The following is a 48,749-nucleotide window of genomic DNA, read 5'->3' as shown; positions in this document are numbered from 1 at the left end:
ACAGGCCGACGATGCACTAACAATCAATTTGGACCAGTCAGATGAGGCTGCTCAGCGCGATTTAGGTTCAGATCGGTTTTGTAGGTTGCTTTTTCGCGCCAACTTTGTTTGAAGTTCTGCCAATATCCAAAGTGTTTACCAGCAGCCGACACCTAATTTTGGCTGACTCAAATGAGAATGACACCCATATAAAAACTCAGACAGGCACCCCCTTGGACACCCCCCGGGTGGGGTAGTCTTAAGGGATGCGAAAATTCGCGCAAAAATATAATCGAAGGACTTATTGTCCCAAGCTAACCACTGAATTTATAAATACTTGCACAGCCAATTCCAGACATGGCTCGCTATGAACATCTTGCTGTCAAAACCCACTAGCCCGATGCCGTTGGTGAGCGATAGTTGAACCGCGAGCTCTGAAGCGATCAGTAGTTGAACCATGAATAGTCGATATCGAACAAGCGTCTAATCCGATCGGCTTGTTCAGGAGTAGACGAGAACTCAGAGGTAGATTGGTTTATGCGTTTTGCGGTGACCGTCCCGTTTTCAACCTCATGTTCGCTGAACTGCTCTGATAGATTGATCAGTTCTTTGTTCAAAGCCTCCACTTTTCCAATACGGCTATATTTTATGATGTCGGGGCGGAGATTAAAGAATTGAGGGCGAAAATGTGGATCGAAACGCCGTGGATTTTCTGAAATACCGTATTCGATATAGTCTAGGAAGATATCGAACTTTTGGCTGCTTGTGCGGTCGGAATTGAACCCAAAGCCTTTGATGTAGGGCAAATGGCGGCTGTGCTCTGGGTTTTTGAAATCGAGAAAAAAGTTCTTGAATGCACTTTCGACCCGATTTTTCGGATCTCGCACAAAGCTAAATTTGAAAACCTTGTCGTCTAGTAGGCCACTCAATAGCTCGTGCGGGCAGTCTTTCCCTCGTACTAACTCAGGGCATTGATGTATGTCGCCGATGTATTTTCTTCCGTACTGCCATTCATATATCTTTGCGGCCACTGCACTTGTGCCACACTTGGGGTTTTTGACATAGACGTACGCCCCATTGTTGGAAAAGACCGATCGACGTGCCAACTCCTGGATTTCTGTGTCTAGTTTTCCCAGATGCGCTTTGTTCTTGTAGGCGGGAAAAAGAGCGGACAGAAATCTGTACCTGTAGATCTTCGGTGCGCTGGAATAACGTACTTTGGACAACATGTAACTTTGCACTCAGCCTCTGGGACAGAAACGATCTCGTACTTGAAGATATCCGGCTTGCATTCTCATGACAATTTCGAGTGACATAGCTCTAACTACAACAGTGCTCCTTTTTGTAGACTGCCAAAATTGCGGAAAAGACGTGTTCTATATTTGGGCGCGAGATCGGAAAGGACGGATTTGGTTACCAAAAAACGCATTGCCATATTCGCACAGGGCTCTCGTGGAGACGTTCAGCCATATATAGCGTTGGCCCTGGGGTTAGCGCGGCGTGGGCACGACGTGGTGCTCGCGGCACCCGACGATTTTGCGAGTTGGATCGGCAGTTTCGGTTTGTCGTACGCCGCGATGGGTACCAATATACAGGATCTTCTCCAATCCAGTGAAATCCGCAAAATTTTGGCGGGCAATCCGTTTGGTATTGGAAAAATTTGGAAAAGCATTGCAATACCGATGCTCGAAAAGTCGCTCGAGACCCTGTGGGAAGTCGGGCAGAACGCCGATATATTGGTTCATCATCCAAAGGTCATAGGTGCTGCTGATATTGCTGAGGTCACAGGCGCTCCGGTTGTCCGAGACTGGATCACCGCAGTTGGCGCCCAGACGGCTTACATTGAACCTGGGAGCCCGTGGGAGAACGGATACTGTGAAAGTTTCAATGGCAGGTTCAGGGACGAACTGCTCAACGGTGAAATCTTCTACAGCCTGCGCGAAGCACAAATTCTGATCGAACAATGGAGGAGACACTACAACACAAAGCGGCCCCACAGTGCACTGGGCTATCGCCCGCCAGCACCTGAAACCATCATCCCAATGGATTACAGGCCGACGATGCACTAACAATCAATTTGGACCAGTCAGATGAGGCTGCTCAGTCCGGCTTACACGGATTTGCTGGAAGCCTGTGTAGCAGACAGCAACACTACTCCGGTACCTTAGTGTGAGAACTTGTATTATCTGGAAGACGTCTGGAAAAGACCTTTGCAAGCTTAGAAATTACTCTCACAAGACGAGGACTGTAACTCCCTCGCGGAGACGCACGCCTGGTTCGATTCCAGGGTCGCCCACCATCTTCTTCAGATGGTGAAAAAGTTCAACAGGCCGTTAATTCGGCAGGCATTGCCATTCATCCACCACCTGCCCCCCTTTCAAAACCAAAAGTGGCCCGAACTGGTTCAGTACCGCCTCGCTTTGTGTTGGTCGCAATAGGGCGATGTTCCCAGGTGTCACGCTGGAATCCAAGGGACCGGTCCATACTTCTTGATTGCTTGATCGGCCGAAAATCGACGAATAGGAAAAACCGTCTGGGAACACGGGCTGCCCCAGAAAATGCCCGCCGAATATCGCCAAGTCCGTCTTCCGTCTGGGCAGAAAGTCCAAACCCGGTAACGCGTTGCCCTGCATCACTTTCAGGATTGGCGAGGCGATAAAGGCCGCTGGTTGAAACGCTGCCGTCGTCGGGTGGTCAAAGTCCGTGGGCTTTACCAGAACGGACCCAAAGGCGACCTCATTTGCGGCGCTGCCAGCAGCATAGGACTGGAACGTCAGGCTGCCCCCTGTATTCAGGCAAAGCCCCTCACCTGCATTTGGCAGCCCTGCTATCGCACGTTGGAATGCGCTTGCGCTGGACCGCATGGCGCGGGATTTCAGAACATGCGGCAGCTTGGCCAGATGCGCCTCATACCCCATGACCCCGGCCAACGTCGCATAGGGATGGCTGCCAATACGTTGCGCGATCTGAGGAATGTCTTCAGCGCGCAACCCGCCCCGGTGTAGGCCGATATCAACCTCAAGCGACAGACGAAGCCGAAGATTGAGAGCTTGGGCCAACCCCAAATAGGCATCCAGATTTTCAGCCGTGTCGATGAGCCATTGGACGCGTTCCGCCGCGGTCGGGTTCTTTTTCAGCACACGTGCCGCCGAACTGACTGGCAAAGGCTTACCGATCAAATGGTCAGTATCAGGCTCTGCGTCCAGCAGCGTCGACAACATAGGCTCGGAGAAGGTCATGAGCCCTGATGCCGGAACTTTCGCCCGAATGTGATCCAGCAACGGCAGACATGGGAGGGATTTGGCCACAAGACGGCTTGCCAAGCCCTGAGCAACCAGACTAACCGCCAGAGAACAATTAGCGTCGAGCCGATCAAGATCGACCACGGCCACTGGTTTATCCACCCCATAGTCACGCAGCGCTGCGGACAAGTTTTGTAGGTATTCCGCCGTCATGGTCGGAACAGTTTGTTCAAAGCGGGCGTAAGAAACTTTCCGTTTGGGTCCAATTGCTCTCTCACCGCGCAGAAACGGTCGAAGTCGGGATACAGGCGCGAAAGTTCTTTATACGTCAAACTATGGATCTTACCCCAGTGCGGGCGCCCTCCGGCCTCAAGGAGTATTGGCTCGATATCGGCAAAGTAACGCGTGTGATCTTCGGCGGCGTCGGTATGAATCGCAACCGAAACACGCGGGCCACCCTGAAACGGAGAAATGCAGGCCGTATCGCCCGCGGTGTGCCTGACCTCAATCGGAAAATATATGTCCGGATGGTCACGGTGCAGACGCGTGAACACATCCCTAAGCACATCCCCGGCGACATCGGGCGGCAGGTGATACTCCATCTCATTGAACCGAATGTGGCGATCACTGCACAGCACGCGCCAGCTTTCGCCGACGTAATCCTCATCCGACTGGGCCAGCGTCAGCAGCTTAAGTAGCGCACTGCGCAGACCGCTGCTGTAGCGTCCTGCGTTTCTAGCCAGCTTCAGCACCTTGACCGCAATCATGTCCAGATCGCGCGGGGCCTTGGTCTCGGGCGCGTCTGTCATTTCATGGCAAATCTCAACGGCCTTTCCGGTGAAGGGGATGTAGAAAAACTCAAAATTCCGAAACTCCGCCCATTTTTGGTGCATGCTGGCAATCGTTTCTTCAAGCGGTACCAAGGTTACACGACGACGCAGGCTATACTTCGGAATTACGGCGATTTGCGCGTCGGTCAGTACGCCAAGTAACCCAAGCGAGACCTGAGCCATCTCAAGGGGGATGTCCTCGGTCGACAGGATGTCTCCACATGCCCCTACAAAACTGGCCGCGGTGATTTCAGCGGAAATGCAGGGTAATTCCCGGCCGGTTCCGTGTGTTGCGGTCGCGGCCGCACCCGCCAGCGATTGCGCGTTGATGTCCCCAAGGTTGCGAAAGGCCAGCCCGTGATCGGCCAACGCCGGAGAAAGATCGCGCAAACGCGCGTTGGCGTTTACCCAGACACGGTCTTCGCTGACCTGCCCCAATGTCGGTAAATTCAAGTTGGACAAATCCAGAATGCGATCCGCACCAGCCACGATCGGCGTAAAGGAATGCCCCGCACCAACAACGCGCATACCGTCAGGTTGTGCGACAGCGTGTTGCAGTTCGGCAAGGGTAGAAGGGCGCAATATGGGTGCGCTTGAGCTTTGGCCACCTGCCCAGTTGGTCCACATCTGCAATCTCCTCCCAATTGAAGGATTGCAGCACATCGACCCCAAAACAAGTCAGGTTTCCAGCAGGTTACCCAACGGCAACTAAGATCAGGCGGCCGCCGCGCGCTCTGCTGTTACGCGGGCGAACCACTCGATGATCGCGTCGACCTCGGGTGCGATCTGTTCGGCGGCCCCATCGGTGAAGGCTTCGAATTTTTCCCTGTTCAACCCATTCACTCCAACCAGAACCGGAATGTCCAGCGCAAGCGCCTCGGCGATAACAGGGCGAAATCCGCGCCCGTCGGCTTCGTGTTTGCCGAACTTGTTCACGACCAAGAGTTGAGGTGCATCGGCCAGTGACGAAGTGACATACCCCACGGCCTGCTCTAGTGCGGCGGGGTCCAGACGACATCCACGCGACTGTTCGCCCAGCGACTGCGAAATGCGGATCGTTTCGCCTGCGGGCAAAACACGAACATCCATGTCGCATTTGCTGCTGTCCGCGCATTCGGTGTTGGTTTGCACGACACCCGCTAGCTGTGCACCGGTTTTCAGCAACTGCTCAGCAGCCGCGCTAAGCAGTCGATCGGTTGCGCCACGCTCTGTCGTGGTTACGTAGGCCAGGTACATTCAAAGACCCCTTGATAAAACTGTGACATTCCAGATAGCACGCAAGTCGCCCTCGGACCACTCTTTGCATTATGGCAGCGGTGAAAGTCCGATCACAGGCTCGTGCGCACCAAGCAGAACCAGGTACGCCGCCAGCGACGCGACCCAAACCCAAGCACGTGGCCATGGCTGCGGGACCCGCAGAGACAGCCGCGCGGTGTTGCGGGACAAACGGACCCATTCCGGCCCCATCTCGCGAGATTTGCGGCGATCAATCACAGCCATACCCATGCCTGCGAATCCAGCGAACAAACCAAACAAGATCACATGTGACAAGTTGCCATTGGCCAACAGATGCGCCACGGCCCACAGCATCAGGGCGGCCAGAACAGGGTGGCGGGTGGTGCGCAATATGCCGGGGTTCTCGGGATCAAACGGACGATGACCCAAGCCACCGAAAGAGAACGGGTTTTGCACAGACACACCACTGACAGCCAACCAACACACAACGGGCATACACAATAGCGGAATCCACCTCAGGATCGCGAGTGGCGGAATGACCTCAACATAAGGCGCGTGGGCGGCTGCGACGATCAGCCAGACGAGAACCACCAGAGACAGGACAGAATATGCGCTGTAATACCCCCGCCGACCAAGCAATGAGATCAGATACCCGCGCACAGCGGGCCGGGCTGGAATCATATGGCTCAGAAGAAATACAATCAGCGCGGCAAAGAAAGGTCCCCAGCCCATCATTATAGACTCCGTAAGTTCTGCACTTGATTTACGGCAGCGCGGCTGGGCGAAACTTGTCCGAAATCAAGTCGGGGGCGGGGCAGTCGCGCTGCCCCTGCCCTTTTATAATCCCAGCGCCTTGCGGCGTTCTTCGGCAAAGCCCTGCACCATGCGGTCGGCGATCAGCGCCAGAATCGCCATCGCAGCACCAGCCGAGATGCCAAGCCCGACATCCGCCTGCCCCAGCGCCAGATAAATCGACTGGCCCAGACCGGTGGTCCCGATCAGCGCCGCAATCACCAGCATCGCAAAGGCATAAAGGATCGTCTGGTTCAGCCCCAGCAGAATGGTCGGTGCAGCATAAGGCGCACGAACATCGCGCATGATCTGCCACTCGGTGGCGCCGCTAGAGATCGCGGCCTCCATCATTTCCTCGGGCGTGTTGACCAGCCCATGCCGGGTGTAGCGGATCATTGGCACGATCGCGTAGGCGCAGATCGCAAGAAAGGCCGAGAACTCTCCGATCTGGAACACCATCAGCACTGGGATCAGGAACACGAACAAAGGGATCGTCTGCAGCATGTCACAAACGGGTCGGACGATTTTCCAGACGGGTTCCCATACGGCGCTGGTCAGACCGATCAGCCCGCCGACCACGGCGCAGGAAAACACCGCCGCACCGCTGAGGTAGAGCGACAGCAAAGCGCGCTCCCACAGGCCTGACACAAGGATGGTGCAAAGCAGCCCCACCGAGAGCGCCGCCAGTCGCCAGCCGCCCGCGACATAGCTGAGCGCGGCAGCCCCGGTCAGAACGAAGGGCCACGGAAGGTTTGCGATGCCGGTTTCCAACATGCCGATCAGGATCAGCACGACCAACCCTCCGGTCAGATGCCCGCGCCATGCCATCAGTGCGGCGATGACGGCGGCAACGATGAACAAGCCATAGCTCATGCCCGGCGTCCACTGGAATCCCCATGTGAAGGGCAGCACCGCTTGATCCAAGCCAATCCGCAGCGGCAGCAGCACGTAGAACAGAGAATTGTTCTTGAGCGCATCCAGCCACGGGCCGTTGGCCTGCGTAAAGGCGGTCAAGCCACTGTCGATCGCCTCGGCCATTGGGTCCAGCAGGGTCAGCTCGGACGGGTTCGGCAGCCACAGCCAGAAGGCGGCCGTGAACAGCACGGTAAAGCCCAGAACCGCCCAGACGACACGCAGGTCATAGCGTTTGCGCTCGGTCGCTAGCGTCCCGCTCATCCGGTCGATGACGACGGCAAAAACCACGATCACCAGACCGGCCATCAGGGATTCGCCGAACTGCGCCTTGCGCATGGTCAGCAGAACCTCCCAACCGATATCATTGAAGCCACCGATTACGGCCGCGATGATCACCATCGAAAGCGCCGCCATCAGGCACTGGTTCACACCGACCATGATCTGCGTTGCCGCCGCCGGGATTTCCACCTGAAACAGCTGCTGGAACCGCGTGCCGCCAGACATGATGGCAGCCTCTTTGATTTCGGGCTCGACCCGTTCCAGCCCCAGCATCACGTTCCGCGCCATGGGCGGTGCGGCGTAGATGGCCGAGGCGATCAGACCCACCACCGGGCCAAAGCCGAACAGCAACAACAAAGGCGTCAGATAGGCAAAGGTCGGCACTGTCTGCATCACGTCCAGCACCGCCTGAACAAAGCTCTTCACGCGGGGGATTTCATTGGCCAGAATACCGATCCCGCCCCCCACAACCAGCGCCACGGGAACTGAGACAGCAACCAGCGCCAGTGTGTTCATGCTTTCGGCCCAATAGCCCGAGGCAAGTACGAATGTCAGGCCAAAAAACCCAAGCGCCGCCATGGGCAACCCGCCAAGATACCAGCCCAGCGCGGTGACAAGCCCGATCAGGATCGGCCACGGGGTATTCCCCAGCACGAAATTGGCCGCATCCATTGGATAGGTCATCAGGTCCGAGAACAATCGCATCGCCGGTTTGATGCCGTTCAGGAACCAGTCCAGAAAGGCTCCGACCCACTGGGTTGCGGGCAGCTCCCACGCGGTGGGCCATTTGACCAACCACGGGGCAATGCCCTCAAGCGCAAGGCACAGCGCGCCGACCACAGCGGTAATAAGCGCGGCCTTGGCCCCAATCGTTAGACGCGCCTGCGCGGGAACGTCGGTCATCGCGGTCATGTCTCGTCCACCTGAAGTGCCGCAGCCAGGTCGGACGGGTGGACCGTGCCAACGATATTGCCTGCCTCATCCCGCACAGGTACGGGCTCATACAGCTCCATGCAATGCGCCAGCGCGGCGTCCAGCGTCATACTTGTGGTCAAACCGGGATCATCCGGGCCACGCTCGGATTCATCACGCATGACCGAGGCGACCTTGGCGTGTTGGCCCTTGGCGACGTCTTTCGAGAATTCGCGCACATAGTCATCGACCGGGCGCAGAACGATGTCCGTCGGTGTCCCGATCTGAACGATCTTGCCATCGCGCATGATGGCGATGCGGTCGGCCAGCTTCAGCGCCTCTTGAATGTCGTGAGTGATAAAGACGATGGATTTCTTCAACGTCGCCTGAATGCGCAGGAACTCATCCTGCAACTGGCGACGGATCAGGGGATCGAGTGCCGAGAACGGCTCATCCAAAAACCAGATATCGGGGTTCACGGCCAAAGACCGCGCAATGCCCACACGTTGCCTCTGACCTCCAGACAGCTGCCGGGGGAAGCTGTCCTCGCGCCCCTCAAGACCGACCAACGAGATCACTTCCTGCGCGCGGGTCAGACGTTCTTTTTTACCCACGCCCTGCACGCGCAGCGGGTAAGCGACGTTTTCGGCAACGGTCATATGCGGGAACAGGCCGAAATGCTGGAACACCATGCCCAGCTTTTTGCGGCGCAAGTCCGTCAGCACCTTTTTCGACGCGCCCATGACATTCTCACCATCCACGCGGATTTCGCCACCCGTGCCGGGAAGCAATTGCGAGATACAGCGGATCAGCGTCGACTTGCCTGAGCCCGACAGGCCCATGATGACGAACAGCTCGCCCTCTTTGACCTCAAAATTGGCGTCTTGCACGGCGGGGATAAAGCCATGTTCCCTCAGATCCGAGGCGGCCTTGTCGGCGGCATTCCCTGACCGAGACAGCGCGTCGGTCAGGGCCTTGTCAGCACCTTGGCCAAAGACCTGCCAGAGGTTCTGGCAGGCGATGGCTGGCATTTTAGCGTCAGTCACTTAGGCTGGCTCACTGCGTTGCTGCGTCAACGACCGGACGCCACTTGCCTTCGTTCTCGGCCATCCATGCCGCGACAACTTCTTCAACTTTACCGCCGTCGACGTCAATCGCGCCCATCATCGGCTGCTGGTCTTCGACCGCCAGTTGATAGTTGGTAAGGATCTCATAAGCAGCAGGCCATTTGTCTTCCATGCCGCTCCAGCTTGCCTTGAAGATGCGGGAGGGCGAGAAATCGCAGTCGTTTACCGCGTTCGGGTTCGGCCCCCAGGATGGGTCGTTAAAGCACGCTTCTTCACCTGCTGGCAGCTCGACGAATTGCACGTCATAGGCCGACATCGCCCAATGCGGCTGCCAGAAAGTGATCAGCAACGGCGATTTACGCTCGGTCGAGGCACGCAGTTCGGCAATCAGCGCGCCTTCAGACCCGGCAGGAACGGCTTTGAACGGCAGTTCCAGGCCAGTCATCCGGTCCGCGCCGGGGGTGCCCCAATCGGCCGGGTAATCCACCAAACGACCGCCGGGCAGCGTTTCCGCAGTTGCAAAGACCTGCGCGCAGTCTTTCAGGGCTTCCCAGGCAGGCAGGCCCGGACACAGTTCGGCCACGTGCGCGGGAAACGCAATGCCTTCCTTGGCATCGAGGCCCAGATCACCGATTTCAACGACAGTACCTTCCTCAACCTTTTTGGCATACTCATCCGAGACATTCGACGACCAGATCTCCAGCGTTGCATCGATATCGCCATCGGCCAACGCCTGGAACTGGTTCATCATGCCTGCAGTGACATATTCCACGTTATAGCCCGCGGCCTTGAGCATCTCACCGGCAACATGTGTCGTGACATGCTGGCCGGTCCATTCATTGATCGCCAGTTTGATCGGTTCGTCCACAGCGCCCATATCGGCTGCGTATGCAGATCCGGCTACCGTCATCGCCAAAAGGCTTACACTCAGTTTTTTCATCGACATTCTCCCTGTCTTCTATTCTTTGCCCAGACCGGCGCGATCGCGCGCCGGAAAGCTTGTCGCATGACAATACCATGTCGCAACATGCACAAATTTGGCTGGGAAAGGAAAGTGAACAGTTTGATGCATGGCTGGGTCGCCATGATCGAAATCCCACCTGATTCCCCGCCTTTCACTATGCGCCGCGCCCCACCCCTTGTGTTTACGCCATATTCATCGAGGCGGGAAGTTGATTGACGAGTCAATCACAAACCAAAATCGTACAGTTTGTCGAGCATTTCTTTTAAGTATTGAGTGATTTTCTGACCCTCGCCCAAGAATTGATCTTCCGTACATGCCTTGCATCACCGGCACTTAAACGCGACCCTGTGGTCGGAGGGCGTTTTTTATGCATCATTTCGACGAGATCTTTTCCATAGCAGCTAAACGGCATGGCGGTCACGGCGCGCTGGATCAAAAACTCAGCAAACCCAAAACCATAGACGAACTTGCTGCGGTTCCGGATGACCGCTGGCTTGCGATCATAACCAAGTGCATCTTTCAGGCTGGGTTCAACTGGAAAGTCATTGAGGCCAAATGGGATGGCTTTGAAACGGCCTTTGATGGGTTCGATGTCGGGCGCTGTGCTTTCATGGATGACGAAAAGTTCGACTCGCTGCTGCAAGACACCCGAATCGTGCGAAACGGTACAAAAATCGCGACCGTCAGAAACAATGCGGCCTTTCTTCTTGAACTGCGGCAAGAAGGGGGTGCAGGCAAGGTGCTGGGCGGATGGCCTTCGACAGATTTCATCGGATTGCTAACGATGCTGGGCAAGCGAGGGTCGCGTCTGGGTGGGGCCTCGGCCCAATACGCCATGCGGTTTGCCGGGCGCGACAGTTTCATCCTTTCGCAGGACGTGACCGCCCGGCTGATTGCAGAAGGGGTTGTGGACAAGGCCCCGACGTCCAAGAAAGCGATGATTGCCGTTCAGGATGCGTTCAATGTCTGGATGGACCAATCGGGCCGGTCGCTAACCGAAATCAGCCGTGTTTTGGCAATGAGTGTATGAAAACGGGTTACAGAGTGATTGCAACGCACTAGGCTTTGAACATGATGCGCCTTATTTTGATGACGTTTCTATTGCTGTTTGCCTCCTGTGGACGGCCGCTGACGGATCAGGAGGTAGCCTTTGCCAGCGCTGTTCAGGGCGACACGCTGAATCTTGAAAGCGTGCGACTGGTCGAGGGCGCCCCGGTCGCGCCAATTACGTTTTATCGTGAAAAGCGACCACGCCTTGCCTGCCGGGAACGTATTCTACCCCCGGCTGAGGAAGGTGTTGTAACAGCGAAACCCGCAGCCGTTGCCCTGTTCAATCGCGTCTACTTCACACGCGAATGGTATCTGGAAGACTATATGTCTGACTTTCCGGAACAAATGGACCTGATCGCCGCGATGCTTCTGGCCCACGAACTGACCCATGTCTGGCAGTGGCAGAACCGCAAGACAACGGGATATCACCCCTTGCGGGCGGCGGCCGAGCATGGCGGCAACAAGGACCCCTACCTGTTTGATCTGGATACCTCGCCTGATTTCCTTTCCTACGGGTTTGAACAACAGGGCGCGATTGTCGAGGAATATGTGTGCTGCCGGGCGCTGGACCCGACCGCTCCGCGTACAATGCGGTTGCACGAAATGCTGGGCCAGCATTTCGACCTGTCGCCATTGCCAAAGCAAGAACGGGAACGAGCCGTGGTTATCCCTTGGTCCGAGGCAAAGGTTGAAGGCATCTGCCGCTAAAAATCAGCCACCCTGAATCGTCTCAAGATACGCGACCAGATCAACAATCGGCTGGCTGGTTAAGATAGGCTGACCTTCAGGTGTTTTCATTGAGGTGTCCTGCCCGTCAAAATAAGGCCCGTATACCGGCATCGGGCTGCCGTGGCTGACCAGAGGGTCGCGCCCGTCAATGCGGGCAACAACCCGGGCCGTCGGGAACACTCCGCCGTCACCGGAAAGCTGGGTCAGGTCGGTCGGTTGAATAACCAAAACGCCGGCCATAGGCCCATGACCTGTTGCGTCGATCCCGTGACAGGTCGCGCAATAGTGCTGATAAAGTTCGGCCCCGGTCTCAACGTCCTGGGCGACTGCCTGAGAGGCCACCGCCACCAGCCCTAAAGAAACAGCCCCGAGTATCCGTCTGGTCATCCTATCCTCCTGTCGCGATTGACATTTGCAGGCTTGCCCGAAGGCCCGCTTGGCGCAATGATCCAGATCAACGAAGCAGGAGGGTTCGGGCGATGACACAATACGCAGCTATTATGCTGGCAGCCGGGATTGGTGTGCCTATCCTTGCGGCCCTGAACGCGGCGTTGGGAAAGCTGATCGGCTCACCCACCACCGCCGCAGTGATCCTGTTTGCCATCGCCTTTCTGTCATCCGCTTTGGTGATGCTGTTGTTTCCCGGTGTTAGCGCATTGTCCAAAGTCACTGACGCCCCCAAACACCTTTTGCTGGGCGGCGTCCTGATTGCCTTTTACGTTCTGTCGATCACCCATGTCGCGCCGCATTTCGGCGTTGGCAACGCGGTGTTTTTCGTGCTTGTGGGGCAGTTAATCAGCGCGGCCGCCATCGACCACTTTGGGCTATTTGGCGCGCAGGTCACACCTTTGAGCTGGATTCGCGCGGGCGGCATCGCAGTTATGGCGGCCGGGGTCGCAATTACTCAACTGGCTTAAGCACACCACCATCCAGCCGCAGCTTGCGGTCCATCCGCGCCGCAAGATCCATATTGTGCGTCGCGATCAGGGCTGAGAGCCCCTCGTCCCGCACCAACGCCATCAGCGCGTCGAACACCTGATCCGATGTCTCAGGGTCCAGATTGCCTGTGGGTTCATCGGCCAGCAAAACGCGGGGTTTGTTGGCCAAAGCACGGCAAAACGCAACCCGCTGCTGCTCGCCCCCCGACAGGGCTGCGGGGCGGTGATCCGCGCGGGCGGCAACACCTACGCGGTCCAAAAGGGTCATCGCTCTGTTCTGAGCAACTTTTTCCGAAACGCCGTTGGCCAGTTGCGGCAGGATAATATTCTCAAGCGCCGTGAACTCGGGCAACAGATGGTGAAACTGATAGACGAACCCGACATCCTGCCGCCTGAGCGCGGTACGGGTGCGGTCGCCTTTTCCGGTGACACTTTGCCCGGCTATTTCCACCGTCCCCGCATCGGGCGTGTCCAGCAAACCGGCGATATGCAAGAGTGTCGATTTACCGGCACCCGACGGCGCGACAAGCGCAACCGCCTCACCCGCGCGCAGGTCCAGATCAACACCACGCAGAACCTGCACCTCGCCCGGAGTTCCTTTCAGGTAGGTCTTGGTCAGACCGTCCAACCGCAACGTGATATCACTCATAGCGCAGCGCCTCTACCGGGTTCAGCCGCGCCGCGCGACGGGCCGGGAAATAGGTGACAAAAAAGGACAGACCCAGAGACAATCCAACCGCCTTCAACACGTCGACCAAGTGCAACTCGGCGGGCAAAGCGTAAATCCCGCGTATGGAAGGATCCCAGACCCCGCCGCCCATGACAAAGTTCACAAAACTGAAAATCGGATCGATATAGATCGCGAACAAACACCCCAACGCCACACCCATCCCGGTGCCGATGATCCCCGTAAAGGCCCCGCAGATAAAAAACACCCTAAGCACCGACCCTTCACTCAGGCCGATTGTTCGCAGAATTCCGATGTCGCGACCCTTGTTTTTGACCAGCATGATCAACCCGGACACAATGTTCATCGCGGCAATCAGCACAAGGATCGACAGGATGATGAACATGACGTTGTCCTCGACTTCAAGCGCGCGCAGAAACCCGCCTGATGCGTCCTGCCATGTCCAGATGCGGCTGTTTTCTCCAGCGGCCTGCAAGATCAGATATATGGTCGGGTCCAGCTCTTCGGGCTGATCCACCATGACTTCGATCTCGTCAGCGACACCTTCGCGGTTAAAAAAGCCCTGCGCCTGCTCGAACGGCATGTATACACGTGTGCGATCGATGTCATAGCGCCCGGCCGAAAACACATATTCCACGCGATAGGCATTAACCCGCGGCGACGTACCAAACGCGGTCTTCACGCCGTTGGGCGACGTCAGTTTGACCGTGTCCCCAACGGTCGCGCCGATGCTGCGGGCCACCCCTGATCCGATGGCGATCACATCCTCGCCGTTCTGAAATTGCGAAAGATCCCCGGCGGCCTGCTCACTTTCGGCTACCCCCGGCAGATCAAGCAGGTCATCGGGCTGGATGCCAAAAACCTCGACGCCGCTGCTGCGGTCGCGGTTGGTGATCAACACCTGCCCTTTGACCAAAGGCGCGGCTCGGTTCACTCCGGGGACCTCTGCAATACGCCCAGCCATGTCTGTATAATCCGCGATGGTGCGGTCCAAGCGGCCTTGCGCATCCATCTCTCCGGCCGAGTAAACCGTGACATGAGCATTGGCCCCCAGAATGGTCCCCACAAATTCTGACCGGAACCCGGACCGCACCGCCAATGTCGCGATCAGAGCGAAGACCGCCAGTGTGATCCCGATCAGCGAGATCCACGTCATGACACTTACGCCACCTTCCGCACGGCGCGCGCGCAGGTACCGCCAGGCGATCTTCCATTCAAAGGGGGCAAAGGGCGGGGGCGTCGTGGCCATGTCTGCTCCGGTTCTTATTACTTGGCGCGACCCTTTCGGCATTTCACCCGATGGTCAAGTTCGTTATGCGCCACCTGGGCCCGGATGGGCAACAGCGCCTTCTGACCCGGCGCGAATCACCCGTAAAGCCAGAACACCCTCTCCGCCAAAAGGAGAGAGTCACGCTACTTCCTACACCTTTGGTTGTGACGTCCTTCACAAACAAACACCAATTGTTTCAGCTATGAAGCTAATGTGGCAGTTGCGTGAACGACTGAACTCGAAATGCAACATTCATCAAGCAACTTTGTTTCGCCTTTTGCTTATTTTCAGAAACTTTGTCACCCTAGGTTTAAGGGGGATACCATTTTCAGAGCGGGAGACGCTCATGTTAGTAAAGAGTAGTACGGAATTGATGGACCCGATATTGGTCCGAAATGCATCTTCAGAGTTGGATTGCGAAACTGCTGCGCTATTGCGCGCAACCATCCGCCCGATATTCGATACTGCGGCAAGCTGGGCAAATTTGTCCGATATCCTAAGAGATAAGGGTTACCGCCTCGCCTTTCGCGAAGGGCGGATGTGCATCACAGATCGCACGACGGACGAACGTGTTTGCGGGATTCGTTTTCTAGGGTTCGAGTTCAAAGAGCTGGTCAAACGTCTGGGACGTCCGATTGTCGTTGCACGTGGCAACAACAGCGCGGATGGCGAAATTCTTTCTGAACGGCCGGACGCACAGCGCGGCTAGTAGCTGCGCCAGAATTGAGCTTTGCGTCTTAGTGTCTTTGACAGGCTGTATAGCGCAGCGCGTGCGATCGCTGGATTCGACAGGGATTTCATCAAAATAGCACCGGACACCCGAACCGGCAGATGGCCTTGTCTGTACCACCCCAGTCGATCTTCATCCGTATATCGGGACATATCGCAGAACTGGCCATAGTTCTTGAGCCAACTCGCGGCCATTTCAGCACCCGCGGCATCCGTGTCCGCAGATACCCCACCAATCCGAAACAGAGACACCGGCATCTGTAACCGATGACCGGAATGGCCGGACAAAATCATCCGCAAAACCATGTCGTAATCCGCAGCAATCTGAAACTGCAGGTCATGTCCACCCATTTCCAAGAACAGAGATCTTTTCAGGACCATCGCATTGTGACCGAATGGCAGACGTTGAAGAATGGACTTTGGCGTCAGTCGGCGCGCGTGGCGCCGGTTGCCTTCATCGTCAAAGAAAACCGTTTCCCCATAAACAAAATCAGGCTTCCCGGGCACGATGGCTTTCTGGACATTCGCTAGGCTGTCTGCATCCGCGATCAAGTCATCAGAATTCAGAAACAGCACATATTCCCCGGTACAACGCGCAACCGCCTGGTTCATCGCATCATAAAGGCTTTTGTCCGCCTCACAGAAATACCGCACCGGGATCAGATCGCCTGATTTTTCGATCTTTTGAATCGCGCCCTCAAGCAGCTCTTGCGTGCCATCGGTGGACTGACCGTCCCAGACCACATGCTCAACGTTGCGGAACGTCTGCGCCTGCACACTGTCAAGCGCGGCAAGGACTTGGTCACCCCGCCCCGCTTCGATCAGGTTTCTGGTTACAGTAACGACCGAGATCAGCGGTCCGGGATGCTGTTCAGGCGAATTGCTCATAGATTTCGGCAACTTTCGTAACGGCGGCCTCAGGGCTAAGCTCTTCGCTTTCCCCGGTGCGGCGGCAGGTCAGCTCAACCACACCGTTTTTCAGACCGCGCGGACCAACGGTGATGCACCACGGCAGACCGATCAGGTCCATGGTCGCGAACTTGCCCCCTGCCCGTTCGTTGCGGTCATCATAAAGCGGCTCAAGCCCCAGAGCGGTCAGCGCAGCGTAGAGTTTGTCACAAGCGGCATCGGCTTCTTCGTCACCTTGCTTGAGATTCACGATCCCGCAATGGAACGGCGTCACGCCCTCGGGCCAGATGATGCCCTTGTCGTCATGGCTGGCCTCGATGATCGCGCCAATCAGGCGACTGACGCCGATGCCGTGGCTGCCCATATGCACGGGCGTCGGCTTGCCATCCGGGCCTTGGACAGTTGCGCCCATCGCCTCGGAATATTTGGTGCCAAAGTAGAAGATTTGCCCGACTTCGATCCCGCGCGCCACGCGGCGGCGGTCTTTCGGCACTTGGTTGAACAGCGCCTCGTCATGGGTTTCATCGGTGCGCGCGTATTTCGAGGTGAACTCCTCCAAAATCGCCTGACATTGATCACGGTCGTCATAGTCAATCTGACGATCACCAAAACTCAGGTCGGTTACGGCGCTGTCATAGAAGACCTCGGATTCACCGGTGTCGGCCAGCACAAGGAATTCGTGGGTATCATCGCCGCCGATAGGGCCAGAATCCGCGCGCATCGGGATGGCTTGCAGGCCCATACGTTCATATGTGCGCAGATAGCTGACCAGATGGCGGTTATAAGCGTGCAGCGCGTCCTCCTTGGTCAGGTCGAAATTGTAGCCGTCCTTCATGTAGAACTCGCGCCCCCGCATCACGCCGAAACGCGGACGGATTTCGTCGCGGAATTTCCACTGGATCTGATAGAGCGTCAGCGGCAGGTCTTTGTAGCTGTTGACGTGCCCACGAAAGATATCGGTCACCAGTTCCTCGGCGGTGGGTGTGAACAGCATATCCCGGTCGTGCCGGTCCTTCATCCGTAGCATTTCCTGACCGTAGTCATCATAGCGCCCGGATTCGCGCCACAGGTCGGCCGATTGGATGATCGGCATCTGGATCGCGATGTGGCCCGCGCGCGCCTGCTCTTCGTGGATGATGTTTTCCAGCTTGCGCAGCACTTTGAAGCCCAACGGCAACCAGGAATAAATCCCAGCGGATGCCTGCTTGATCATCCCCGCGCGCAGCATCAGCCGGTGGCTGACGATCTGAGCCTCGGAGGGGTTTTCCTTGAGAACGGGCAGAAAGTAACGGCTGAGGCGCATTGGGTGACCTTCAAAGGTGAGAATTTCGCTGCAAGGTGATTATGCCAAAGCCTCGCCGGGGGCAATCACGCAATGGCGTTTTTGCGACCTCGGGTCAGTCGCATTTTTTATTGACCCGCCAGTCAGGAAACTCAAATGTGACGGGAATGTAAAAGCAAGAGGCCGCGATGCAGACAATCTCGGAACCCGCCCGCCAAATTCCTGTTGTCCACCAGACGGATGTTCTGGTTGTGGGTTCCGGCCCTGCCGGGCTTGCCGCTGCGCTGGCCGCAGCGCGTGCCGGAGCCGAGGTGTCTTTGGTCGATCGGTTCGGCTGCATGGGCGGCAATATCACCGCCGTGGGGGTTGAGGGGTTCGCGTGGTATCGCCATGAACAAACAGTCGAGGCAGGCGGTATCGGTATGGAGTTCGAGACCCGAGCCAAGGACATGGGCGCGGCAGTGCCGGAAAGCCAGTCACTTAGCTATGAGCTGGACAGCGAAGGCTTCAAGCTGGTGGCTGACAAACTGGTCGAAGAGGCGGGCGTGCATCCCATGCTGCACCGTCAGTTCGTGGCCCCGATCATGGACGGCGACCGGATCACCGGCATTATCACCGAATCCAAAGCCGGGCGTGAGGCGATTCTGGCCCGCGTGGTAATTGACGCCACCGGCGACGCCGATGTCGCCCACCGCGCCGGTGCCCCCACCCACAAAACCGCGCGCGAGGATATGATGGCCGCCTCGGTCATGTTCCATCTCGCCGGTGTCGACAAACGCGCCTTTATGGACGGCGTCAAAGCCGACCCGCAGACCTATAAAGACTGGGGCGGTGGTGGCGAATGGAACATCGAGACCTCGGGCAAAGAGGACGATATGTTCTCTCCCTTCGTTCACAAGCCTTTCCAGCAGGCAATTGATGAGGGGCTGATCCCGCCGCATCTGAACACCATCGCAGGCACCTGGGGTGCGATGCATGACACGGGTGAGCTGACCTATATGAACCTCATCCATCTGGCGGAAATCGACGGCACCGACCCCGACAGTCTGACGCGCGGTGAGATTGAAGGCCGTCGCCAATCCATGCTGGCCATCGAGGCGCTACGGCGCTTCATGCCGGGATGTGACAACGCCCGTCTGCGGAATTTCGGTATGACCATCGGCATCCGCGACACCCGCAAGATCGACGCCGTTTACAACATGACCGAGGATGACGCCCGCCATCAGGGTCGGTTCGAGGATACGATCGGCATCTACCCCGAATTCATCGACGGGTACGGCATCCTGATCCTGCCGACGACGGGGCGGTATATGCAGATACCGTACCGGTCCATGCTGCCCAAGGGGATCAAGGGCCTGCTGGTCGCGGGGCGTTCGCACGGATCAGACAAGGTGGCACATGCGGCTACACGCAACATGGCGTGCTGCGCCGTTATGGGGCAAGGCGCGGGAATCGCCGCCGCGCTATCACTGAAAAGCAATCAGGACGTTCACGACATGAACCTGACCCCCGTTCACAAGGAACTGGACCGCCAGGGCGTCAGGATACACTGATGGATCACATCCCGACGATAGACATCGCACAGCTGTTTGAACCGGACCACCCGCTCTATGGGCAAACAGTGGGTCAAGTCATCGACGCCTGCACCGGCATCGGTTTTCTGTCCATCACAGGCACTGGAATTGAGCCCGAGACCGTAAAGACGGTACGTGCCTGTGTTCGGGAAATCTTTGCTGTCGAAGAAACCTCGAAATGGGATCAGGCGATCACGCGCGAGAATTACAGGGGATATATCCCCATGGGGTTTTTCACCCCAAATGACGGGACGGGCAAAGCAGACAAATACGAAGGCTATAAGCTGCACTATGAAGTTGCCCCTGACGCAACTGTCCGGACGGATTGCAGTCTGTATGGCCCCAACATCTGGCCTAGGGAAGTGCCAGAAGCCCGCGGGATCATTCTGGACTATTGGGCCCAACTGGATGATGTCACTGACGTATTGCTGGCCGCGCTAGAAGCGGGGTTTGGATTGAAAGACAAGGTGTTACGCAAGGCATTTCACACTCCGATGACCAATATGACCCTACTGCACTATCCGCCACAGGCCGCTGACGAAGGCGGTTACGGCATTCATCCGCACAAGGATACTGACGCCTTGACGATCATCGCGCCAGATCCGGTCGGCGGGTTGGAGGTGCAGACCCGCGACGGAGGATGGATCACCCCGGACTGCCCACCGGATGGGTTTATCGTGAATATCGGCGACATGCTGGAGCTGTGGTCAGGCGGCAGGCTTAAGTCGACGCCTCACCGGGTCGTTAATCGCTCGGGAAAAGAGCGATACTCGTTCCCCTATTTCGCAGTACCACGCCATGATGTGGTTGTTTCGCCATTATTGGACCCCGTCGACGGCTTTGATCGTCCCTCGGTCCATTGCGGCCATTGGTCTGCTGAAATTTGGCGCACCAACTGGCCCGACGAAACGGCCCACGATCAGACGCCCGAACTGGGCACGCTAGGCGATTAACCGCGCCAATAGTCCAAAGAAATGAAACGCTTGCATCGCAGGCGTTCATAAGCCAATAACTTGTCCAAGAACCGATAAAAAGGGGATGAGCATGGCTTTGCCCGTGAAGGATCAACTCAGATACTGGGGCATTGCTGCGGCGATTTTTGTGCTTCTGTTATGGGCACTTGGCGACGTTTTGCTGCCTTTTGTAATCGGTGGTGCAATTGCTTATTTTCTGGATCCCGTCGCCGACCGGCTTGAGGGGTGGGGCCTGTCGCGGATCGCGGCAACCGGGCTGATAACGGTCGTTGGCGTATTGGGTTTTGTCCTGATGGTGCTGATGGTCGTGCCAGCGCTCGTCACGCAGTTGATCGAATTGATCGAGGTCCTGCCCAGCCTGATCAAGCAACTGCGCGGTTTCATCGAACAACAGTTCCCTTCACTTCTGGACCGCGAATCCAGCTCGCACCAATTCCTTGTGTCGTTGGGCGAAACGCTGAAATCCAAGTCCGGCGACGTGCTGCAATCTGTCGCCGCATCGTTCAGCTCGGCCATCAATGTGGTTGTTCTGCTGGTGATTGTGCCGGTTGTGGCCGTTTACCTGCTGTTGGACTGGGATCGCATGGTCGCCCGTATCGGAGAACTGCTGCCGCGCGATCACGCCCCCACCATCAAACGACTTGCCGGGGAAATTGACGACGTCCTTGCCTCGTTCGTGCGCGGCATGGGCACGGTCTGCCTGATCCTTGGTACATATTATGCCGTTGCGCTGATGGCCGTGGGATTGCAATTCGGCCTTATCGTAGGATTCATCGCCGGGCTGGTGACCTTTATTCCCTATCTCGGTGCGCTCATCGGCGGCATGCTGGCCATTGGATTGGCCCTGTTTCAGTTCTGGGGGGATTGGGTGCAAATTGGCCTGGTCGCCGGGATATTTGCGTTGGGTCAGGTGACCGAGGGCAACTTTCTGACCCCGAAATTGGTCGGCAATTCAGTCGGGCTGCACCCGGTGTGGTTGCTGCTGGCCTTGTCAGTCTTCGGGGCCTTGTTCGGATTTGTCGGCATGCTGATTGCCGTCCCGGTCGCGGCGGCGTTGGGCGTACTGGCACGGTTTGCCACGTCGATCTATCTGGAAAGCCGGCTATACACCGGTTTAGAAAGCGCCGAACAGGCTGACCAGAAAGACGAATAAATGGCCCAACAACTGAGCTTTGATCTTCCGGCCAAGACCGCGCTGGGGCGAGAGGATTTTTTCGTTTCCCCAGCAAACGCGCTGGCCGTTGCCATGATTTCGGCAACGTCATGGCCGGGAAACAAGCTGGTCCTCAGCGGTCCCGCCGGGGCAGGCAAGACGCATCTGGCCCATGTCTGGGCTGCCGAAACGGGCGGGCGCATTGTACAGGCGAAGGACATCACGCACGACGACGTGCCCACCCTTGCCCAATCAGCGATTGCCGTCGAAGATGTGCCCATGATCGCTGGTGATATCGAGCAGCAGAAAACGCTGTTTCACCTGCACAATCTGGTTCTGGCCGAAGGAAATGCCCTGCTGATGACAGGGCGTATGGCTCCGAAGTTCTGGGAATTGCCCCTGCCCGATCTGCAAAGCCGAATTGAAGGCGCACATCATGTCGCCCTAGACCCGCCGGATGACGCGCTGTTGGGGGCGGTTCTGGCCAAGCTATTTGTCGACAGGCAACTGAACCCCGGCCCCGAGGTCATTGCCTATCTGGTCAAGCACATGGACAGACGCTTCGAGACAGCCGCCAGTGTCGTGGCGCAACTGGACCAATTGGCGTTGTCGGAAAAACGTGAAATTACGCGGGCTTTGGCCGTGCGTGTCCTAAGTTCAGAGCGCGATGAATTCCAATCTGGTAATTGACCCGCACACGGCGATTTCGCATTCTAAGCCCGGAATATCTGGAAGAGACATGGATCAGACCGTCGAAACCGACATCCCCGACTGGGGGCCTTTCGGAAAACCTCTGTTCGATGACCCCGAGGCCCGCGCCCTGTCGCGTGTGGGTGTTGTTGATGTCGGCTCAAACTCGGTCAGGATGGTGATCTTTGACGGGGCCGCGCGATCTCCGGCGTATTTCTACAATGAAAAAGTCATGTGCGAACTTGGCGCTGGCCTTTCTGAAACCGGTCGCCTGAACCCGCGTGGGCGCGTGCGTGCGCTGTCTGCCTTGCAGAGGTTCAACCAACTGGCCGATGATCTGGGCCTTCCGGGGTTACATGTCGTAGCCACTGCCGCCGTGCGCGAGGCCGAGGACGGACCCGAGTTTTGCGCAGAGGTTTACGACCAAACTGGCCTGACGGTATCGGTAATCGACGGCGAAGAAGAGGCGCGCCTGTCTGCGCAGGGTGTCCTGTTGGGGTGGCCAGGTGCCTATGGTTTGATCTGTGACATTGGCGGGTCTTCCATGGAGCTGGCCGAAATCGGCGGAGGAGAGGTCGGACGACGTGTCACCTCGGCCCTTGGCCCGCTTAAACTGAGGGATATCAAGGGCGGTCGACGCGCGCGCAAGGCCCACATCAAAGAGACAATGGAAGACCTGCGCGCCCAGATGGGCCCGCAACGTGACCGTCTGTTTCTGGTCGGGGGCAGTTGGCGGGCGTTCGCACGTCTGGACATGCTGCGCCGGGGGTATCCGCTGAACGTCTTGCACGAATACCGCATGACGACGTCGCAAGTTCGCGAAACCATTAAGTTCATCGAAAAGGGCGACCCTGAGAAACTGCGCAGCCTGGCCGGGGTTTCGGGATCTCGGATGTCTCTGATCCCCTATGCGATGGACGTGCTTGCGCGGCTGGTTCGGACGTTCAAACCCAAAGACATCGCCATATCCAGCTATGGTATCCGAGAGGGCCTGCTTTACGAACAAATGCCGCAAGTCTTGCGAGACCGCGACCCGCTCATTGAAGCCAGCCGGTTTTCCGAGGCCAAGGACGCGCGTCTTCCGGGGTTTGGCAAACACCTCTTTGACTTTGTGATGCCGCTTTTCAAATCGGCCCCCCCTGCACAGGTCAGGCTGATCAAGGCTGCGTGCCTTCTGCATGACGTAAGCTGGCGCGCCCATCCCGACTATCGGGCGGAAGTCTGTTTTGACAATGTTACACGTGCCAATCTAGGCGGGCTGAAACATTCTGAACGCGTTTTCATCGGCCTTGCGCTGCAGCATAGGTACCGCAACAAGCGCGAAGGCAACAGGTTCGCGCCCCTCTATGAATTGCTGAACGAGAAGGACCAGAAACAGGCCGAAATTTTGGGCAAGGCCATGCGGTTTGGCGCAATGCTTTGGATGCAAAGCAACGCAAAAATGGGAACATTGCGGTTCTATCCCAAAAAGCGGCAGCTAGATCTGTATCTGCCGAAATCAGCCTGTCTGCTGTTCAACGAAGTTGCCGAAGCGCGGCTGAATTCGCTAGCGTCCGCGCTGAAATCTGACACGCGCGTCATCACAAAAGGCTAAAGCTCAGATATCGGTCGCGCCTTCGGGTAGGTCTTCGGATTGATCGGGGGCAATTTCTGGTTCCGGAGTATCTTCGGACACGGGCGGCTTTTTCCGGATGATGATATCACCATTAGGCAGAATTTCCGGAGCTTCATATGCGCTCCAATCCTGAATCTCACTCGCCAACTCTGCCAAAGCCGGCCCCATTTCTTCAAAGAACGACTGCATGGCCGGACCGAACTGATCCGCCAATCCCAGCAAATCCTCCAGCGCCGGTTCCATTTCCTGACGCAGCCCTTCAAAGAACAGTTCTGCGCCCTGCTCCATCAAAGACGGCCCGGTTTCATCCTCTGCGTACGCAGGCGTCGCCAGAGCCAGTGTGACTGCACAAATCGAAACAAGGTTTTTCATACTAAAAGATATATGCGTTTGAGGCAGTTGATTAAAGATCAAAGGTCTATATCCAAAGTGACCGGGAAATGATCCGACGCTGTCAAAAGCGCGTCGTGCAGGTCTGTTTGGGCTTTACAGATCGGATCATGAAATGGGTGCCAGATACGCCACTCGGGACGGTGCGCGCGCAATCTGTCGCTGATCATGATGTAGTCCAGCAGCGCCTCAAGATGCCCACCAGTATTGGGTCTTGGAAAACGCGCGGTCGAGGGGGCGACGCCCGGCTCTGGCCCATATGCCGTGGCTGCATTCGGATCGAACAGCCCCGCCCCAAGCAGAATCTCGACCGAAGACCGCCCAAACAGGTTCTCAAACTCATCAAGCCCCGGCCCGTCGTTCAGGTCACCCAAAAGAATGACGTCTTCGTCATCGGCGATATGGGCCTTGATCCGCCGCGCTAACCAAACCGCCTGCGCAAGTTGCTTGCGGCGATTGGCGATTGAAATTCGGACCGCTTCATCCCGACTGCCGGCCCCGTGCGGGGCCTTGGATTTCAAATGGGCTCCGATCAATCGAAACAAAGCACCGGCCCGAGTTTTGACGGCCAACTCCATAGGAGGCTTTGAAAATTGAACCTGATCCTCGGTCGCGTCGATATCGAGATCAATTTCAAACACCGAATCGAAACGGGGTGCATCCGAACGCGCGCCATCATCACCGATCGGATCGTGGCGTACCGAAAGACAGGCCGGATCATACAGCAAGGCCAGCTCCTGATGCGTGTTGTTCGGAAACCCCATGACCGCATGACTTGTTCGAAGGTCAAAAACCTCGGCAAACCGCTGCAAGGCACGGACTGTATTCTGAGTTTTGCCGGTATTCGGCGCTTCGACAATCAAAATGGCGTCGGCGTCTACTGCGGTCAGGACCTTGGCAATCGCTTCGACCTGCTGGGCGGTCGTGACATCATGTCTGCCTGACCATGTATCATCGCAGATCAACCGGTCTTTACGATCGAAAAGATTGGCAAACCACTCGATATTGTAGGTCGCCAACCGCATGGGTATCAGGCTCGGGCGCCGTTGATCTGATCCCAGGCGCGATTGATGTCGATCATCTTCTTTTCGGCCAGGCGAATGGCTTCTTCGGGGACCCCGCGGGAAATCATTGCATCGGGATGAGTTTCGCGCACCAACTGCCGCCAGACCTTGCGGATATCGGGCAAAGGCATGTCGCGCGGGACGCCCAGCACCGTATAGGGATCCTTGGGCGCATCCGGTACAAACCTTTCCCGCAGCGCAAGGAACTGGGCTTCGGTCTGCCCGAATATACGGCTAACCTCTTCCAGAAACTCATTTTCGTTCGGGTGATAGAACCCGTCAGCCATCGCGATATGGAACAGTCCTTCCATCAAATCGCACAGCGTGGTGCTGTCATCGGCAAACATTCCGGCGATCTTGCGGGCGTATTCCTGATACCCAGCGACGTCGGTTCGGGCCATGTCGAAAACGCGGGCGGCGTCGGCTTCATCCTCGCGCGCGATTTGGAACACATCACGAAAGGCTGTGACCTCGTCCCGCGTCACCTGCCCATCGGCCTTGGCCATTTTTGCACCAAGCGCAATAACAGCAATAGTAAACGCGACCGACCGTTCAGGCGGTGTGCGAAGAATTTCAAAAACAGCAGTCAGGCTTTCGCCCTGTGCAAGCGCGCTTAGCGCGTCGGATATGCGGGTCCAGATCGACATGAGGGCACCCTAGCGCCCCAATTCGCCGGTGTCAGGTGCAACCAATGGGTCTGCGGCAAGAATTTTCTGCATCAGCACAAGATCCAGCATTTTGCCCCACTTGGACCCAACTTCTGGCATGCACCCAACTTTTTCGAATCCGATGGCCGCGTGAAACGAAATTGCCGCCGGGTTTACCGACGATATTCCTGCAACCAAGACATGAACGCCCTCGTCCCTTGCCACGGCCTCTAGCGCGGCCATTAACGCGCGACCAGTGCCATGCCCACGCGCCATGGGCAACAGTTGGATAGAGTGTTCCCGGCATTGGGCGTATCCGGGACCTGAGCGAAACAGGCCGTAAGTGGCAAAACCCACAACCTGCCCTTCCAACTCGGACACTAGAAAAGCGGGTCCACGGGCTTGGATGTCGCTTGCTGTGCTGCCCACATCCCGCTCGGCTGTGGTAAAGGTCACAAGCGTATCCCGAATGATCTGATTGGTGATCTCAGCAATGGCATCAGCGTCCGCGACTTTTGCCTGACGGATGATCATTCCAGCACGCGTAGACCATGGGGCGTTTCAAATTCCGCACGCATCGCGGCAGGGCCGGAATCAAATACCACGCGGTCCAAAGCACCCAGCAGTTTTGCCAGCTCCAGTGCTTCGGGATGGAACACAATCAACTGCCGCAGACGGCATCCCCTATCTTGCAGCATCTGCGCCGGGTGCAGGTCACCGTGCCATTGGATTAGCGCGGGAAACAGATTGTCAAACGGTAGCCGCCCGCTTGGGGGAACAGCCATACGCCAGCGCAGCGCGCCTCTGGTCAGGTCAATGGGGTGCCCAACGCCGTCAGGGAACACATCCAGCGATGCTTCAATGTTCGGGACACGACAAATCCAGTTTGTCAGTCGCGGGCTTCCCTGAAACCGGTCAAGGTCAAACCAGCGCGTCCGTTCGGGGCGAGGTGCGGACGGGTCAATCGCGATCGCCTCAAGGTACAGACCATCCGCCAGACCCAGAAGCCGATTATAGGTTCCGAATTTCTCGTGCTTTCCGCCGTCCTGTAGGGAAACACCCAGTGCCTGCTCGACATGAGCAGCGGCTTCTTCAAGCGTTTCACCCGCAACAGCCAGATGATCGAGCAACATGCGCGCCCTCCTGCAAAAAACGACCAGACCCAAGCGGATCTGGTCGCATGTTTCCGTCAAAGACGCGGGATCACAAGAGGTTTCGGCGGGAAACCCCCATTATCCCTTGGTCTTGCCGATCAGGCCCAGAATGTCCTGCGCTGCCTCGGGGATGTTTGTCCCCGGACCAAAGATCGCCTTGACGCCGTGATCATAGAGGAACTGATAATCCTGCTGCGGAATCACGCCGCCACAAATCACGATGATATCCTCGGCTCCAGCCTTTTTCAGCTCTTCCACCAGTTGCGGCGCGAGGGTCTTATGCCCCGCTGCCTGCGAGGAAATACCGACCACATGCACGTCATTGTCTACCGCGTCCTGCGCCGCCTCGGCGGGTGTCTGGAATAGTGGACCAACATCCACGTCAAACCCGATATCGGCAAAGGCGGTCGCGATCACTTTGGCACCCCGGTCGTGACCGTCCTGCCCCATCTTGACCACCAGCAAACGCGGACGGCGGCCTTCGGCCTCGGCAAATTCCTCGATGGACTTCTGGATCGCGGCAAAGCCCTCGTCACCCTCATAGGCCGCTCCGTACACACCGGCCAGCGTTTTCACTTCGGCGCGGTGGCGACCGAATTCCTTTTCCATTGCCATGCTGATCTCTCCTACGGATGCGCGGGCGCGCGCGGCTTCGACCGCAGCAGCCAGCAGGTTTCCGCCCTCTTGGGCGGCCTTGGTCAGGGCGCCCAACGCCTGTTGGCACGCGGCCTCGTCGCGCGTGGCGCGGATACGCTCCAGACGTGCGACCTGCGCTTCGCGCACAGCTACGTTGTCGACGTCCAGAATGTCGATCGGGTCTTCCTGTTCCTTGCGGTACTTGTTGACACCGACGATCACCTCTTCGCCCCGGTCGATCATGGCCTGACGGCGCGCGGCGCTTTCTTCGATCCGCAGCTTGGGCATGCCTGAAGCGACGGCCTTGGTCATGCCGCCCATCTCTTCGACCTCTTCCATCAGGGCCCAGGCTTTTTCGACCAGCTCATTAGTCAGGCTTTCGATGAAATAGGACCCCGCCAGCGGATCGACCACATCGGTCACGCCGGTTTCTTCCTGCAGCACAAGCTGCGTGTTCCGGGCAATGCGGGCTGAGAAATCGGTGGGCAGGGCAATCGCCTCATCCAGCGCGTTGGTGTGCAACGACTGGGTACCGCCCAGAACCGCGCTCATCGCCTCATACGCTGTCCGGATCACGTTGTTATAAGGGTCTTGTTCCTGCAACGACACACCCGAGGTCTGGCAATGGGTGCGCAGCATTTTCGAGCGTTCAGACTTCGCGCCAAAATCGGTCATCACACGGTGCCACAAGGTGCGTGCGGCGCGCAGTTTGGCGATTTCCATGAAGAAGTTCATGCCGATGGCAAAGAAGAACGACAAACGGCCCGCAAACTTGTCGACGTCCATCCCGGCTTGCGTCGCGGCGCGGACATATTCGCGGCCGTCGGCAAGCGTATAGGCCAGTTCCTGCACCAAGTTCGCGCCAGCCTCTTGCATGTGATAGCCCGAGATCGAGATCGAGTTGAACTTGGGCATCTCGTTCGAGGTATAGTCGATAATGTCTGAAATGATCTTCATCGACGGCTCGGGCGGGTAAATATACGTATTCCGCACCATGAACTCTTTCAGAATGTCATTCTGAATGGTGCCGGACAGGACGGATTTGTCATGGCCCTGCTCCTCACCGGCGACAATGAAATTCGCCAAAATAGGGATCACCGCACCGTTCATGGTCATCGAGACCGAGACCTTGTCCAACGGGATACCGTCAAACAGGATTTTCATATCTTCAACGCTGTCGATGGCAACACCAGCCTTACCCACGTCGCCAACCACACGCGGGTGGTCGCTGTCATAGCCGCGGTGCGTAGCCAGATCGAAGGCTACGGACACACCCTGCTGACCGGCGGCCAGATTGCGGCGGTAAAAGGCATTCGATTCCTCAGCCGTCGAAAAGCCCGCATACTGGCGGATCGTCCACGGACGACCTGCGTACATCGTGGCCTTCACGCCCCGGGTAAACGGGCCGAATCCCGGCAGCGTGCCCATATGCGGCAGATCGGCGGTGTCCTCGGCTGTATAAAGAGGTTTGACGTCGATGCCTTCAAGCGTCTCCTTGGTAAGGTCTTCCAGCGGACGACCGCGCAGCTCTTTCTCGGCCAGCGCCTGCCAGTCTTTGGTATCGGTCATGGCGAATTCCTTTTCCTATTTAGGATCGCGCGCAGAGAGGAACCTGCCCGCAGTTATGTTTCGGATTGCCCGGTCCATTCGGGCTGCGCGCAACAAATTGAGCGCACAGTGCATTTCACTGGTCGCATTCATCGACACAGGGGCTATATTCGATGGGACAGGAGGCCCAATGACACGAACGCTTGCCCTTGTTTTCTCGGCACTAATCCCGCTGGCGGCCTTTGCCGCTGACGGGTCTGCACCTGCCGAAGACGAATTCGTCCGCCCCGCTGGTGACAGCGACCTCAGCGAGTTTTTGTGGGTCAGCCGACCCATCGTCGTCTTTGCCGACACCCCTGCGGATCCACGTTTCCAGCAGCAGATCGACATGCTGGTCGAGGGCGAAGCCGCAATGCGGGACCGCGACGTCGTGGTATTGACCGACACCGACCCATCGGCCCGATCCCCGATCCGGTCGCAGTTGCGCCCGCGCGGGTTCCAGATGGTATTTGTCGACAAGGACGGCGTGGTCAAACTGCGCAAACCGTCCCCGTGGAGCGTGCGCGAGATTGGCCGCTCCATCGACAAGACCCCCTTACGCGAACGCGAAATTCGCGAACGGCGCGAGGGCGGTTGAGCGTCTTCGCCACACCCAAGCCGCCCGGCACAGAACGCCGGGACACCAAAGGGATATGACAAAAACGCCACCATGATCACTCGAACTCGATGATCACATCGTCCACGGCAAGGCTGTCGCCGGGACCAGCGTTGATCTTGGCGACCACGCCTTTCTTCTCGGCGCGCAGGATGTTTTCCATCTTCATCGCCTCGACGGTGCACAGTGCCTGACCTTCCTGCACTTCCTGCCCTACTTCGACGTCGATCTTCACGATCAGGCCGGGCATCGGGCAAAGCAGCATTTTCGAGGTGTCTGGCGGCAGCTTTTCAGGCATCAGCTTGGCCAATTCCGCCTGGTGCGGGCGGCGCACATGCACTTTCAGGTCCGCACCCCGGTTGCGGATGCGGAACCCGCCCGAGATTTTTCCGACCTTCATGACCAGCGGATCACCATCGACATTCAGCACGGCCAATTGATCACCCGGCGTCCAGTCCGAAGCGACGCGAAGCGTCGTTCCGTCTGTAAAGGCGACAGTCGCGCCCTCTTTGTCGGCCTCGATCTTGACGTCAAACTCGTGCCCTTGCAGCGCGACATTCCAATGTACGCCGACCTTACGTTCGTGGTTATCCATACGGCCCGACACTCGGGTCCGGCGGATTTCAGCAACACGGTACATGGCCGCGCAAGACGCTGCGATACGACGCAAGTCCGCTTCGGGCAGGGTCACGCCTTCGAACCCCTCCGGGTATTCCTCGGCGATGAATGCGGTGGTCATGTCGCCGCTAATGAATTTCGGGTGATCCATCACGGCAGACAGGAACGGCAGGTTGTGGCCGATGCCTTCGACTTCAAAACTGTCCAGCGCCACGCGCATCGCCTCGATCGCCTGATCGCGGGTCGGGGCCCAGGTACACAGCTTGGCGATCATCGGGTCGTAGTACATGCTGATCTCGCCGCCTTCATAAACGCCGGTATCGTTACGCACCGCCGCCTCGCCTTCGGGCGCGTCGCCTTGCCACTTGCCGTTCACCAACATGGGACCGGCAGCCGTTTCCATCGGCGGACGATACCGGGTCAGACGGCCAATCGAGGGCAAAAACCCGCGATACGGGTCTTCGGCATACAGGCGGTTTTCAATCGCCCAGCCGGTCAGGGTCACGTCATCTTGGGTAATGGTCAGTTTCTCACCAGCCGCCACACGGATCATCTGTTCCACCAGATCGACACCGGTAATCAGCTCGGTCACCGGGTGTTCCACCTGCAGGCGGGTGTTCATCTCAAGAAAGTAAAAGTTCTTTTCCCCATCCACGATGAATTCAACTGTCCCGGCGCTGGCATAGTTCACGGCCTTGGCCAGTGCGACCGCCTGTTCGCCCATCGCTTTACGTGTTTCGGGATCAAGGAACGGCGACGGGGCCTCTTCCACAACCTTCTGGTTCCGGCGCTGGATCGAGCATTCGCGCTCGCCCAGGTAAATGCCGTTGCCGTGGCTGTCACACAGAACCTGAATCTCGATATGGCGCGGCTGGGTCACGAATTTCTCAATGAAAATCCGGTCGTCGCCAAAGGAATTCGCAGCCTCGTTCTTGGAGGATTGGAAGCCTTCGCGCGCTTCGTCGTCGTTCCACGCGATCCGCATGCCTTTACCACCGCCACCGGCGCTGGCCTTGATCATTACCGGATAGCCGATGTCGTTGGAAATCTTCACCGCCTCATCGGCGTCTTCGATCAGCCCCATATAGCCGGGCACTGTCGAAACGCCTGCATCCTGAGCGATCTTCTTCGAGGTGATCTTGTCACCCATGCTTTCAATCGCACCGACCGGGGGGCCAACAAAGGCCACGCCCTCGGCCTCCAACGCCTCGGCGAATTTGGCGTTTTCCGACAGGAAGCCGTAACCGGGATGAACCGCCTGTGCGCCGCTTTGACGGATCGCATCCATAACCTTGTCGATCACGATATAGGACTGGTTCGCGGGGGGCGGGCCGATATGGACAGCTTCATCCGCCATCGACACATGCAATGCGTTCTTGTCCGCGTCCGAGTAGATGGCGACAGTGCCAATACCCATTTTACGCGCGGTCTTGATGACCCGGCAGGCGATCTCGCCCCGGTTGGCGATCAGGATCTTGTTGAACATGGGACGTCCTTTGTCTTGGTGTTCTGGGAACGCAAAACGCCGCCGCAGGGTCTAATCCCCACGACGGCGTGATGCGCGATGACGGTCGAGGCGACGCGCGCCCCGAAGACTACGTTAGTAGCAGTTTCTTTGTGTTTTGCAGAAAAGCACGTTGCCTGCGGCACCGACCGCAGCCCCGACAAACGGGTCGGCGCTGAGGACGGCCGCGCCCAACGCGCCCGCGCCGCCACCAAGCAGCGCCTGTTCGCCCGTGTTTTCACCGCAGGCCGTAAGGCCCGCACAGGTCGCCAATACGAGGACGACTTTTGAAATTCGCATGTTATCTGCCCCTTCAGGTTATTTGATGCATTCGGGGGCACATGTCGGATTTGCGCCTTGTTATTCAATATCAGGCGGATCAAATTTGGCGTTTGCGCAGAATTATGCCGCTTTTTGCGCAATTCATGCGCAAAGAAAAACGCGGGCAGGGAATTGTGAGTTTCACAAGCCTGCCCGCGGAAGGAAGGGGTACGGAATAGTAGGTGCATGTGCGGCGCAGGCAAAGTAGAGCCGCACGGCCTATCAACCATGCACGCCACCAATTCGGCCGCCAACCACTCATCGTTTCCTTTTGATTTTCCGGCTGAATCCTGCCCATACATCGAAACCTCGCGCAAATATGCGCCGACGGGAATTTGTAGACATGTGTTCACAGACGCTCTGCTAGCCGTCACATAGCCGTTACACAAAGCTATCAATTCGACACTTCGCGCCAAATCGACCTCACGGCGTGCTGCGGGTGCGAAGACAACAAAACCCATGTTTTGCAACGCATTGATATTTGCGTTCACCCCGCCGTGAAAACCGGCGAGCGAAATAACACAGTCGCATGAGAAATCCGGCCCAAATCCTCCCGACTTGGTGATTTCCCTCCGCAAAGCTTGCGTGAAACCTTGGCCCTGCACACTCGCATACAAGGAATTATCCCCATGAAAACAAAGGGTAAATACGCTCGCCTGCTTGCCGCCAGCGCGCTCTGCGCGGTTGGCGTGCCGGCCTTGGCGCAAGATGCTGAAACCCAGGCCGAACTGGAGAACCTGCGACTCCGGGTCGAGGCGCTGGAGTCGCAGGATCCGAACTCGACCCCCGGCGAGTTCCGGATTGGGAACACGACCCTGGACCTGTACGGCTATGTCAAAGCTGATTTCTTCTACGACTTTGACTTTGATCAGGGCGACACGGCCTTCGTGAACGTCGTGGGTGAGCCCTCTGCCGCGACCAGCGGGACGTTCGGTGCAACCGTTCGGCAATCCCGACTCGGGCTTCTGACAAGTACGCCCAGCGCGATTGGCGATATCGGCGGGCAACTGGAACTTGACCTGTTCGCAGGTGGAGGTGCCGCCGAATTGCGCCTGCGTCACGCCAACATCCGCATTGGCGAACAATGGTTGATCGGTCAGTTCTGGACCAACTTCCAGCCACTGGACACCTACCCGACCTCGGTCGAATTCAACGGCCCGGTTGGTATTGCCTTCGCCCGTGTTCCACAGGTGCGTTATACCAATTCGTTCTCCAGCAACGCTGAATTCGCACTGTCCATCGAGGAAAATGTCGGCGGTTCGAATTCGGATGATCCGGTCCTGACGGCCTCGGCCGAGTATAATGATGGCAGGTTCATCGCGCGCGGTGCCCTGCTTTACGGTAAGGCCGAGGGCGGCGGTGTCGAAGTCGATCAGACCGGTCTGACCCTGTCGGGTTCGGCGCGCCTGTGGGAAGGCGGCCTGTTCCAGGTCAATTACGTCACCGGTGAGGCGCTTGGCCCGTGGCTGATCGGCCTTGGTGATGCGGTCGTCGGAGGCGAGGCGAACGACGTCGACGGATTCACCGTCGAACTGCGTCAGCAGCTGAACCCCAAATGGAATGTGGGCATCGCCTACGGCTATGAAGACTATGACTTGGCGACCTCGACCGGTACGCTGGCCTTTACCGAGCTTGAGACGATCCACGTCAACGCCTTCTATCAGGCGACCGACAACCTGACGCTGAGCGCCGAATACATCTTTGGCGAACGCAACGACGCCCCCACCGGACGGACGTTCGACGCCAACCGTGTTCAGGTGGCCGCGCAGCTTAACTTTTGACGCACGAACCTGACCCTGCCCCACACGGGGCGGGGTCAACCAGTCAGGACCTGACGTCCGCTGATATGTGGCGGCCAAAGGCACGTTCAGCGCACCCCATCGAAAATATCGGGAAATGACTGCCGCGCAGCGTCGACGTCAATCACCAAAAGCGCATCATAGCTGGCGGGGTCAAACGGATCTTCGGCCGGGATCACCTCGCGCTGGAACAGCCAGCTCAGCCGCCCTGCATCCAGATTTCCACGCTCAAATGGTTGATCCCCGAAATGCTCCCACAGCGCCTGCATGAAAGCTGTATCTGCGCGCCTGTCCGCCGGTTTGCGGTCACGAAACCGTTCACGGGAGGTTATTGGGGTCACCCCCTTTGGATTGGCCCGACGGATGGTGAACTGAAAATCCGTTCCGGCCAGACGGCCCGGGAAACCGCGATGTTTCAACATGCTGTCACCTCGCGAAAATAAGAACAAAACGCACATCCGTTGCAGGACGAAGCCATTTCAAACACCCCCATAGCGTCTTTACTGGTCAGAAATGCTTTGACTGGTTTACACACGGTCATCATGGTCAAAGCCCCTCCCAGATACACCGGGACTGTTCCAGCCGGTAGGCCTCGAAAAACTGCGTGGCATCAGGTGCAGAGCGGCCAAATTCCGTAGGACGATCAGATAGGGAGATAACGACGCGAGCCGGCTCAAGCTCGTACTGCGCGACGTAGGCAACAGCCAGTGTCTGACATAGGTGCTCCATATCGACCGAAGCGACGTCATAGCCAATTCGCCCGACATCAGACCCGATCTTTGGCGCGATAAACCGAAACCGCACCCACAGCTCTCCGGGATTGTTGTCCAGAAGAACATCGCGCAGGTGTACGGGCTGACCTGACGGGACCGGCAACAGCGCCGAAGTCTCGGCAAAAGTCGTAGCGGGCTGCGCAAGAAGGGTCAGAATAAAGGCACGACCCCAGACCTGCCAATGGCAAGCTCCTCTCTCCGGGATCGTGCGCGCATGGCTTTTGGCCCGCGCTTTCCTATTTCTGATAACCACATTCATTTAGCAGCTTTGACCTCAAAGTCAAACTTGACTTTCATTAAGCCTAGTTGCCCGGTTCAAGTTCGGCCCTCGAACCAAGCAACCTGTTCTGCACCAATACCTTACAGCGGGATATTGTCGTGCTTTTTCCACGGATTCTTGAGCTGCTTGTTCCGCAGGCTGGCAAAGGCACGGGACACGCGGCGGCGCGTTGACTGCGGCATGATCACCTCGTCAATGAAGCCACGCTCAGCAGCGACAAAGGGATTGGCAAAACGGTCTTCATAGTCCTGCGTATGCTGTGCAATTTTCTCAGCATCCCCCAGATCGGCACGGTGAATGATCTCGGTCGCGCCCTTGGCACCCATCACAGCGATCTCAGCAGTCGGCCACGCATAGTTAAAGTCCCCGCGCAGGTGCTTGGACGCCATAACGTCATAGGCCCCGCCATAGGCTTTGCGGGTGATCACGGTAACCTTCGGAACGGTCGCCTCACCGTAGGCAAACAGCAGCTTTGCACCGTGTTTGATGACGCCGCCATATTCCTGACTGGTCCCCGGCAGGAAGCCCGGCACATCAACCAGCGTCAGGATCGGAATTTCGAAGCAATCGCAGAAACGCACGAACCGAGCCGCCTTGCGGGAACTGTCGATGTCCAGACAGCCCGCCAAAACCATCGGCTGGTTTGCGACAACACCAACGGTCTGGCCTTCCAAGCGGATAAAGCCGGTGATGATGTTCTTGGCGTAGTCTTCCTGAATTTCGTAGAAATCCCCCTCATCCGCCACTTTGGTGATGAGTTCTTTCATGTCATAGGGGGTATTCGGATTATCTGGGATCAACGTGTCCAGAGAAGCCTCAATCCGGTCAGGTTCGTCGAAGAAGGGGCGGACCGGTGGTTTTTCACGGTTGTTCAGCGGCAGGAAGTCAACCAAGCGGCGAACTTCGGCCAGCGCTTCAACATCGTTCTCGAACGCTCCGTCCGCGACCGAGGATTTCTTGGTGTGGGTCGAAGCGCCGCCCAATTCCTCGGCTGTGACGACCTCGTTGGTGACAGTTTTCACAACGTCGGGGCCTGTCACGAACATGTAGGAGGTGTCTTTGACCATGAAGATAAAGTCGGTCATCGCCGGGCTGTAGACCGCACCACCGGCACATGGCCCCATGATCACGCTGATCTGCGGCACCACGCCCGAGGCCATGATGTTGCGCTGGAAAACTTCTGCATAACCGGCCAGCGACGCAACGCCTTCCTGAATCCGCGCACCACCCGAGTCATTGATACCAATCACAGGTGCTCCGTTCTGGATCGCCATGTCCATGATCTTGCAGATTTTCTGCGCGTGGGTTTCCGAAAGGGATCCGCCAAAAACGGTAAAGTCCTGACTGAACACATAAACCATGCGGCCATTAATCGTGCCCCATCCAGTCACGACACCGTCGCCAGCGGGCTTTTGGTTCTCCATCCCGAAATCAGTGCAACGGTGGCTGACAAACATGTCGAATTCTTCAAAGCTGCCTTCGTCCATCAGCAACTCGATCCGCTCACGCGCGGTAAGTTTGCCTCTTGCATGCTGTGCGTCGATACGTTTTTGTCCGCCCCCTAGACGGGCATCGTTGCGGCGGCTTTCTAGTTCGGTCAGGATGTCTTTCATGACGATGATCCCCTCTAAAATTTGTCGGGACACTATACGCATCGCACCAAGGACCAAAGCACCATTCGGCAAATTTGCAAATCTTTGGAAATATCGTTTCGGAAAATTGTAAATTTGCTAATATTGTATCGAGTTCGGCAAGACGGATGGTAATTGCGACGCCGCTCACTATACATGTGAACCATGCAGTTCAGTTCACCCTCGACGCGACGTTCGCCGCCCACGATTACAACACTCGTCCTTTTGTCGGGACTGTCTGCGCTAAGCCTGAACCTGTTCCTGCCCAGCCTTCCGAATATGGCGCTGTATTTCAACGCGGACTACAAGGTCATGCAGTTGTCAATTGCCCTGTACTTGCTGGTCAACGCCGTTCTGCAAATTCTGATTGGACCGATCGCGGACAAGGCCGGTCGCAGGCCAGTCCTGCTTTGGGGATTATCCTTGTTCTTGCTTGCCACACTCGGCAGCATCTACGCACCCAATGTCGAAGTTTTCTTGGCCTTCCGCATGTGTCAGGCGGTCATTGTCGTCGGAATGGTGCTTAGCCGTGCAGCCGTGCGCGACCTTTATGATCAGGATCAAGCCGCCTCGATGATCGGATATGTCACGATGGGGATGGCCGTCGTTCCCATGATCGGTCCTGCAGTCGGTGGCCTTCTGGAAGAAAGCTTCGGCTGGAAGGCAAACTTTTGGCTGCCATTCGTCCTTGGCGCGTTGACTCTGCTGCTTGTATATCTCGACTTTGGCGAAACCAGCGCCAAAAGCGGCAAGACGTTGGGACAGCAGTTCAAGGAATACCCCGAGTTGCTTACGTCGCCACGATTCTGGGGGTATTCGCTGTCATCGGCCCTGTCATCTGGTGCCTTTTTTGCCTATCTCGGCGGCGCACCCTTTATTGGCACCGAGCTTTTTGGCCTGACCGCATCCGAGGTTGGAATTTACTTTGGCGCACCCGCAATCGGGTACTTCTTCGGGAATTTTATCAGCGGGCGGTATTCGGTTCGATTTGGCGTAAACCGCATGGTTCTTTGGGGGAGCGCATTGAACGCCGCGGGCGTCTTACTGTCCGCTATACTGTTCCTTGCCGGTTTCGGTACTGCACTCAGCTTTTTTGGCTTCATGACCTTCGTCGGTGTTGGCAATGGCATGACGATACCGAACGCCACCTCGGGCGCCCTGTCCGTTCGCCCCCATTTGGCCGCCACAGCCTCTGGCCTCAGCGGTGCCATCATGCTCGGCGGCGGCGCTGGCCTTAGCGCACTGGCTGGCACCTTGTTGACGCATGAGACCGGCGCGATGCCCCTGTTGTGGCTGATGCTCGCCACCGCTGCACTCGCGGTTTGCGCAATCGCAACGGTGATCCGACGCGAACGGCAATTGGGTCTATAAGACGGCTTGCACCCAATAGTTTGCAAAGTTAGCCTAGCGCGACAGAAAAGTTGCAAAGGCAGACCATGGCGACCCAAAAGCTATATGCTGGTGCGAAACTGCGCGAAATGCGCACACGTCTGGCGCTGACTCAAAAGGAATTCGCAACCAAACTGGGCGTTTCGCTGCCATACTTAAACCAGATGGAGAATAACAACCGCCCGATATCCACGACGGTTGTTCTGGCTCTGGCACAAGAGTTTGGAATGGACGTGACCGAACTCAGCACAGGTGACAGCGAACGGCTTGTCTCGGACATGCGGGAGGCTTTGGCAGACCCTGTGTTCGATGACGCGACCCCTCCGCTGGCGGACCTGCGCTTGACAGCGTCAAATGCACCCGCGCTTGCTCGTGCGTTTATTGCGCTACACCGCACGTACCGGCAGACCCACGAAAGACTGGCGTCGCTTGACGAAGCGCTGGGGCGTGAGGACGCCCAGATACAAGCAAGTCCCTGGGAAGAAGTTCGTGACTTCTTTCATTACTGCGACAACTACATCGACGCCGTCGACCGCGCCGCCGAGAGGTTTTCCAGCCAGGCTCCAGACGCCGGCAATATTCGCACGGCAGCCATAGAAAGCCTGAGCGAGCGCGGTATCAGAGTTCAGTTTCCGGATATCGCAGAAACGCGGAAATACGACGCAGACAGTAAAACGCTTTTCCTGTCGTCACGCATTGCGCCCCAGACACAGGTGTTCCAGTCGTTATTGCAGGTCGCTTTGATCGACCAGGACAAGCTGCTCGAAGCGACATTGGATTTTGCAAAATTTCAAAGTGACGAGGCCCGCGCAATCGCGAAAATCGGTCTTGCCAACTACTTCGCGGGCGCCTCCCTGATGCCATACAGAAAATTTCTAGCGGCGGCACAGGAATACAGGCACGATCTGGAATTGCTCAGCAACAGTTTTGGCGCGTCGATTGAACAGGTGGCCCACCGACTTTCCACCCTACAACGCCCCGGAGCCAAGGGGATTCCGTTCTTTTTCGTACGTGTGGATCAGGCCGGAACGATTACCAAACGCCACTCAGCCACCCGACTGCAATTTGCCCGGTTCGGAGGCGCATGTCCGCTGTGGAACGTGCACCGTGCCTTTGAAACGCCCGGCCACTTCCTAAGACAACTTGCCGAAACGCCAGACGGCGTCCAGTATATCTCCCTTGCGCGGGACGTGTCCAAATCGGGGGGATCGTTTGGCGCGCCAGTGCGCCGCTATGCCATAGCGCTTGGATGTGAAGTGCGCCATGCCGAGGCACTGGTTTACGCAGACAATCTGGATATCAACAACGCCAGCGCATACGAACCCATCGGCATATCCTGCCGCATCTGCGAACGCCAGAATTGCCATCAACGCTCTGTTCCACCGCTGGAGCGCCGTCTGTCAATCGACGCGCATTCACGTGGCACGCTGCCCTACGAAGTCACCTGATCTTCACCTGGCAAGAAAATATCCCAGGGGAGTCGCGGCCTGCCGCGACGGGGGCAGAGCCCCCGCCCTTTTGGATCAGGCTTTCGACAAGATCGACCAGATCTCATCCTTCAGGGCTGCGCGTTTCTTGCGCAGCTCGCCTTCGGCCAGTTCTTCCATCGGTTCAACATTGGTTTCCGCGCGGTGAACGCTGCGATTAATCTCGTGATACTCATCTGCCAGCCGCGCGAAATGCGCGTCCGACTGCTTGAGCTGGCTCATCAGGTCAACTTTGTCCGGAAACTCTTCGGCCAGTTCATGCGGGGTGTGGGACATTCCTGTTCGCTCCTTGAATATGTCGTTGCGTTTCAGACTATAGATGATTCCCATACCCCGCTTTGACGCGGATCAAATTACCGTTGTGCAGTAGCCCATTGCGGATGAATCCAGGGCCGGTCATTGGCCTTTGGCAAGGGATCTCGGCCCAGAAGATGATCCGAGACTTTCTCACCCACCATAATCGACGGGGCATTCAAGTTGCCGTTGGTGATCTGCGGAAAGATTGAACTGTCAGCCACACGCAACCCGTCCACCCCAATCACTCGGCCCTGCGGATCTACAACAGCATTCCTGTCGTCCGCCCGCCCCATTCGGCAGGTGCCGCAGGGATGATACGCGCTCTCGGCGTGCTCGGCGATAAAGCCGTTTAGCTCTTCATCGCTTTGAACGCCTTCACCCGGCTGAATTTCCTTCCCGGCAAATGGCTTGAAAGCCTCCTGCCCGAATATTTCACGCGTCAGTCGTATACAGGTCCGGAAATCCTCCCAGTCCTGTTCGTGGCTCATGTAGTTAAAGCGGATCACAGGTGCATCCTCGGCCCGCGCTGAACGCAAGGTTACAGACCCGCGCGACGGTGATCGCATCGGCCCTACATGCGCCTGAAACCCGTGCCCTTCGGCCGCCGCCTGCCCGTCATAGCGCACCGCGATTGGCAGGAAGTGGTATTGGATATCGGGGTACTCGACCCCTGGCTTTGACCGAATAAAGGCCGCACTTTCGAACTGGTTCGACGCCCCAAGCCCGGTTTTGGTGAACAACCACTGCGCCCCGATCAAACCCTTGCTGATCAGGTTCCAATGCTTATACAACGTGATCGGCTGCAACGACGCTTGCTGGATATACAGTTCCAAATGGTCTTGCAGGTTTGCCCCCACACCGGGGCGATCAGCGACAACCTCGATCCCATGTTCAGCCAATTGTGCCGCAGGGCCAATTCCAGACAGCATCAACAGCTTGGGTGAGTTGATCGACGACGCCGCCAGAACTACCTCGCGCCGTGCACGGATGATCTCTTTCTTGCCGCCTCGGATCAGTTCGACGCCCGTGGCTCGACCATTCTCAATTACGACCCGTGAGGCAAGACCGCGGACAATATCGCAATTCTCGCGCTTGAGGGCGGGCTTCAGATAAGCATTTGCCGCCGACCAGCGCCGCCCCTTCCAGACGGTCTGCTCCATCGGGCCAAAGCCTTCCTGCTTTTCGCCGTTATAGTCGCCCGTCACCTCGTACCCGGCTTGCTGACCCGCATCGACGAACGCTTTGAACAGTGGGTTCTCGCGCGGGCCGCGTGACACGTGCAACGGACCATCGGTGCCGCGCCACGCGGTATCGCCACCATGACCACCGTCGTGCCACGTTTCCATGCGCTTGTAGTAGGGCAGCACATCCGAGTAGGACCAGCCATCCGCGCCCATCTCGGCCCAGGTGTCAAAGTCACGCGCATGGCCACGTACATAGACCATGCCGTTGATCGAGGACGATCCGCCAATCACCTTCCCGCGCGGACAGGCCAGCCGGCGGTTGTTCAGATGCGGCTCGGGCTCGGACTGGTAGCCCCAGTCGTACCGCGCCATGTTCATCGGATAGCTGAGAGCGGCAGGCATCTGGATGAACGGTCCGGCATCGGTGCCGCCATGTTCTATTACCAGTACCGAGGCCCCGGCCTCGCTCAGTCGATATGCCATCGCGCAGCCAGCGGAGCCTGCGCCAACGATGACGAAATCTGCTTCCATTTTCGGGTCTCCATTGCCGCTTCATCGCCAAGATCTCTGTCGAATACTCTCAGCAAGACTGAAGGGGGTATTTCTAATTCAGTCAGTTATTCTCCTCGGGGAAAGCGCTGGCTTTCCTCGACGATATTAAGGTCCATGTGATTGCGCATGTAACGTTCGGACGCCTTCTGCAGCGGCTGATAATCCCACGGGTAATAGCCGCCCTGACGCAACGCCTCGTAAACGATCCAACGGCGGGCCTGGCTTGCACGGACATCTGCGTCAAAGCGGTCCAGATCCCAGCGAGCCTCGGACTTGGCGCGCAAGGTTTGCAGGGTGCCGGCGTGTTCGGGCTTGCCCGCAAGGTTTTCCAACTCGTGCGGGTCGGCCTCAAGGTCGAAAAGCTGATCGGGGTCCAATGCACAGCGATTGTATTTCCACTTGCCATAGCGCAGCGAAACCAGCGGGGCATAGGACGCCTCCGCCGCGTATTCCATTGCAACGGGGGCCGTGCGCTCAGATCCCTGCGCCAGCGGAACAAGGTTCTCACCATCGGTCCACGGCGCGATCTCGGCCATATCCACACCAGCCAGCGCACCCAGTGTTGGGGTCACGTCGATGGTTGAAACAGGCGTATCAATTCGGCCCACTGCAAGGTCAGGCGCTGAAATCATCAACGGCACACGGGACGAGCCTTCAAAGAAGGTCATCTTGAACCACAAGCCCCGTTCGCCCAGCATGTCACCATGGTCCGAGACGAACAGGATGATCGCTTCCTGGCGCGTGGTTTCCAGCACCTCAAGAATCTCGCCGATCTTGTCGTCCAGATAGGAGATGTTTGCGAAGTAAGCCTGCCGTGACTTGCGGATATCATCTTCAGTGATATCGAAGCTGCGCCAGTCGTTTGCGTCGAAAATCCGCTTGGAATGCGCGTCCTGATTGTCATAACCAAGGTCCGCGACCTCTGGCATCAGATGCTCGCAATCTTCGTAAAGGTCCCAGTATTTTCGGCGGGCCACATAGGGATCGTGCGGATGGGTAAAGCTGACGGTCACGCACCAAGGCCGCTCATCCTTGCCTCGCGCCAGATCGTACAGTTTGGCTTTCGCGTTGTAGGCAACCTCGTCGTCGTACTCCATCTGGTTCGAGATTTCGGCCACGCCCGCGCCCGTCACCGAGCCCATATTGTGATACCACCAGTCGATCCGCTCACCCGGTTTGCGATAATCCGGCGTCCAGCCGAAATCGGCGGGGTATATATCGGTGGTCAGGCGATCCTCGAACCCGTGTAGCTGATCGGGGCCGACAAAATGCATCTTGCCGGACAGACAGGTGTAGTACCCCGCCCGGCGCAGATGATGCGCATAAGTCGGGATGTCGCTGCGAAATTCAGCCGCGTTATCATAAACACCAGTCCGAGAGGGCAACTGCCCGGACATGAAGCTTGCGCGCCCCGGCGCGCATAGTGGCGATGCCGTATAGGCATTGGCAAACCGGGTCGAACGATCAGCCAGCTTTTTCAGGTTCGGAGCATGAAGCCATTCCGCGGGACCGTCTGGAAAGAGGGTCCCGTTCAACTGATCCACCATCAGGATCAGAATGTTCGGTTGTGTCATTTTTCAGCCTCGAGAAAGGTGTTGAGCACCCGAATGGCGTGATTAACCGCCAGTTGCGGTTCTTCCGGGGCACTAAGCGCGGCGCGGATATAAAGCCCGTCAATCAGCGCGATCATGTTTTCCGCCGCTTCAACCGGATCAGACAGCAGCGGCCGCAGCGCAAATATCAGATTTGACCGGATGCGGGCCTGATAAATCTGCCACAAACGAAGCGCGTCTTCGTTTGTCTGCGCAAGGACATAGAATGTCATCCATGCGGCGATCACGTCAGGCGTGAAACAGGACGGCGCAAAGCAGGATCGGATGATGGCTTGCGCACGTTCATCGGGTGCTGCGGACTTGAGCTCCTCCCGCGCTTCGGCCCCGAAGTCGGATAGGATTTGGCGCATCGCAGCAAGGAATATCTGATCCTTCCCACCGAAATAGTGATGGGCCAGCGCGCTGGACATCCCTGCACGTTTCGCAATTTGGCTTACGGTCACATCAAGGGATTTCTTGGACCCAAGCTCGGCAATCGTCGCCTTGACGATCGCATCACGACGAATTGGCTCCATTCCGAGTTTCGGCATCACGGCCCCCTCACCTGCTACTGGTAAGGAAACGCTATGCGGTTTTTATTGACTCGTCAATCAATAACGATTTTTTCGGCCGCTACACGCTTAAAGTTTGGGCGCGATACTGGGCGTGGTCAAGCTGCTGTGGTTCAGAACAGCTTCGCGCCATGCAATGAAACTTACGGCTGCAAGAATCAAAGTTCCCCCTGCAACGACCCAGATGTCGACGCTCTCGTGGAACACCAATGCGCCAAGAAGTGTGGCCCAGATCAGTTGCAAGAACGTCACCGGCTGAGTGACGGCCACAGGTGCTGCCTGAAGCGCAAGCGTCATGAAATAATGACCAAGAGTCGCAAAACTGGCGACTAGAAAGAGAACGCCCAGATCATACAGGCTGGGCGGGGTCCAAACCGCAGCGGCAAAGGGAACCAGTGCCACCGTTACCCAAATCGACATATGCGCGACAACGACCGAGGGCGGCAGGTCCCGCACCAGCGTTTTGGCCAACAAGTATGACGCCCCCAGCATCAGGGACGTCCCCAACATCGCCAGATGACCGGCCGAGATTTCACGAAAACCCGGGCGCAGAATGATGGCAACCCCGATCATGGCAACAAGGATCGCTGCAATCCGGCGAATGGCCAGCTTCTCGCCCAGAAACAGCGCCGCACCCAGAGTCACATAGACTGGCGTCATGTAATTCATGGCCGTGACCTCGGCCAACGGGATTTGCGTCATGGAAAAAAACCACAGCATGACCGCGACTGCATGGACCAGACCACGCACTCCGAACATCGCAACATGCTTGCGTGTCAGATGTGTGGTAACGATCAGGCGCAGCGCGGGCAGCAAAAAGACCAACCCAAAGGCAAACCGCAAAAAGGCCGCTTGAATAGGGTTCATGGACGTCCCCAGCGATTTGACCAGCGCTGTCATAACGACAAACGCCAAACCGGCGGAAAACATCCAGAACATGCCCGCGACAGGGCGATACAAAGCGGCTTGAGTTGTCATGTTAACGATTCAATACCGAATTGCCGCCGGGAACAACCCTTCACATCGCAACAAGCTTTGCCGCAAGCGTCAGCATCACGACCCCGATTACCACGTCCAGCACTTGCCATGCTCTGGGTCGGGCAAAGACAGGCGACAAAAGACTCGCCCCGTATCCGAGGGAAAAGAAGAAAACGAAACTGGCGGACATAGCCCCCAACGCAAAGGCCAATTGATCTTCGTATTGGGCGGAAATCGAGCCGATCAACACAACCGTATCCAGATAGACATGGGGGTTGAGCCACGTAAACGCGAGCACTGTCAGCAAAACGGATTTCAGGCTGGCCGTCTGCCCCTGCCCGACCTCCATAACGGCCCCGCCGCGCCAGGCCGAGCTGAGGCTGCGTAACCCGTACCACGTCAGGAATATCGCACCGCCATAGCGCATGGCCGTTTCAAACCAGGGAAAAATCTGCGCCAGTGTGCCGAAACCCGCGACGCCCGCTGCGATCAGAATTGCGTCTGAAACGGCACATGTCAGACACAAGGAAAACACATGTTCGCGCCGCAGCCCCTGACGCAGGACGAATGCGTTCTGCGCACCAATGGCAAGGATCAGACTAAAGCCAAGCACAAAGCCTGCAATCAGAGATGTGGACATGTAACCTCCTGTGTTTGGACGTTGACTATGCCCATCCTTGCGTTCTATCAAATTAAAGATGTTGATGCTGGTTAAGTTCTACTAATGATAATCGACCCCCATCACTTGTCTGCATTGTCGGCTATTTTGCGACACGGCAGTTTCGAGGCCGCGGCCGATGACCTGTCTGTAACGCCGTCGGCGATTTCTCAACGGATCAAGGCCTTGGAAGATCGTGTTGGGGCGGCTTTGATACACCGCGGCACACCTTGTACGGCCACCCCAATGGGGTTGCGGATCGCGCAACACGCCGAGGATATCGGATTGCTCGAAGCGAAACTGGCGCGAGAGCTTACCCTCGATCGCAAATCAGGTCCGGCGCGGGTGCGTATCGCAGTCCCGGCAGATTGTCTGGCAACCTGGTTTATTGATGCGATGGCCCAGGTCGACGACCTGCTGTTCGATCTGGTCATTGACGATCAGGATTACTCAGCCGAGTGGTTGCGGCGCGGCGAAGTCAGCGCCGCGGTATCCGTCGGCGGACAAACAATTGCCGGATGTGACGCGATTGCCTTGGGCGCGCTGAGGTATCTTCCCACGGCCAGTCCGGAATACCTGCGGACGTGGTTCCCAAACGGTGTAAACGAAGCCAGTTTAACCCGCGCGCCCTGCCTGACCTTCAATCGAAAGGACAGCTTGCAAAAGGAATGGATCGCCCTGCAGACGGGCCGCCGTCTTTCTCCGCCTTCGCACTTCCTGCCCTCTTCGCAGGGGTTCGTGGATGCGGCAATTGCAGGATTGGGATGGGGGATGAACCCGGTGGGTCTGGTGGAAACAGCCCTATCGGACGGACGGCTGGGATTGCTGGTTGAAGATGCGCCGCTGGATATCCCGATGACGTGGCAGGTCGGGCGTATTCTGGCCCCCGCGCTCAGGCCGTTAACCGCCGCTGTCCTGAAATGCGCCCAGCGCGCCCTTCGGCCTGACGCATAACTCGCTGATCAAGACTAAACTGGAACTTTGGAACGCGGAACAACCACGCGATAACATGCGATGGCAGCAAAAAGGCTTATAATAACGATGAACAGGATCGCCCAGGCCACTTCGTGCATATGGGCAATCCCTGCAAGTGCGGCAGACAGAATAACCCCGGAAATTCGGCAGATACTCTTGATAGCGGCGGCACCTTTTACCCGCTGATCTTTGGGCGCGACGTCAAGAAAGTAAAGCTTCCGCGCACTGCTGATCCCCGTAACTGCGACCGTCACAATAAACAACGCAACCGCGTGCAGGTGGACGTCATGATCGACACCCAAGTAGTGAACGGACAAAAGGGCAGCTCCGGTCACGGCGACCATCAGGTTTCCCGTAACCATGACCGCACGATGCGATTTCATGTTCACCAATTGCCACAACGGAGCCGAGACCAGATAGCCTGACGCCGATGAAATTATCATCGCGGTCAGACCCTTGGCCGAGGTGTGGTGTGCTTCGGCTGCGATCAGGGCGAAGAACGGCACAGATAGGGACACCACGACAATCGGCAGGCGCATGATCATATAGCGACGGAACCACGCCTCGTTAAACATGGCTGCGATATCCGTGAAATTCTCGGTGAACTTCCGTTTTTTCGCGGCAGAGGTTTTGTCGCTCATCGGTGGCCGCGAAGTTCCTTCGGACATCGCCAAAATGGACAGACCAGACAACACAAAGAATGTCACCGACACCGCAATAATCGCGGAATGGCGCGAAAATGGTGGGTTTTCCTTTGTAATTTCGTGAACCAATAGCGCCAGCCCGATGGCACCCAACCCACCAACGCCAAGCTGCAGATAATGCATGATCATCCGCGACTTTGATTGAACGTGATCGCCCAGAAGGTCAGTGTACATCAGCGATTGGATTTCTTCGATCAGACCGATCAGAAAGAACGCGGACACAAAGGCAATCGCGATAAGGGGAACCTTTCCGGTCGCGGCAATGACAAGTGCCACAACGAGGCATGCGCCTATTGCGATTTCCGTCATTGCGATACCGCGCTTCTTGCGCTCGCGGGCTGAAATCGGCTGGGCAAGGAACACATCGGAAATCATGCTGCCGACCATGCGCACCGATACCAGCGCACCCGCGACGAACATCGGCAGTTCCAGCGAAACGGCAAGAAAAGGCAAAACGATGGACGGGCTGCCAAGTGTCCAGGCGACCTGAGACAGAATGCTCTGCCCGGTCAGAACGGGGATGTTCCGTTTTGCAGTATTAGAAGGGCTGTTCGTCATTCACTCGATCATGTGACACCCCTTTTTCGGCCTGAATTAAGGCTAAGGGTCGATTGCGTTTCATGGCAGCTTACCGAGTTTAACAGCACCGGCCAAGCATCCAGAAAACGCAAACAAAAAACCCGGCCAATGGCCGGGTTCTTGCAGAGTAATTCAGGTTCGGATCAAAGTTGAGCCATAACCTCGTCCGATGCCTCGAAATTGGTTGTGACGCGCTGGACGTCATCATCGTCTTCCAACGCATCGACCAGCTTCATCAGCTTCTGCATGTCGTCCAAACCCAACTCGGTGGTCGTAGTCGGTCTCCAAACCAGCTTAGTCGACTCGGTCTCGCCCAGTGCCGCTTCCAATGCGTTCGACACGTCATTCAGATCGGTATCGGCGCACCAGATGATGTGACCCTCGTCCGAGCTTTCGACGTCTTCGGCACCTGCCTCGATCGCCGCTTCAAACACGGTATCAGCGTCGCCCACGGTCGCGGGGTAAACAACTTCGCCCTTGCGTTCGAACATGAACCCGACCGAGCCGGTCTCGCCAAGATTTCCGCCATTTTTCGAAAAGGTCGAGCGCACGGTCGACGCAGTCCGGTTACGGTTGTCGGTCATTGTTTCGACAATTACGGCCACACCGTTCGGGCCATAGCCCTCATACCGGATTTCCTCGTAATCGTCGCCTTCACCTGCGACCGACTTCTTGATTGCGCGGTCGATCACGTCCTTGGGGACCGAGTTCGACTTGGCCTCTTTCACCGCCAGACGCAGGCGCGGGTTCTTGTCGGGATCGGGATCGCCCATCTTGGCGGCGACGGTGATCTCTTTCGACAGCTTGGAAAACAGTTTGGACCGCGCGGCGTCCTGACGTCCCTTGCGGTGCTGGATATTGGCCCATTTGGAGTGGCCTGCCATGGTGCGTCCTCGTGATAGTGATTGCGTATTCGGCGCTCATATAGACGTTTGCGGGCCTCGG

Annotated in this window: 47 protein-coding genes; 15 read left to right on the top strand and 32 right to left on the bottom strand. The window is 57.3% G+C overall.

The features are described from left to right. Positions 1-422: 422 nt before the first annotated feature. A complete protein-coding gene (locus tag GOV87_RS14930; protein ID WP_171120575.1) occupies positions 423-1,208 on the bottom strand; it encodes a sulfotransferase family 2 domain-containing protein in 786 nt (261 codons plus the stop codon). A 129-nt stretch (positions 1,209-1,337) separates the two neighbouring features. On the opposite strand from GOV87_RS14930, the gene GOV87_RS20585 reads away from it, so the two are divergent. Continuing rightward, positions 1,338-2,048: an integrase core domain-containing protein gene (locus GOV87_RS20585; RefSeq protein ID WP_371813521.1), complete on the top strand. Its 711-nt coding sequence runs from the start codon at positions 1,338-1,340 to the stop codon at positions 2,046-2,048. A 264-nt stretch (positions 2,049-2,312) separates the two neighbouring features. Here the strand turns inward: GOV87_RS20585 and GOV87_RS14920 are convergent, their stop codons facing one another. From GOV87_RS14920 to GOV87_RS14890, 7 genes are all read right to left on the bottom strand, one after another. Then, the gene (locus tag GOV87_RS14920) at positions 2,313-3,434 is read right to left on the bottom strand and encodes an alanine racemase (RefSeq protein WP_171212306.1); all 1,122 of its coding nucleotides are present in this window, start codon (positions 3,432-3,434) and stop codon (positions 2,313-2,315) included. After that, a complete protein-coding gene (locus GOV87_RS14915) occupies positions 3,431-4,678 on the bottom strand; it encodes a D-arabinono-1,4-lactone oxidase (RefSeq protein ID WP_171212305.1) in 1,248 nt (415 codons plus the stop codon). Before GOV87_RS14915 ends, GOV87_RS14920 begins: the two co-directional genes overlap by 4 nt. Before the next feature lie 87 nt (positions 4,679-4,765). Beyond that, on the bottom strand, positions 4,766-5,287 hold the full coding sequence (locus tag GOV87_RS14910) for a DUF2478 domain-containing protein (protein ID WP_171120569.1): 522 nt from the start codon (positions 5,285-5,287) through the stop codon (positions 4,766-4,768). A gap of 69 nt (positions 5,288-5,356) precedes the next feature. Beyond that, positions 5,357-6,022, bottom strand: coding sequence for an NnrU family protein (locus tag GOV87_RS14905; RefSeq protein WP_171212304.1), 666 nt, complete (start codon positions 6,020-6,022; stop codon positions 5,357-5,359). Positions 6,023-6,124: 102 nt separating this feature from the next. After that, entirely contained in the window at positions 6,125-8,185 is a 2,061-nt protein-coding gene (locus GOV87_RS14900) for a proline/glycine betaine ABC transporter permease (RefSeq protein WP_171212303.1), read from the bottom strand. Next, a complete protein-coding gene (locus tag GOV87_RS14895) occupies positions 8,182-9,231 on the bottom strand; it encodes a betaine/proline/choline family ABC transporter ATP-binding protein (RefSeq protein ID WP_171212302.1) in 1,050 nt (349 codons plus the stop codon). The genes GOV87_RS14900 and GOV87_RS14895 overlap by 4 nt, the downstream gene beginning before the upstream one ends. A 10-nt stretch (positions 9,232-9,241) precedes the next feature. Beyond that, positions 9,242-10,192, bottom strand: a complete 951-nt coding sequence (locus tag GOV87_RS14890; protein ID WP_171212301.1) for an ABC transporter substrate-binding protein — start codon at positions 10,190-10,192, stop codon at positions 9,242-9,244. Positions 10,193-10,583: 391 nt separating this feature from the next. On the opposite strand from GOV87_RS14890, the gene GOV87_RS14885 reads away from it, so the two are divergent. Both GOV87_RS14885 and GOV87_RS14880 read left to right on the top strand, forming a co-directional pair. After that, on the top strand, positions 10,584-11,246 hold the full coding sequence (locus tag GOV87_RS14885) for a DNA-3-methyladenine glycosylase I (protein WP_171212300.1): 663 nt from the start codon (positions 10,584-10,586) through the stop codon (positions 11,244-11,246). 41 nt (positions 11,247-11,287) lie between these two features. Beyond that, entirely contained in the window at positions 11,288-11,974 is a 687-nt protein-coding gene (locus tag GOV87_RS14880) for a hypothetical protein (protein ID WP_171120557.1), read from the top strand. 3 nt (positions 11,975-11,977) lie between these two features. Here the strand turns inward: GOV87_RS14880 and GOV87_RS14875 are convergent, their stop codons facing one another. Further along, a complete protein-coding gene (locus GOV87_RS14875; protein ID WP_171212299.1) occupies positions 11,978-12,382 on the bottom strand; it encodes a c-type cytochrome in 405 nt (134 codons plus the stop codon). Positions 12,383-12,474: 92 nt separating this feature from the next. Here GOV87_RS14875 and GOV87_RS14870 point away from each other — a divergent pair, with 92 nt between their 5' ends. Further along, on the top strand, positions 12,475-12,912 hold the full coding sequence (locus GOV87_RS14870) for a DMT family transporter (RefSeq protein WP_171122440.1): 438 nt from the start codon (positions 12,475-12,477) through the stop codon (positions 12,910-12,912). Here GOV87_RS14870 and GOV87_RS14865 read toward each other — a convergent pair. After that, positions 12,896-13,582: an ABC transporter ATP-binding protein gene (locus tag GOV87_RS14865; protein WP_171120551.1), complete on the bottom strand. Its 687-nt coding sequence runs from the start codon at positions 13,580-13,582 to the stop codon at positions 12,896-12,898. The genes GOV87_RS14870 and GOV87_RS14865 overlap by 17 nt on opposite strands. Further along, the gene (locus tag GOV87_RS14860) at positions 13,575-14,870 is read right to left on the bottom strand and encodes a lipoprotein-releasing ABC transporter permease subunit (RefSeq protein ID WP_171212298.1); all 1,296 of its coding nucleotides are present in this window, start codon (positions 14,868-14,870) and stop codon (positions 13,575-13,577) included. The genes GOV87_RS14865 and GOV87_RS14860 overlap by 8 nt, the downstream gene beginning before the upstream one ends. Before the next feature lie 367 nt (positions 14,871-15,237). Between GOV87_RS14860 and GOV87_RS14855 the strand changes: the two genes are divergently transcribed. Further along, positions 15,238-15,600 (top strand): hypothetical protein, encoded by a 363-nt coding sequence (locus tag GOV87_RS14855; protein ID WP_171122436.1) that lies wholly within the window; start codon positions 15,238-15,240, stop codon positions 15,598-15,600. Here the strand turns inward: GOV87_RS14855 and GOV87_RS14850 are convergent. Next, the gene (locus tag GOV87_RS14850) at positions 15,597-16,508 is read right to left on the bottom strand and encodes a glycosyltransferase family 2 protein (protein ID WP_171212297.1); all 912 of its coding nucleotides are present in this window, start codon (positions 16,506-16,508) and stop codon (positions 15,597-15,599) included. The two genes, GOV87_RS14855 and GOV87_RS14850, sit on opposite strands and share 4 nt — an antisense overlap. Beyond that, positions 16,492-17,832, bottom strand: a complete 1,341-nt coding sequence (gene proS / locus GOV87_RS14845; protein WP_171212296.1) for a proline--tRNA ligase — start codon at positions 17,830-17,832, stop codon at positions 16,492-16,494. The genes GOV87_RS14850 and proS overlap by 17 nt, the downstream gene beginning before the upstream one ends. A gap of 167 nt (positions 17,833-17,999) precedes the next feature. Between proS and GOV87_RS14840 the strand changes: the two genes are divergently transcribed. From GOV87_RS14840 to GOV87_RS14820, 5 genes are all read left to right on the top strand, one after another. Beyond that, on the top strand, positions 18,000-19,364 hold the full coding sequence (locus GOV87_RS14840) for an FAD-dependent oxidoreductase (RefSeq protein WP_171212295.1): 1,365 nt from the start codon (positions 18,000-18,002) through the stop codon (positions 19,362-19,364). Continuing rightward, a complete protein-coding gene (locus tag GOV87_RS14835) occupies positions 19,364-20,338 on the top strand; it encodes an isopenicillin N synthase family oxygenase (RefSeq protein WP_171212294.1) in 975 nt (324 codons plus the stop codon). Before GOV87_RS14840 ends, GOV87_RS14835 begins: the two co-directional genes overlap by 1 nt. 91 nt (positions 20,339-20,429) lie before the next feature. Then, positions 20,430-21,512 (top strand): AI-2E family transporter, encoded by a 1,083-nt coding sequence (locus GOV87_RS14830; protein ID WP_171120541.1) that lies wholly within the window; start codon positions 20,430-20,432, stop codon positions 21,510-21,512. Then, entirely contained in the window at positions 21,513-22,202 is a 690-nt protein-coding gene (locus GOV87_RS14825) for a DnaA ATPase domain-containing protein (protein ID WP_171120540.1), read from the top strand. Positions 22,203-22,251: 49 nt separating this feature from the next. Continuing rightward, positions 22,252-23,796, top strand: coding sequence for a Ppx/GppA family phosphatase (locus GOV87_RS14820; protein ID WP_171120539.1), 1,545 nt, complete (start codon positions 22,252-22,254; stop codon positions 23,794-23,796). A 3-nt stretch (positions 23,797-23,799) separates the two neighbouring features. On the opposite strand, the gene GOV87_RS14815 is transcribed toward GOV87_RS14820, so the two are convergent. From GOV87_RS14815 to scpA, 6 genes are all read right to left on the bottom strand, one after another. Then, a complete protein-coding gene (locus GOV87_RS14815) occupies positions 23,800-24,189 on the bottom strand; it encodes a hypothetical protein (protein WP_171120536.1) in 390 nt (129 codons plus the stop codon). Positions 24,190-24,227: 38 nt separating this feature from the next. After that, positions 24,228-25,232 (bottom strand): endonuclease/exonuclease/phosphatase family protein, encoded by a 1,005-nt coding sequence (locus tag GOV87_RS14810; RefSeq protein WP_171212293.1) that lies wholly within the window; start codon positions 25,230-25,232, stop codon positions 24,228-24,230. Between the two features lie 5 nt (positions 25,233-25,237). Next, on the bottom strand, positions 25,238-25,918 hold the full coding sequence (locus GOV87_RS14805; protein WP_171120531.1) for a molecular chaperone DjiA: 681 nt from the start codon (positions 25,916-25,918) through the stop codon (positions 25,238-25,240). 9 nt (positions 25,919-25,927) lie between these two features. After that, positions 25,928-26,452 (bottom strand): GNAT family N-acetyltransferase, encoded by a 525-nt coding sequence (locus tag GOV87_RS14800; RefSeq protein WP_171212292.1) that lies wholly within the window; start codon positions 26,450-26,452, stop codon positions 25,928-25,930. Beyond that, complete coding sequence (locus GOV87_RS14795; RefSeq protein WP_171212291.1) at positions 26,449-27,051, bottom strand: VOC family protein; 603 nt, start codon at positions 27,049-27,051, stop codon at positions 26,449-26,451. Before GOV87_RS14795 ends, GOV87_RS14800 begins: the two co-directional genes overlap by 4 nt. A 99-nt stretch (positions 27,052-27,150) precedes the next feature. Then, positions 27,151-29,277: a methylmalonyl-CoA mutase gene (scpA, locus tag GOV87_RS14790; protein WP_171212290.1), complete on the bottom strand. Its 2,127-nt coding sequence runs from the start codon at positions 29,275-29,277 to the stop codon at positions 27,151-27,153. Between the two features lie 169 nt (positions 29,278-29,446). Here scpA and GOV87_RS14785 point away from each other — a divergent pair, with 169 nt between their 5' ends. Next, positions 29,447-29,893: a DUF4174 domain-containing protein gene (locus tag GOV87_RS14785; RefSeq protein WP_171120521.1), complete on the top strand. Its 447-nt coding sequence runs from the start codon at positions 29,447-29,449 to the stop codon at positions 29,891-29,893. Between the two features lie 76 nt (positions 29,894-29,969). Here GOV87_RS14785 and GOV87_RS14780 read toward each other — a convergent pair whose 3' ends face one another. Then, positions 29,970-32,015, bottom strand: coding sequence for an acetyl/propionyl/methylcrotonyl-CoA carboxylase subunit alpha (locus tag GOV87_RS14780; protein ID WP_171212289.1), 2,046 nt, complete (start codon positions 32,013-32,015; stop codon positions 29,970-29,972). A gap of 114 nt (positions 32,016-32,129) precedes the next feature. Then, the gene (locus tag GOV87_RS14775) at positions 32,130-32,333 is read right to left on the bottom strand and encodes a hypothetical protein (RefSeq protein WP_171120517.1); all 204 of its coding nucleotides are present in this window, start codon (positions 32,331-32,333) and stop codon (positions 32,130-32,132) included. 650 nt (positions 32,334-32,983) lie between these two features. Between GOV87_RS14775 and GOV87_RS14770 the strand changes: the two genes are divergently transcribed. Then, positions 32,984-34,135 carry a DcaP family trimeric outer membrane transporter gene (locus GOV87_RS14770; RefSeq protein ID WP_171120514.1) on the top strand — a complete coding sequence of 384 codons (1,152 nt, stop codon included), beginning with the start codon at positions 32,984-32,986 and terminating at the stop codon, positions 34,133-34,135. Positions 34,136-34,221: 86 nt separating this feature from the next. Here GOV87_RS14770 and GOV87_RS14765 read toward each other — a convergent pair whose 3' ends face one another. From GOV87_RS14765 to GOV87_RS14755, 3 genes are all read right to left on the bottom strand, one after another. Beyond that, the gene (locus GOV87_RS14765; protein WP_171120512.1) at positions 34,222-34,575 is read right to left on the bottom strand and encodes a hypothetical protein; all 354 of its coding nucleotides are present in this window, start codon (positions 34,573-34,575) and stop codon (positions 34,222-34,224) included. Between the two features lie 124 nt (positions 34,576-34,699). Then, positions 34,700-35,185 (bottom strand): DUF6497 family protein, encoded by a 486-nt coding sequence (locus tag GOV87_RS14760; protein ID WP_254447382.1) that lies wholly within the window; start codon positions 35,183-35,185, stop codon positions 34,700-34,702. Between the two features lie 101 nt (positions 35,186-35,286). Beyond that, entirely contained in the window at positions 35,287-36,819 is a 1,533-nt protein-coding gene (locus GOV87_RS14755; protein WP_171120510.1) for an acyl-CoA carboxylase subunit beta, read from the bottom strand. Between the two features lie 183 nt (positions 36,820-37,002). Here GOV87_RS14755 and GOV87_RS14750 point away from each other — a divergent pair, with 183 nt between their 5' ends. Further along, positions 37,003-38,208: a multidrug effflux MFS transporter gene (locus tag GOV87_RS14750; protein WP_171122412.1), complete on the top strand. Its 1,206-nt coding sequence runs from the start codon at positions 37,003-37,005 to the stop codon at positions 38,206-38,208. Positions 38,209-38,273: 65 nt separating this feature from the next. Further along, positions 38,274-39,674, top strand: coding sequence for a short-chain fatty acyl-CoA regulator family protein (locus tag GOV87_RS14745; protein WP_171212288.1), 1,401 nt, complete (start codon positions 38,274-38,276; stop codon positions 39,672-39,674). A 75-nt stretch (positions 39,675-39,749) separates the two neighbouring features. Here the strand turns inward: GOV87_RS14745 and GOV87_RS14740 are convergent, their stop codons facing one another. The 6 genes from GOV87_RS14740 to GOV87_RS14715 all read right to left on the bottom strand — a co-directional run bounded on the left by GOV87_RS14740 (position 39,750) and on the right by GOV87_RS14715 (position 45,528). Continuing rightward, positions 39,750-39,989, bottom strand: a complete 240-nt coding sequence (locus GOV87_RS14740) for a YdcH family protein (protein ID WP_171120501.1) — start codon at positions 39,987-39,989, stop codon at positions 39,750-39,752. Between the two features lie 77 nt (positions 39,990-40,066). Then, the gene (gene betA / locus GOV87_RS14735) at positions 40,067-41,725 is read right to left on the bottom strand and encodes a choline dehydrogenase (RefSeq protein WP_171212287.1); all 1,659 of its coding nucleotides are present in this window, start codon (positions 41,723-41,725) and stop codon (positions 40,067-40,069) included. 86 nt (positions 41,726-41,811) lie between these two features. Further along, on the bottom strand, positions 41,812-43,320 hold the full coding sequence (betC, locus tag GOV87_RS14730) for a choline-sulfatase (RefSeq protein WP_171212286.1): 1,509 nt from the start codon (positions 43,318-43,320) through the stop codon (positions 41,812-41,814). Beyond that, a complete protein-coding gene (gene betI, locus GOV87_RS14725; protein ID WP_171120494.1) occupies positions 43,317-43,889 on the bottom strand; it encodes a transcriptional regulator BetI in 573 nt (190 codons plus the stop codon). The genes betC and betI overlap by 4 nt, the downstream gene beginning before the upstream one ends. Before the next feature lie 90 nt (positions 43,890-43,979). After that, entirely contained in the window at positions 43,980-44,888 is a 909-nt protein-coding gene (locus GOV87_RS14720; protein ID WP_171212285.1) for a DMT family transporter, read from the bottom strand. 40 nt (positions 44,889-44,928) lie between these two features. Beyond that, positions 44,929-45,528 carry a LysE/ArgO family amino acid transporter gene (locus GOV87_RS14715; RefSeq protein WP_171122402.1) on the bottom strand — a complete coding sequence of 200 codons (600 nt, stop codon included), beginning with the start codon at positions 45,526-45,528 and terminating at the stop codon, positions 44,929-44,931. Positions 45,529-45,612: 84 nt separating this feature from the next. On the opposite strand from GOV87_RS14715, the gene GOV87_RS14710 reads away from it, so the two are divergent. Then, positions 45,613-46,500 (top strand): LysR family transcriptional regulator ArgP, encoded by an 888-nt coding sequence (locus tag GOV87_RS14710; protein WP_171212284.1) that lies wholly within the window; start codon positions 45,613-45,615, stop codon positions 46,498-46,500. A gap of 14 nt (positions 46,501-46,514) precedes the next feature. Here GOV87_RS14710 and GOV87_RS14705 read toward each other — a convergent pair whose 3' ends face one another. Continuing rightward, positions 46,515-47,783, bottom strand: coding sequence for an MFS transporter (locus GOV87_RS14705; RefSeq protein WP_171212283.1), 1,269 nt, complete (start codon positions 47,781-47,783; stop codon positions 46,515-46,517). Positions 47,784-47,947: 164 nt separating this feature from the next. Then, positions 47,948-48,688: a YebC/PmpR family DNA-binding transcriptional regulator gene (locus GOV87_RS14700; protein ID WP_171120485.1), complete on the bottom strand. Its 741-nt coding sequence runs from the start codon at positions 48,686-48,688 to the stop codon at positions 47,948-47,950. Positions 48,689-48,749 lie beyond the last annotated feature (61 nt).

Origin of the sequence: Ruegeria sp. HKCCA5426, from assembly GCF_013034585.1 — a bacterium.
GTDB lineage: Bacteria > Pseudomonadota > Alphaproteobacteria > Rhodobacterales > Rhodobacteraceae > Ruegeria.
The sequence above is the reverse complement of the archived record's forward strand: the minus strand, read 5'-3'. Positions and strand labels throughout refer to the sequence as shown.

What these genes read in the sequence shown, in the direction of transcription:
- GOV87_RS14745 (WP_171212288.1), top strand. Translation starts at nt 38,274, where the DNA reads ATGGCGACCCAAAAGCTATATGCTGGTGCGAAACTGCGCGAAATGCGC.
- GOV87_RS14900 (WP_171212303.1), bottom strand. Translation starts at nt 8,185, where the DNA reads ATGACCGCGATGACCGACGTTCCCGCGCAGGCGCGTCTAACGATTGGG.
- betI (WP_171120494.1), bottom strand. Translation starts at nt 43,889, where the DNA reads ATGCCGAAACTCGGAATGGAGCCAATTCGTCGTGATGCGATCGTCAAG.
- GOV87_RS14855 (WP_171122436.1), top strand. Translation starts at nt 15,238, where the DNA reads ATGTTAGTAAAGAGTAGTACGGAATTGATGGACCCGATATTGGTCCGA.
- GOV87_RS14930 (WP_171120575.1), bottom strand. Translation starts at nt 1,208, where the DNA reads ATGTTGTCCAAAGTACGTTATTCCAGCGCACCGAAGATCTACAGGTAC.
- scpA (WP_171212290.1), bottom strand. Translation starts at nt 29,277, where the DNA reads ATGACCGATACCAAAGACTGGCAGGCGCTGGCCGAGAAAGAGCTGCGC.
- GOV87_RS14755 (WP_171120510.1), bottom strand. Translation starts at nt 36,819, where the DNA reads ATGAAAGACATCCTGACCGAACTAGAAAGCCGCCGCAACGATGCCCGT.
- GOV87_RS14920 (WP_171212306.1), bottom strand. Translation starts at nt 3,434, where the DNA reads ATGACGGCGGAATACCTACAAAACTTGTCCGCAGCGCTGCGTGACTAT.
- GOV87_RS14760 (WP_254447382.1), bottom strand. Translation starts at nt 35,185, where the DNA reads ATGAATGTGGTTATCAGAAATAGGAAAGCGCGGGCCAAAAGCCATGCG.
- GOV87_RS14905 (WP_171212304.1), bottom strand. Translation starts at nt 6,022, where the DNA reads ATGATGGGCTGGGGACCTTTCTTTGCCGCGCTGATTGTATTTCTTCTG.
- GOV87_RS14765 (WP_171120512.1), bottom strand. Translation starts at nt 34,575, where the DNA reads ATGTTGAAACATCGCGGTTTCCCGGGCCGTCTGGCCGGAACGGATTTT.
- GOV87_RS14880 (WP_171120557.1), top strand. Translation starts at nt 11,288, where the DNA reads ATGATGCGCCTTATTTTGATGACGTTTCTATTGCTGTTTGCCTCCTGT.
- GOV87_RS14825 (WP_171120540.1), top strand. Translation starts at nt 21,513, where the DNA reads ATGGCCCAACAACTGAGCTTTGATCTTCCGGCCAAGACCGCGCTGGGG.
- GOV87_RS14875 (WP_171212299.1), bottom strand. Translation starts at nt 12,382, where the DNA reads ATGACCAGACGGATACTCGGGGCTGTTTCTTTAGGGCTGGTGGCGGTG.
- betA (WP_171212287.1), bottom strand. Translation starts at nt 41,725, where the DNA reads ATGGAAGCAGATTTCGTCATCGTTGGCGCAGGCTCCGCTGGCTGCGCG.
- GOV87_RS14870 (WP_171122440.1), top strand. Translation starts at nt 12,475, where the DNA reads ATGACACAATACGCAGCTATTATGCTGGCAGCCGGGATTGGTGTGCCT.
- GOV87_RS14710 (WP_171212284.1), top strand. Translation starts at nt 45,613, where the DNA reads ATGATAATCGACCCCCATCACTTGTCTGCATTGTCGGCTATTTTGCGA.
- betC (WP_171212286.1), bottom strand. Translation starts at nt 43,320, where the DNA reads ATGACACAACCGAACATTCTGATCCTGATGGTGGATCAGTTGAACGGG.
- GOV87_RS14830 (WP_171120541.1), top strand. Translation starts at nt 20,430, where the DNA reads ATGGCTTTGCCCGTGAAGGATCAACTCAGATACTGGGGCATTGCTGCG.
- GOV87_RS14885 (WP_171212300.1), top strand. Translation starts at nt 10,584, where the DNA reads ATGCATCATTTCGACGAGATCTTTTCCATAGCAGCTAAACGGCATGGC.
- GOV87_RS14810 (WP_171212293.1), bottom strand. Translation starts at nt 25,232, where the DNA reads ATGCGGTTGGCGACCTACAATATCGAGTGGTTTGCCAATCTTTTCGAT.
- GOV87_RS14715 (WP_171122402.1), bottom strand. Translation starts at nt 45,528, where the DNA reads ATGTCCACATCTCTGATTGCAGGCTTTGTGCTTGGCTTTAGTCTGATC.
- GOV87_RS14700 (WP_171120485.1), bottom strand. Translation starts at nt 48,688, where the DNA reads ATGGCAGGCCACTCCAAATGGGCCAATATCCAGCACCGCAAGGGACGT.
- GOV87_RS14820 (WP_171120539.1), top strand. Translation starts at nt 22,252, where the DNA reads ATGGATCAGACCGTCGAAACCGACATCCCCGACTGGGGGCCTTTCGGA.
- GOV87_RS14740 (WP_171120501.1), bottom strand. Translation starts at nt 39,989, where the DNA reads ATGTCCCACACCCCGCATGAACTGGCCGAAGAGTTTCCGGACAAAGTT.
- GOV87_RS14720 (WP_171212285.1), bottom strand. Translation starts at nt 44,888, where the DNA reads ATGACAACTCAAGCCGCTTTGTATCGCCCTGTCGCGGGCATGTTCTGG.
- GOV87_RS14805 (WP_171120531.1), bottom strand. Translation starts at nt 25,918, where the DNA reads ATGTCGATCTGGACCCGCATATCCGACGCGCTAAGCGCGCTTGCACAG.
- GOV87_RS14840 (WP_171212295.1), top strand. Translation starts at nt 18,000, where the DNA reads ATGCAGACAATCTCGGAACCCGCCCGCCAAATTCCTGTTGTCCACCAG.
- GOV87_RS14915 (WP_171212305.1), bottom strand. Translation starts at nt 4,678, where the DNA reads ATGTGGACCAACTGGGCAGGTGGCCAAAGCTCAAGCGCACCCATATTG.
- GOV87_RS14815 (WP_171120536.1), bottom strand. Translation starts at nt 24,189, where the DNA reads ATGAAAAACCTTGTTTCGATTTGTGCAGTCACACTGGCTCTGGCGACG.
- GOV87_RS14795 (WP_171212291.1), bottom strand. Translation starts at nt 27,051, where the DNA reads ATGTTGCTCGATCATCTGGCTGTTGCGGGTGAAACGCTTGAAGAAGCC.
- GOV87_RS14705 (WP_171212283.1), bottom strand. Translation starts at nt 47,783, where the DNA reads ATGACGAACAGCCCTTCTAATACTGCAAAACGGAACATCCCCGTTCTG.
- GOV87_RS14865 (WP_171120551.1), bottom strand. Translation starts at nt 13,582, where the DNA reads ATGAGTGATATCACGTTGCGGTTGGACGGTCTGACCAAGACCTACCTG.
- GOV87_RS14770 (WP_171120514.1), top strand. Translation starts at nt 32,984, where the DNA reads ATGAAAACAAAGGGTAAATACGCTCGCCTGCTTGCCGCCAGCGCGCTC.
- GOV87_RS14750 (WP_171122412.1), top strand. Translation starts at nt 37,003, where the DNA reads ATGCAGTTCAGTTCACCCTCGACGCGACGTTCGCCGCCCACGATTACA.
- GOV87_RS14800 (WP_171212292.1), bottom strand. Translation starts at nt 26,452, where the DNA reads ATGATCATCCGTCAGGCAAAAGTCGCGGACGCTGATGCCATTGCTGAG.
- GOV87_RS14890 (WP_171212301.1), bottom strand. Translation starts at nt 10,192, where the DNA reads ATGAAAAAACTGAGTGTAAGCCTTTTGGCGATGACGGTAGCCGGATCT.
- proS (WP_171212296.1), bottom strand. Translation starts at nt 17,832, where the DNA reads ATGCGCCTCAGCCGTTACTTTCTGCCCGTTCTCAAGGAAAACCCCTCC.
- GOV87_RS14780 (WP_171212289.1), bottom strand. Translation starts at nt 32,015, where the DNA reads ATGTTCAACAAGATCCTGATCGCCAACCGGGGCGAGATCGCCTGCCGG.
- GOV87_RS14785 (WP_171120521.1), top strand. Translation starts at nt 29,447, where the DNA reads ATGACACGAACGCTTGCCCTTGTTTTCTCGGCACTAATCCCGCTGGCG.
- GOV87_RS14910 (WP_171120569.1), bottom strand. Translation starts at nt 5,287, where the DNA reads ATGTACCTGGCCTACGTAACCACGACAGAGCGTGGCGCAACCGATCGA.
- GOV87_RS14860 (WP_171212298.1), bottom strand. Translation starts at nt 14,870, where the DNA reads ATGGCCACGACGCCCCCGCCCTTTGCCCCCTTTGAATGGAAGATCGCC.
- GOV87_RS14775 (WP_171120517.1), bottom strand. Translation starts at nt 32,333, where the DNA reads ATGCGAATTTCAAAAGTCGTCCTCGTATTGGCGACCTGTGCGGGCCTT.
- GOV87_RS14850 (WP_171212297.1), bottom strand. Translation starts at nt 16,508, where the DNA reads ATGAGCAATTCGCCTGAACAGCATCCCGGACCGCTGATCTCGGTCGTT.
- GOV87_RS14835 (WP_171212294.1), top strand. Translation starts at nt 19,364, where the DNA reads ATGGATCACATCCCGACGATAGACATCGCACAGCTGTTTGAACCGGAC.